The organism is Rhizobium sp. L43, from assembly GCF_002531725.1.
In the GTDB taxonomy this organism is placed as follows: Bacteria; Pseudomonadota; Alphaproteobacteria; order Rhizobiales; family Rhizobiaceae; genus Rhizobium.
In genome coordinates this window covers 55,288-111,474 of record NZ_NWSQ01000009.1, presented here as the reverse complement: position 1 = coordinate 111,474, position 56,187 = coordinate 55,288, and the positions used below count along the sequence as shown (strand labels likewise).

General features: G+C 60.3%; 56 protein-coding genes and 5 tRNA genes (2 of these 61 cut by a window edge). 40 read left to right on the top strand and 21 right to left on the bottom strand.

Going from position 1 to position 56,187, the window contains the following annotated elements; all coding sequences use genetic code 11:
• Together CO667_RS13685 and phaC are read right to left on the bottom strand one after the other, a co-directional pair.
• Positions 1–924: the 5' portion of a DUF2778 domain-containing protein gene (locus CO667_RS13685; protein WP_097618885.1), read on the bottom strand. 420 nt of this gene lie to the left of the window's left edge; 924 of the gene's 1,344 nt are visible here — the first part of the coding sequence; its start codon is at positions 922–924; its stop codon lies beyond the left edge, outside the window.
• 207 nt (positions 925–1,131) lie between these two features.
• The gene (phaC, locus tag CO667_RS13680; RefSeq protein ID WP_097618884.1) at positions 1,132–2,997 is read right to left on the bottom strand and encodes a class I poly(R)-hydroxyalkanoic acid synthase; all 1,866 of its coding nucleotides are present in this window, start codon (positions 2,995–2,997) and stop codon (positions 1,132–1,134) included.
• Positions 2,998–3,145: 148 nt separating this feature from the next.
• On the opposite strand from phaC, the gene CO667_RS13675 reads away from it, so the two are divergent.
• The 5 genes from CO667_RS13675 (at position 3,146) to recJ (ending at position 8,677) form a co-directional block, all read left to right on the top strand.
• The gene (locus tag CO667_RS13675) at positions 3,146–3,559 is read left to right on the top strand and encodes a hypothetical protein (protein ID WP_097618883.1); all 414 of its coding nucleotides are present in this window, start codon (positions 3,146–3,148) and stop codon (positions 3,557–3,559) included.
• 222 nt (positions 3,560–3,781) lie between these two features.
• Positions 3,782–4,999 (top strand): LL-diaminopimelate aminotransferase, encoded by a 1,218-nt coding sequence (locus CO667_RS13670; protein ID WP_097618882.1) that lies wholly within the window; start codon positions 3,782–3,784, stop codon positions 4,997–4,999.
• Between the two features lie 61 nt (positions 5,000–5,060).
• Entirely contained in the window at positions 5,061–6,386 is a 1,326-nt protein-coding gene (locus CO667_RS13665; RefSeq protein WP_097618881.1) for a homoserine dehydrogenase, read from the top strand.
• Positions 6,387–6,548: 162 nt separating this feature from the next.
• Positions 6,549–6,794 carry a hypothetical protein gene (locus CO667_RS13660; RefSeq protein ID WP_097618880.1) on the top strand — a complete coding sequence of 82 codons (246 nt, stop codon included), beginning with the start codon at positions 6,549–6,551 and terminating at the stop codon, positions 6,792–6,794.
• A gap of 80 nt (positions 6,795–6,874) precedes the next feature.
• Positions 6,875–8,677, top strand: a complete 1,803-nt coding sequence (gene recJ / locus CO667_RS13655) for a single-stranded-DNA-specific exonuclease RecJ (protein WP_097618879.1) — start codon at positions 6,875–6,877, stop codon at positions 8,675–8,677.
• A 47-nt stretch (positions 8,678–8,724) separates the two neighbouring features.
• Here recJ and CO667_RS13650 read toward each other — a convergent pair.
• The 5 genes from CO667_RS13650 to gloA all read right to left on the bottom strand — a co-directional run bounded on the left by CO667_RS13650 (position 8,725) and on the right by gloA (position 11,195).
• A tRNA-Glu gene (locus CO667_RS13650) sits at positions 8,725–8,799 on the bottom strand.
• 298 nt (positions 8,800–9,097) lie between these two features.
• Positions 9,098–9,172, bottom strand: a tRNA-Glu gene (locus tag CO667_RS13645).
• A 74-nt stretch (positions 9,173–9,246) separates the two neighbouring features.
• Positions 9,247–9,321: transfer RNA gene (locus CO667_RS13640), tRNA-Glu, on the bottom strand.
• A 197-nt stretch (positions 9,322–9,518) separates the two neighbouring features.
• On the bottom strand, positions 9,519–10,589 hold the full coding sequence (locus tag CO667_RS13635) for a D-Ala-D-Ala carboxypeptidase family metallohydrolase (protein ID WP_097618878.1): 1,071 nt from the start codon (positions 10,587–10,589) through the stop codon (positions 9,519–9,521).
• A gap of 165 nt (positions 10,590–10,754) precedes the next feature.
• Entirely contained in the window at positions 10,755–11,195 is a 441-nt protein-coding gene (gene gloA, locus CO667_RS13630; protein ID WP_003539134.1) for a lactoylglutathione lyase, read from the bottom strand.
• Between the two features lie 194 nt (positions 11,196–11,389).
• Between gloA and CO667_RS13625 the strand changes: the two genes are divergently transcribed.
• Together CO667_RS13625 and CO667_RS13620 are read left to right on the top strand one after the other, a co-directional pair.
• Complete coding sequence (locus CO667_RS13625; RefSeq protein ID WP_010067665.1) at positions 11,390–11,968, top strand: cold-shock protein; 579 nt, start codon at positions 11,390–11,392, stop codon at positions 11,966–11,968.
• Between the two features lies 1 nt (position 11,969).
• Positions 11,970–12,458: a DUF192 domain-containing protein gene (locus CO667_RS13620; protein ID WP_097618877.1), complete on the top strand. Its 489-nt coding sequence runs from the start codon at positions 11,970–11,972 to the stop codon at positions 12,456–12,458.
• Between the two features lie 62 nt (positions 12,459–12,520).
• On the opposite strand, the gene CO667_RS13615 is transcribed toward CO667_RS13620, so the two are convergent.
• Positions 12,521–12,597: transfer RNA gene (locus tag CO667_RS13615), tRNA-Pro, on the bottom strand.
• Between the two features lie 654 nt (positions 12,598–13,251).
• Here CO667_RS13615 and CO667_RS13610 point away from each other — a divergent pair.
• The 3 genes from CO667_RS13610 (at position 13,252) to CO667_RS13600 (ending at position 14,435) form a co-directional block, all read left to right on the top strand.
• Positions 13,252–13,557 carry an ETC complex I subunit gene (locus CO667_RS13610; protein WP_003573430.1) on the top strand — a complete coding sequence of 102 codons (306 nt, stop codon included), beginning with the start codon at positions 13,252–13,254 and terminating at the stop codon, positions 13,555–13,557.
• 57 nt (positions 13,558–13,614) lie between these two features.
• Positions 13,615–13,691, top strand: a tRNA-Arg gene (locus tag CO667_RS13605).
• 168 nt (positions 13,692–13,859) lie between these two features.
• Positions 13,860–14,435: an AAA family ATPase gene (locus CO667_RS13600; RefSeq protein WP_097618876.1), complete on the top strand. Its 576-nt coding sequence runs from the start codon at positions 13,860–13,862 to the stop codon at positions 14,433–14,435.
• 227 nt (positions 14,436–14,662) lie between these two features.
• On the opposite strand, the gene CO667_RS13595 is transcribed toward CO667_RS13600, so the two are convergent.
• Positions 14,663–16,726 carry a choice-of-anchor Q domain-containing protein gene (locus tag CO667_RS13595; RefSeq protein WP_097618875.1) on the bottom strand — a complete coding sequence of 688 codons (2,064 nt, stop codon included), beginning with the start codon at positions 16,724–16,726 and terminating at the stop codon, positions 14,663–14,665.
• A 494-nt stretch (positions 16,727–17,220) separates the two neighbouring features.
• Between CO667_RS13595 and CO667_RS13590 the strand changes: the two genes are divergently transcribed.
• The 5 genes from CO667_RS13590 to CO667_RS13570 all read left to right on the top strand — a co-directional run bounded on the left by CO667_RS13590 (position 17,221) and on the right by CO667_RS13570 (position 19,899).
• Positions 17,221–17,769 (top strand): chloramphenicol phosphotransferase, encoded by a 549-nt coding sequence (locus CO667_RS13590; RefSeq protein ID WP_097618874.1) that lies wholly within the window; start codon positions 17,221–17,223, stop codon positions 17,767–17,769.
• A gap of 95 nt (positions 17,770–17,864) precedes the next feature.
• Positions 17,865–18,452, top strand: coding sequence for a shikimate kinase (locus CO667_RS13585; RefSeq protein ID WP_097618873.1), 588 nt, complete (start codon positions 17,865–17,867; stop codon positions 18,450–18,452).
• Positions 18,453–18,580: 128 nt separating this feature from the next.
• The gene (locus tag CO667_RS13580) at positions 18,581–19,189 is read left to right on the top strand and encodes a DUF2026 family protein (RefSeq protein WP_097618872.1); all 609 of its coding nucleotides are present in this window, start codon (positions 18,581–18,583) and stop codon (positions 19,187–19,189) included.
• Between the two features lie 247 nt (positions 19,190–19,436).
• Positions 19,437–19,646: a cold-shock protein gene (locus tag CO667_RS13575; RefSeq protein WP_097618871.1), complete on the top strand. Its 210-nt coding sequence runs from the start codon at positions 19,437–19,439 to the stop codon at positions 19,644–19,646.
• Positions 19,647–19,719: 73 nt separating this feature from the next.
• Positions 19,720–19,899: a hypothetical protein gene (locus tag CO667_RS13570; protein WP_097619005.1), complete on the top strand. Its 180-nt coding sequence runs from the start codon at positions 19,720–19,722 to the stop codon at positions 19,897–19,899.
• 101 nt (positions 19,900–20,000) lie between these two features.
• Here CO667_RS13570 and CO667_RS13565 read toward each other — a convergent pair whose 3' ends face one another.
• Positions 20,001–20,312, bottom strand: a complete 312-nt coding sequence (locus CO667_RS13565) for a hypothetical protein (protein WP_097618870.1) — start codon at positions 20,310–20,312, stop codon at positions 20,001–20,003.
• A gap of 171 nt (positions 20,313–20,483) precedes the next feature.
• Positions 20,484–20,918, bottom strand: coding sequence for a DUF3597 domain-containing protein (locus CO667_RS13560; RefSeq protein WP_097618869.1), 435 nt, complete (start codon positions 20,916–20,918; stop codon positions 20,484–20,486).
• A 507-nt stretch (positions 20,919–21,425) separates the two neighbouring features.
• Here CO667_RS13560 and CO667_RS13555 point away from each other — a divergent pair.
• Positions 21,426–22,091, top strand: coding sequence for a hypothetical protein (locus CO667_RS13555; protein WP_097619004.1), 666 nt, complete (start codon positions 21,426–21,428; stop codon positions 22,089–22,091).
• A gap of 62 nt (positions 22,092–22,153) precedes the next feature.
• On the opposite strand, the gene CO667_RS13550 is transcribed toward CO667_RS13555, so the two are convergent.
• From CO667_RS13550 to CO667_RS13535, 4 genes are all read right to left on the bottom strand, one after another.
• The gene (locus CO667_RS13550) at positions 22,154–22,927 is read right to left on the bottom strand and encodes an amino acid ABC transporter ATP-binding protein (protein ID WP_097618868.1); all 774 of its coding nucleotides are present in this window, start codon (positions 22,925–22,927) and stop codon (positions 22,154–22,156) included.
• Positions 22,928–22,944: 17 nt separating this feature from the next.
• Complete coding sequence (locus CO667_RS13545) at positions 22,945–24,099, bottom strand: amino acid ABC transporter permease (protein WP_097618867.1); 1,155 nt, start codon at positions 24,097–24,099, stop codon at positions 22,945–22,947.
• Position 24,100: 1 nt separating this feature from the next.
• Positions 24,101–25,303, bottom strand: a complete 1,203-nt coding sequence (locus CO667_RS13540; RefSeq protein WP_097618866.1) for an amino acid ABC transporter permease — start codon at positions 25,301–25,303, stop codon at positions 24,101–24,103.
• Between the two features lie 101 nt (positions 25,304–25,404).
• Positions 25,405–26,430: an amino acid ABC transporter substrate-binding protein gene (locus tag CO667_RS13535; protein ID WP_097618865.1), complete on the bottom strand. Its 1,026-nt coding sequence runs from the start codon at positions 26,428–26,430 to the stop codon at positions 25,405–25,407.
• Between the two features lie 360 nt (positions 26,431–26,790).
• Here CO667_RS13535 and CO667_RS13530 point away from each other — a divergent pair, with 360 nt between their 5' ends.
• A complete protein-coding gene (locus tag CO667_RS13530; protein ID WP_097618864.1) occupies positions 26,791–27,981 on the top strand; it encodes a cystathionine beta-lyase in 1,191 nt (396 codons plus the stop codon).
• A gap of 31 nt (positions 27,982–28,012) precedes the next feature.
• Here the strand turns inward: CO667_RS13530 and CO667_RS13525 are convergent, their stop codons facing one another.
• Positions 28,013–29,167 carry an FAD-dependent monooxygenase gene (locus tag CO667_RS13525; RefSeq protein WP_097618863.1) on the bottom strand — a complete coding sequence of 385 codons (1,155 nt, stop codon included), beginning with the start codon at positions 29,165–29,167 and terminating at the stop codon, positions 28,013–28,015.
• A gap of 27 nt (positions 29,168–29,194) precedes the next feature.
• Positions 29,195–29,440, bottom strand: coding sequence for a zinc-finger domain-containing protein (locus CO667_RS13520; protein ID WP_097618862.1), 246 nt, complete (start codon positions 29,438–29,440; stop codon positions 29,195–29,197).
• Positions 29,441–29,610: 170 nt separating this feature from the next.
• Between CO667_RS13520 and CO667_RS13515 the strand changes: the two genes are divergently transcribed.
• The 7 genes from CO667_RS13515 (at position 29,611) to CO667_RS13485 (ending at position 36,965) form a co-directional block, all read left to right on the top strand.
• Positions 29,611–30,408: an alpha/beta hydrolase gene (locus tag CO667_RS13515; RefSeq protein WP_097618861.1), complete on the top strand. Its 798-nt coding sequence runs from the start codon at positions 29,611–29,613 to the stop codon at positions 30,406–30,408.
• Between the two features lie 128 nt (positions 30,409–30,536).
• Positions 30,537–31,370 carry a serine O-acetyltransferase gene (gene cysE, locus CO667_RS13510; protein WP_097618860.1) on the top strand — a complete coding sequence of 278 codons (834 nt, stop codon included), beginning with the start codon at positions 30,537–30,539 and terminating at the stop codon, positions 31,368–31,370.
• A gap of 140 nt (positions 31,371–31,510) precedes the next feature.
• Complete coding sequence (locus CO667_RS13505) at positions 31,511–31,714, top strand: DUF3126 family protein (RefSeq protein ID WP_037094675.1); 204 nt, start codon at positions 31,511–31,513, stop codon at positions 31,712–31,714.
• 272 nt (positions 31,715–31,986) lie between these two features.
• On the top strand, positions 31,987–32,358 hold the full coding sequence (locus tag CO667_RS13500) for a phasin family protein (RefSeq protein WP_097618859.1): 372 nt from the start codon (positions 31,987–31,989) through the stop codon (positions 32,356–32,358).
• A gap of 371 nt (positions 32,359–32,729) precedes the next feature.
• Positions 32,730–33,080 (top strand): ATP-dependent Clp protease adapter ClpS, encoded by a 351-nt coding sequence (gene clpS, locus CO667_RS13495; protein WP_097619003.1) that lies wholly within the window; start codon positions 32,730–32,732, stop codon positions 33,078–33,080.
• Between the two features lie 10 nt (positions 33,081–33,090).
• Positions 33,091–35,583, top strand: a complete 2,493-nt coding sequence (gene clpA, locus CO667_RS13490) for an ATP-dependent Clp protease ATP-binding subunit ClpA (RefSeq protein ID WP_097618858.1) — start codon at positions 33,091–33,093, stop codon at positions 35,581–35,583.
• Positions 35,584–35,798: 215 nt separating this feature from the next.
• Positions 35,799–36,965: an MFS transporter gene (locus CO667_RS13485; RefSeq protein WP_097618857.1), complete on the top strand. Its 1,167-nt coding sequence runs from the start codon at positions 35,799–35,801 to the stop codon at positions 36,963–36,965.
• Between the two features lie 2 nt (positions 36,966–36,967).
• Here the strand turns inward: CO667_RS13485 and CO667_RS13480 are convergent, their stop codons facing one another.
• From CO667_RS13480 to CO667_RS13465, 4 genes are all read right to left on the bottom strand, one after another.
• Positions 36,968–37,399, bottom strand: a complete 432-nt coding sequence (locus CO667_RS13480; protein ID WP_097618856.1) for an HIT family protein — start codon at positions 37,397–37,399, stop codon at positions 36,968–36,970.
• A gap of 54 nt (positions 37,400–37,453) precedes the next feature.
• On the bottom strand, positions 37,454–38,644 hold the full coding sequence (locus tag CO667_RS13475; RefSeq protein WP_097618855.1) for a GNAT family N-acetyltransferase: 1,191 nt from the start codon (positions 38,642–38,644) through the stop codon (positions 37,454–37,456).
• A 78-nt stretch (positions 38,645–38,722) separates the two neighbouring features.
• Positions 38,723–39,439 (bottom strand): glycerophosphodiester phosphodiesterase, encoded by a 717-nt coding sequence (locus CO667_RS13470; RefSeq protein WP_097618854.1) that lies wholly within the window; start codon positions 39,437–39,439, stop codon positions 38,723–38,725.
• Entirely contained in the window at positions 39,436–39,906 is a 471-nt protein-coding gene (locus tag CO667_RS13465) for a RidA family protein (protein WP_097618853.1), read from the bottom strand. The genes CO667_RS13470 and CO667_RS13465 overlap by 4 nt, the downstream gene beginning before the upstream one ends.
• Positions 39,907–40,042: 136 nt before the next feature.
• Here CO667_RS13465 and CO667_RS13460 point away from each other — a divergent pair, with 136 nt between their 5' ends.
• The 16 genes from CO667_RS13460 to lpxA all read left to right on the top strand — a co-directional run.
• A complete protein-coding gene (locus CO667_RS13460; RefSeq protein ID WP_097618852.1) occupies positions 40,043–40,879 on the top strand; it encodes a cell envelope integrity EipB family protein in 837 nt (278 codons plus the stop codon).
• A gap of 200 nt (positions 40,880–41,079) precedes the next feature.
• Entirely contained in the window at positions 41,080–42,156 is a 1,077-nt protein-coding gene (locus CO667_RS13455; RefSeq protein WP_097618851.1) for a toxic anion resistance protein, read from the top strand.
• Positions 42,157–42,170: 14 nt separating this feature from the next.
• Entirely contained in the window at positions 42,171–43,739 is a 1,569-nt protein-coding gene (locus CO667_RS13450; protein ID WP_097619002.1) for a VWA domain-containing protein, read from the top strand.
• Positions 43,740–43,746: 7 nt separating this feature from the next.
• On the top strand, positions 43,747–44,364 hold the full coding sequence (locus tag CO667_RS13445) for a 5-bromo-4-chloroindolyl phosphate hydrolysis family protein (RefSeq protein WP_097618850.1): 618 nt from the start codon (positions 43,747–43,749) through the stop codon (positions 44,362–44,364).
• Positions 44,364–45,470: a substrate-binding domain-containing protein gene (locus CO667_RS13440; RefSeq protein ID WP_097618849.1), complete on the top strand. Its 1,107-nt coding sequence runs from the start codon at positions 44,364–44,366 to the stop codon at positions 45,468–45,470. The genes CO667_RS13445 and CO667_RS13440 overlap by 1 nt, the downstream gene beginning before the upstream one ends.
• 229 nt (positions 45,471–45,699) lie before the next feature.
• Entirely contained in the window at positions 45,700–46,467 is a 768-nt protein-coding gene (gene rpsB / locus CO667_RS13435) for a 30S ribosomal protein S2 (protein ID WP_003573382.1), read from the top strand.
• A gap of 239 nt (positions 46,468–46,706) precedes the next feature.
• Positions 46,707–47,633: a translation elongation factor Ts gene (gene tsf / locus CO667_RS13430; RefSeq protein ID WP_097618848.1), complete on the top strand. Its 927-nt coding sequence runs from the start codon at positions 46,707–46,709 to the stop codon at positions 47,631–47,633.
• Positions 47,634–47,729: 96 nt separating this feature from the next.
• Positions 47,730–48,452, top strand: a complete 723-nt coding sequence (gene pyrH, locus CO667_RS13425) for a UMP kinase (RefSeq protein ID WP_003573378.1) — start codon at positions 47,730–47,732, stop codon at positions 48,450–48,452.
• A 268-nt stretch (positions 48,453–48,720) separates the two neighbouring features.
• Entirely contained in the window at positions 48,721–49,281 is a 561-nt protein-coding gene (frr, locus tag CO667_RS13420; protein ID WP_097618847.1) for a ribosome recycling factor, read from the top strand.
• Positions 49,282–49,318: 37 nt separating this feature from the next.
• The gene (locus CO667_RS13415; protein ID WP_097618846.1) at positions 49,319–50,062 is read left to right on the top strand and encodes an isoprenyl transferase; all 744 of its coding nucleotides are present in this window, start codon (positions 49,319–49,321) and stop codon (positions 50,060–50,062) included.
• A complete protein-coding gene (locus CO667_RS13410) occupies positions 50,062–50,892 on the top strand; it encodes a phosphatidate cytidylyltransferase (protein ID WP_097618845.1) in 831 nt (276 codons plus the stop codon). Before CO667_RS13415 ends, CO667_RS13410 begins: the two co-directional genes overlap by 1 nt.
• Before the next feature lie 28 nt (positions 50,893–50,920).
• Positions 50,921–52,054 (top strand): RIP metalloprotease RseP, encoded by a 1,134-nt coding sequence (gene rseP / locus CO667_RS13405; protein WP_097618844.1) that lies wholly within the window; start codon positions 50,921–50,923, stop codon positions 52,052–52,054.
• A 197-nt stretch (positions 52,055–52,251) separates the two neighbouring features.
• Entirely contained in the window at positions 52,252–54,591 is a 2,340-nt protein-coding gene (gene bamA, locus CO667_RS13400; RefSeq protein WP_097618843.1) for an outer membrane protein assembly factor BamA, read from the top strand.
• 50 nt (positions 54,592–54,641) lie between these two features.
• Entirely contained in the window at positions 54,642–55,709 is a 1,068-nt protein-coding gene (gene lpxD, locus CO667_RS13395; RefSeq protein ID WP_097618842.1) for a UDP-3-O-(3-hydroxymyristoyl)glucosamine N-acyltransferase, read from the top strand.
• The gene (gene fabZ / locus CO667_RS13390; protein WP_097618841.1) at positions 55,702–56,169 is read left to right on the top strand and encodes a 3-hydroxyacyl-ACP dehydratase FabZ; all 468 of its coding nucleotides are present in this window, start codon (positions 55,702–55,704) and stop codon (positions 56,167–56,169) included. The genes lpxD and fabZ overlap by 8 nt, the downstream gene beginning before the upstream one ends.
• Positions 56,166–56,187 carry the beginning of an acyl-ACP--UDP-N-acetylglucosamine O-acyltransferase gene (gene lpxA, locus CO667_RS13385; protein WP_097618840.1) on the top strand. It continues 797 nt past the right edge of the window, so the window shows 22 of its 819 coding nt (coding positions 1–22); the start codon lies at positions 56,166–56,168; its stop codon lies off the right edge, out of view. The genes fabZ and lpxA overlap by 4 nt, the downstream gene beginning before the upstream one ends.

Below are 56,187 nucleotides of genomic sequence, written 5' to 3'. Positions count from 1 at the left end.
GCCTGCGCGCAGCTTCGGCGAGAAGACCGGCTTGTCGTAGCGCGGCACCGCATCGTCCTCGTCGTCCTCGATCGGCGAATTCGGCTGGGCGTAGGCAAGGGCAGGCGCGCCGGCGCGCTGTGAACCCTGGGCGGCCAGCGCCGGTTTGCCGACGAGGCCATCGGGACGCGCCATCGGCAGCGGCACGGAGCCTTCGTCCGGCGCCAGGACAAGATCGAAGGGCGGTTGCTCTTCGGCTTCGGCCACTTCTACAGGCGCAGATTTTTCCTGCGGCAGCGACGCCGTCAGGACGGGCGCGGCCGGCTCGACCGGGGCCGGCGCAATCTGCTGCGGTCCGGCGTCGGCAAGTGCGAGCAGGGCAGGGAGTTCGACGGCGGCGACGGCTTCCTTGGACGGGATGATGATGCGGTTGTCGCTGTCCTCTTGCATCTCAGCCTGAGCAAGCTCGATCGGTGGCGCGACGCTATCGTCCTTGACGAATTTCGCGGTGTCGGACGGTGTTGCGGCGGCGACAGTGACCGGGGGTTCGGCAGGCGTGACGATGCGATTATTCTTTGCAAGCGCCAGCGATGCCATCGCGGCAGCGTCGGTCTTTTGCGCATGCGATCGCACGAGCTCAGCCGTCAGGGCGACGACCGGCTTTGCGTTGAAAGCTGCCAGCCGGTCGGCCTTGCCGACATGGATCAGTCGTTCGTGGTGCGTCGTGGGCTTTGGCTTCGGTGTCGATGCGACTTGCGTGAAGCTGTCGGACGAAGAAGCGGGAGCGCCGATTGAATGCATCGTCGCGAAGGTCGCGATCAACCATGTGGAGGTCAGAAATCCGGCGCCGACGACGCCGTAAAGAAAGCCGCGAGATCTGCGTAAACGAAAAGCAGATCCGCCAAGAGGGGTGACGTCGTTGAACGACCCGACCGCAAACGCCATACTACACTCGTCTTTCAAACTCGCTACGCAGGCCGGCGGCACTGACTGACTAAACTTCGCCGGGGCCGGTAAAGGCGCAAGTGGGCCGAATTTAGACCGCCCGCGACTTCCGACTGTTTCGCAAGGATGACGAATTATGGTTTCTAATTTGTTTACGCCGGGACGCTCTTTCTCGCGGCGTCTCAAAAAGAGATGCGCAGGGCCGTCTCAGGTGCGTTCCATCACATAACTCCCCGGCGCTTCCTCGATCGCGTTCAGCGCATCGCCGCCGGGTTTGCGCGCCGGCACGCGCCTGTCGTCATGCGTCTCGATCCAGGCCCGCCAGTGCGGCCACCAGGATCCAGCTGTCTCGGTCGCCTGCTCGATCCAGGTCTCATAATCCCCCTTGGTGGGGCCGCCGGTCCAATATTGATACTTCTTCTTGTCGGGCGGGTTGACGACGCCGGCAATATGTCCCGAGCCGGTGACAACGAATTCCACCTTGCCGCCGAAGAACCGGCTGCCGACGAAGACCGACTTGGCAGGCGCGATGTGATCCTCGCGCGTGGCGAGATTATAGATCGGGATCTTCACATCCTTCAGCGATACGGGCTTGCCGTCGAGGATCATCTCGTTCCGCGTCAGCGCATTCCTGAGATAGCAATTGCGCAGGTAGAAGGCATGGTTTGCCGCCGCCATGCGGGTCGAATCGGCGTTCCAGAACAAGAGGTCGAAGGGCAGGGGATCCTGGCCCTTGAGGTAGCTGTTGACGAAATAAGGCCAGATCAGCTCGGAAGCCCGCAGCATGTTGAAGGCCATCGACATTTTCGAGCCGTCGAGATAACCGACCGCCTGCATATGCTCTTCGAGCGCTGTAAGCTGCTCCTCGTCGACGAAGACCTTGAGGTCGCCGGCATGGGTGAAGTCGACCTGGGTGGTGAAGAGTGTCGCGGTCTTGATGCGCTTGTTCTTCTCCTTGGCATGCAGCGCCAGTGTCGCGGCCAGCAGCGTGCCGCCGACGCAGTAGCCGACGGCGTTGACGTCCTTTTCCCCGGTCGCCTTCTCGATCGTCTCGAGCGCGAAATCGATGCCCTCACGGGCATAGGCCGCCCAGTCTTTCCCAGCGTGGCGCGCATCCGGGTTGACCCAGGAAATGACGAAGACGGTCTGCCCCTGGTCGACGCACCATTTGATGAAGGATTTCTGCGGATTGAGGTCGAGAATATAGAATTTGTTGATCCAGGGCGGGCAGATCAGCAGCGGCCGCTTCAGCACCGTTTCGGTCGAAGCCTCGTATTGAATGATCTGGCAGATATCGTTCTGGGCGATCACCTTGCCCGGCGTCAGCGCCATGTCGCGACCGACGGCGAATTTCGTCATGTCGGTCTGGCGAAGGCGAAGATCGCCGTTTCCGGCAGCGATGTCCTCGGCAAGCATCTTCATTCCCCGCACCAGGTTTTCGCCGCTGCTGGCGATCGTCTCGCGGTAGAGCTGCGGATTGGTGGCGATGAAGTTGCTCGGCGAAAGCGCTGCGGTGATCTGCTTCACGTAGAAGCCGGCCTTGTGCTTGGTGTGCTCGTCGAGGCCATCGGTCTCCGACACCAGCTTTTCCGCCCAGTCCGATGTGACGAAATAGACCTGGCGGAGAAAATCGAAGAACGGGTTCTTCTGCCAGTCCTCGTCGGAGAAGCGCTTGTCCTTGCGGTCGGGCTCAGGCGGCAGCGGCTCGCCCTGCATGCCGCGCGTGCCCTGCATGCGCTGCATCGAGCGCATCCAGATGCCGAAGAACGAGGACATCAGCTGCGTCTGCGCCTCGAAGGTGCGGCGGGGATCGGCAATCCAGTATTCGCTGACCTTGGAAAGCGTCTTGACCATGTCGGTCATCGGATCGACGGCGGTTTCGCTGATCTCGCCGCGTTCGCGCGGCGCAAGCCAGGCCGAGGCAGCTTGCCCGAGATTTTCGAGCGCCCGGGCGAAATTCATCGCCATGGTCTCGGGATCCTTCAACACATAGGGATCGAGATCGGTCGCGTCGAAACCGGCCTTGCCGCCATTCTTCTGGCCGCCATTTTCCTGCTTGCTGTCGGTCACCATGTCCTCCCGGCGGCAGCACTGTTTTTATCCGTTCGTTGTACATCGTGATCGGACGAGAAAACAAGTTCCACCCGCGCCGGCTCATGCTATTGCTTTGTGGCTGCGACAAATTTAACAGTCGACGCAGTCAGAACTGGATTTTTGAGGCATGACGAAGAACGGCATTTTGCGCATCGCAACCTTCAACCGCACCGCATTGATCTGCGCCGCGGCGGCGATGGCCCTTGCCGGATGCAATCTGACGGCGGAAGAGAAAGCCGCCGCCGCCGCCAAGCGGGCGGCCCCGACCGCCGTCGTCATGCCGGCCACCAAAGGCGATGCGGTCGAAGGTGGCCTAGCAAAGTCGCCGGACGGCTATCCGAATTTCGGCGCGCCGCTGACGGCCGCCAATGTCCAGATGAGCGACGAGCAGGCGGCCGAACTGCAACATCAACTGACCGCACTGGCCGCCCGCCGCAAGGCCGGTACGCTCTCGGAAGCCGAATATCAGGCCAAGGTCGCCGAAATGCGCCGCCTTGCCGCCGAACACGGCACCGATACGCTTTCCGAAATCTCCAAATAGACCTTGCCTTTCAAGCGATTTGGACGCAAAGCCTTCGGCAAGGATCGGAAGATAAGATTTTCCCGATAAAGCGCGTTACGCGGCCTTTCCGTCAAAGATTTGCCGCGTGGCTTAGGTCTGATGAATACGGCGTTGCGATTCTGAAGTTCGTGTCGCAGCCGCCGGGAGACGGAACGAACTTCGACTGCGGCCCGAAAAGGCCGCCTTTCCATGGGGAATGAAATGGAAGAGTTTCACAAAGTCCGGCGTTTGCCGCCTTATGTTTTCGAACAGGTCAACCGTTTGAAAGCAAGCGCGCGAGCGGGCGGCGCCGATATCATCGATCTCGGCATGGGAAACCCCGACCTTCCCACTCCCCAGTCGATCGTCGACAAGCTGTGCGAGGTCGTGCAGGATCCACGCACGCACCGTTATTCCTCCTCCAAGGGTATTCCTGGTCTGCGCCGCGCTCAGGCCGCCTATTATGCCCGCCGTTTCGGCGTCAAGCTCAACCCGGATACGCAGGTGGTCGCCACCCTCGGCTCCAAGGAAGGCTTTGCCAACATGGCGCAGGCGATCACCGCGCCCGGCGACGTCATCCTCTGCCCGAACCCGACCTATCCGATCCACGCCTTCGGCTTCCTGATGGCGGGCGGCGTGATCCGCTCGATGTCGGTGGAGCCGGACGAGACCTTTTTCCCGCCGCTTGAGCGCGCGGTTCGCCATTCGATTCCGAAGCCGTTGGCGCTGATCCTCAATTACCCCTCGAACCCGACGGCTTTTGTCGCGACGCTCGATTTCTACAAGGACGTCATCGCCTTCGCCAAGAAGCACGACATCATCGTGCTGTCCGACCTTGCCTATTCGGAGATCTATTTCGACGACGTCCCGCCGCCGTCGGTTCTCGAAGTGCCGGGCGCCATGGATGTGACGGTCGAATTCACCTCGATGTCGAAGACCTTCTCCATGCCCGGCTGGCGCATGGGCTTTGCCGTCGGCAATGAGCGGCTGATCGCGGCGCTCACCCGCGTCAAGTCCTACCTCGATTACGGCGCCTTCACGCCGATCCAGGTGGCGGCGACGCATGCGCTGAACGGCGACGGCTCCGACATTGCGGAAGTCCGCAACGTTTATAAGCGTCGCCGCGACGTCATGGTCGAAAGCTTCGGCAAGGCGGGCTTTGATGTGCCGCCGCCGGCTGCCACCATGTTCGCCTGGGCGAAGATCCCGGAAAAGTTCCGCCATCTCGGTTCGCTGGAGTTTTCCAAGCTGCTGGTCGAGAAGGCCGACGTCGCCGTTGCCCCGGGCATCGGCTTCGGCGAGATGGGCGACGACTACGTCCGTCTGGCGCTTGTCGAGAACGAACACCGCATCCGCCAGGCTGCGCGCAACATCAAGAAGTTCATGTCGACGGCAGACGAAACGATGCATAACGTCATTTCGCTGAACGCGCACCGTTAATCCAACCATTGGGCAGCCGCCTCAAGCGGCTGCCGCCACCCAGATATTTCAGGATCGATCCATGGCAGATGCCCTCAAAATCGGCATTGCGGGCTTGGGCACCGTTGGCGCCTCGCTTGTCCGCATCATTCAGCAGAAGAGCAACGAGCTTGCCGTCACCTGCGGGCGTCCGATCACCATCACCGCGGTCTCCGCGCGCGACAAGTCGAGGGATCGCGGCGTCGATCTTTCCGCTGTTACCTGGTTCGATCGGCCGGAAGAGCTTGCCGAAAAGGGCGATATCGACGTCTTCGTCGAGCTGATGGGCGGCGCCGAAGGGGCGGCCAACGTCTCGGTGCGCGCCGCACTCCAGCGTGGTCTCCATGTGGTGACAGCCAACAAGGCGCTGCTTGCCTATCACGGCGTCGAGCTTGCGACGATCGCGGAAGAGAAGGGCGCGCTCCTGAACTTCGAGGCGGCGGTCGCCGGCGGCATCCCGGTCATCAAGGCGCTGCGCGAATCGCTGACGGGCAATGCCGTCTCGCGCATCTACGGCATCATGAACGGCACCTGCAATTACATCCTGACCAAGATGGAGAAGGAGGGGCTTTCCTTCGCCGAATGCCTCAAGGAAGCGCAGCGGCTGGGTTATGCCGAGGCCGATCCGGCCTTCGATATCGAGGGCAACGACACGGCCCACAAGCTTTCCATCCTGACGACGCTTGCCTTCGGCAATCGCATCGCGGCCGACGACATCTATCTCGAAGGCATCACCAATATCTCGATCGAGGATATCCACGCCGCCGCCGAGCTCGGTTATCGCATCAAGCTGCTGGGCGTTGCCCAGCGCACCGATACCGGCATCGAGCAGCGCGTGCACCCGACCATGGTGCCGGTCGATTCGGTCATTGCCCAGGTCGACGGCGTCACCAATGCGGTAGCGATCGAATCCGACGTGCTCGGCGAATTGCTGATGGTCGGCCCCGGCGCCGGCGGCAACGCCACGGCCTCGTCTGTGCTTGGCGACATCGCCGATATCGCCAAGAGCCAGCCGGGCGCCCAGCGCGTGCCGGTTCTCGGCCATCCGGCAAAGGCGCTGGAGCCCTATCGCAAGGCGCAGATGCAGAGCCACGAGGGCGGCTATTTCATCCGCCTGACCGTGCTCGACCGCACCGGCGTCTTTGCCAGCGTTGCAACCCGCATGGCCGAAAACAACATCTCGCTGGAATCGATCGTCCAGCGCTCCAAACAGCATCTGGCCCCGTCGCACCACCAGACGATCATTCTCGTCACCCACGCGACGATGGAAGAGTCGGTCCGCAAGGCGGTCGCCTCGATCAAGTCGGAAGGTTATCTCTTCGGCGAGCCGCAGGTGATTCGCATCGAACGTCCGAAGGAGGAAGGCTGAGCCCTTCTTCCCGTTTCGGAACCGTTGAACCGCCCTGTCTCTGGCAGGGCGGTTTTTTTCTGTTGAACATTCAGCTTCCCTAACGGAAGTTTATATTAACAAATACCGAAATATTGATATAAATAAAACCATAGATGGTGAGTCGCCGGCGTGGAGAATTTCATGAGCAAGGACAACCATGCCGGGAAAGGGTATGGCGGCCCGTGCGACCAGCCGGACGCTCCTGATATGCTTGAGGAAATCCTCAAGCCGGTGCACCGTGATCTCAGTCAGGACGTCCATGACGAGGCTGACGGCGATGAGGAACACACGGAAGGCCGCAACTGGGCCATTCTGCTGACGCTGTTTTCGTTCCTGCTGGTGCAGTTCGCCGGCATTGCCATGATCATCTGGGCGGTGTTTTGGTAAAAATCCGTGTCTGCAAATCCACCGCTATGTTATCTCCGCTGCTCCTGTAGAAAGAGCAGATGAAGTCAGCGGAGTGTGGCATGACAGATCTCGTCGATCCGGTACAGCGCGCGTTTCTCGGCGTGGAGAAATCCGCGCTCGACAATCGCTGGGTGGCGCGGCTCGACCAGGCCGGGCAGAACCGGGCGCTCGCCATGTCGCAGGTCCACGGCCTGCCGGATCTGATCGCCCGCGTGCTGGCCGGGCGCGGCGTGACGGTGGACGAGGCGATCGAATTCCTCGACCCCACAATCCGCAGCCTGATGCCCGATCCCCATAAGCTGACCGATTGCGAAAAGGCCGCAACCCGCCTGCTGCGTGCGATCGAGCGCGGCGAGAGTGTTGCGATCTTCGGCGACTATGACGTCGACGGCGCGGCCTCCTCGGCGCTGATATTCCGCTTTCTCAGCCATTTCGGCGTCAGGGCGAACATTTACATTCCCGACCGCGTCTTCGAAGGTTACGGCCCCAATCCGGCGGCGATCAACCAGTTGATCGACAAAGGTGCTGAGCTGATCGTCACCGTCGATTGCGGCTCCACCAGTCACGAAGCGCTGGCGGCGGCTGCCGCGCGTGGCATCGATGTCGTCGTCATCGATCACCACCAGGTGACACATGAGCTGCCGCCCTGCCATGCGCTCGTCAATCCGAACCGTGAGGACGATCTCTCGGGGCAGGGGCATCTTTGTGCCGCCGGTGTCGTCTTCATGGTGCTGGTCGCGACGCTGAGACTGCTGCGCGCCGCCGGCAACAAACACATCCTGGCGATCGACCTCTTACAATGGCTTGATATCGTCGCACTGGCTACGGTCTGCGATGTCGTGCCGCTGAAGGGCCTCAACCGCGCCTATGTGGTGAAGGGGCTGGTCGCTGCCCGCCACCAGAGCAATGCCGGGCTTGCCGCACTCTTCCGCAAGGCGGGGCTCGCCGGCCCGGTGACACCCTATCATTTCGGTTTCCTGATCGGCCCGCGCATCAATGCCGGCGGGCGGATCGGCGACGCCGCCCTCGGAAGCCGGCTGCTGACGCTCGACGATGCCGGCGAGGCTGAAATGATCGCCCAGCGACTCGACGAGCTCAACCGCGAGCGCCAGGCGATGGAGACCGTCATGCTGCAGGAGGCGGAAGCCGAGGCGCTCGCCGAATATGGCGACGGCGAGGGCGCCTCCGTCATCGTTACCGCCCATGAGAAATGGCATCCCGGCATCGTCGGGTTGATCGCGGCGCGGCTGAAGGAGAAGTTCAAACGGCCGGCCTTCGCGATCGCCTTCGATGCCTCCGGCCGCGGCACCGGCTCGGGCCGCTCGATCAACGGCTTCGATATGGGCAGGATGGTGCGGGCTGCGGTCGACGAGGGGATTCTCGTCAAGGGCGGCGGCCACGCCATGGCCGCGGGGCTGACCGTGGAGCGCGCCGATCTCGGCAGGCTGAGGACCTTCTTCACGGAGAAGTCGGCAAGGACGGTGGCAAACCTCGTCGCCAACGAGACCTTGAAGATCGACGGGGCGATCGGCGCCAGCGGCGCCACGCTCGAACTTATCGACCGCCTGGATGCGGCCGGCCCCTATGGCTCCGGCCATGCCCAGCCGCTCTTTGCCGTACCGGCCCATCGCGTCCGCGACGCGCGCCTGGTCGGCGAGAAACATGTCAAGGTGACGCTGGAGGCCATGGACGGATCGCGGCTCGACGGCATCGCCTTCCGCGCCGCCGATACGCCGCTCGGCAATCTTCTCATCAATTCACGCGGCGCCAGCCTGCATGTCGCGGGTTCGCTCAGTGCCGAGCATTACCAGGGTGCGCGCCGCATCCAGCTGCGCGTCTGCGATGCCGCGCCGGCGAAATAGGGCTGTCGAGCAACCGCTTGAAAGACATGGAATTTAGAGAGAAGAAGTGGCACGCCCTAGGGGAGTCGAACCCCTCTTCCCAGAATGAAAATCTGGTGTCCTAACCGATAGACGAAGGGCGCTTCCTTCGTGGTGGCGCCCTTATAGTCAGCACCTTCGAAAGCCGCAAGCGCCAAGACGCGAAAAAATCATCGTTTTCGCCGATTTATTTCGGCTGTGGAAAAACCTGGTATCGTGAGGCGAGGGAACCGGGAAAAATAGGCCAGCGGGCTGGAGCATGTCGCGCAAAACTGTGCAGCGGTTTTGCCAGGCAAAGCGCGAAACGCTTTTGCCGAGACATGTGAGAAAATAAAGAGCTAAAGCGCAAGGAGCGAATCTGAAAGATCGCGACGCGCTTTAGGCGCCATTGCGCAAGCCCGGTGGTACGCCCTAGGGGAGTCGAACCCCTCTTTACAGAATGAGAATCTGTCGTCCTAACCGATAGACGAAGGGCGCAGGCCAGTTCGTTAAAATAGGCGCGCGCGCCGGCTTCTGCAAGCGGATGCGATGGGTTCTATATGGAGAGAAAGTGGCACGCCCTAGGGGAGTCGAACCCCTCTTCCCAGAATGAAAATCTGGTGTCCTAACCGATAGACGAAGGGCGCTTCCTTCGTGGTGGCGCCCTTATAGTCAGGCGTTTTGAATCCCGCAAGCGGGAAATGCGGATTTCTTTCAAAAAAATGACAGGAAATCCTGCTGCGTTGGAGACGCCGATTATTGAAGCCGAATCAATGGCTGCCGGTTGTTTCTTGAACAAGACGAGGCGACGCTGCCGTAGCGTGATGCGAAGAGCGCGCGGCGGTCAGATCGCTCTTGCGGTCGTCATCGGCGCACGTTTGCCGCCGCAGCCCCAGTTCCAGTCGCGGCTTTTGCCGGTGTCGAGATGGACCGAATCCGTGTGGCAATAGGTGCCGACGCCGCCCCGGTTCGGCAGCGAACGGATGTAGGCGGCGATGCCCCATTTCGTGACGCCGTCGATCTGGATGTCGGCTGCCTCGCAGCTCTTGTGCATCGATTCGTCAGCGCCGCCGACCAGGCGGTTATGCTCTTCGTCGCGGTAGCCTGACGTGACGATGACGGGCCGGCCGAAATGGCTTTCGACCGTTTTGATCACGTTCAGCAGGTCGGGCTTGAAGCAGCCGACCTCGACCTTGTCGTTCTGAAGATGCAGCCCGTTCGGCGCGATACGCGTCATGCCGGGCAGGGATGCCTTCTGCAGCAGGCCGGTGAGGCTGCCGAGCAGGTTCTGTTTCGGCGCGCTGTAGAGTGCATTCACAGTCGAGGTCGGAATGCTGCCGGTCGCCAGCGACGCTGTTTGAACCGGCGCAGGCTGCGTGCTGCCATTCTGCGAGGATTGCTGCGGCAGCACCGGCTCCGCCGGCTGTGCTGGTGCGGGCTGCTGGCTGTAGACGCTGCTTCTCGCGGGCACTGCACCTTCCACCGGCGCATAGGCCTGCGGCTGAATGACGGTGGATGTACTGTTGTTCTGCGGCGCCGGCTGGTGATCGGAAAAGATGCTCATCGCCTGGGCGTTGATCCGGGTCGACTGCATGACGAGCCCGCCGATATTGGCGGGCGCCGATGCCGCCGGATCGGCCGCCGGGGCAGCGGCATTCGGATTCGCTGCCACGGTCTGAGGTGCGGCCTGAGCGCCGGAGACATTGACGAGCCGGGGATCGGTATAGACCGAACGCGGGGCAGGGCTTGCAGGCGCTGCCGCGGCCAGTTCAGGTGCGGCGGCCTGCGCCGCCGGCGCCACCGCGGCGGAATCCAGCGCCTTCTTGTCCGACGCGCAGCCGGACAACAGCGCCAGCACCGAAGTGGCGATCAGCAAAGCGCCCGTCACGGGCATCCGCATTTGCATGTTAGGCAAGCGACCAGTCTCCGGTTAATGCAGAAAATGGGCGAAAAACGCCGCCGTCCGCTTCGAGTCACCGGGAGATTGCCTGCGGGGTCGGATCGCGGCAAGCGCCAAGGCGCCGGCCGGACCCGAAATCGAAAAAACCGCAAGCCTCGCAAAAGCCTTGCGGAAAAAACCTTACCAGGCGCCGGTATTGCCCATCGAGGCCCAGGGCTCAGCGGCCGGAAGCGGGCTGCCCTTCTGCAGGATTTCGATCGAGATGCCGTCGGGCGAGCGCACGAAGGCCATGTTGCCGTCGCGCGGCGGCCGGTTGATGGTGATGCCGTTGTCCATCAGATTCTGGCAGGTCGCATAAATATCGTCGACCTCATAGGCGAGGTGGCCGAAATTGCGTCCGCCGCTATAATCTTCCGTGTCCCAATTATAGGTGAGCTCGAGGCAGGGAGCCTTTTCGCTGCGCGCACGGTCGAGATCGTCGCGGGCGGCCAGGAAAACCAGGGTGAAGCGGCCCTTCTCGTTTTCGTGGCGGCGAATCTCCTCCAGCCCGAACAGCGTGGTGTAAAAGGCGAGTGAGGCGTCGAGGTCTTTGACGCGAACCATAGTGTGGAGATAACGCATTCTATTTACTCCTTTATTGGGGCTAGCTTTTTTCGGCGAGCCGAGGTCAGCTTCGGGCAAGTCATCTTTATAAAATGTGCAGCTGGGAATAACCGAAAACTAGGACTTGCGCTTATCCGTTACCAAGATGTTAATCTTGATTTCAAGAATCAGTTAACCGTAACAGTGTGACGCGTATTCGAGGGGCTGGCGAAATGGCTGATAGGATTTCATCGAACGAATACTCCGACCTTGACGAGCTATCGGCAGAGGCGGTCGATCTTGTTGAAATCACCGGCGTCGTCAAGTGGTTCGACGTCGCCAAGGGTTTCGGCTTCATCGTGCCCGACAACGGCATGCAGGATGTACTCCTGCATGTGACCTGCCTGCGCCGCGACGGTTACCAGACGATCCTCGAGGGAACGCGCATCGTCGCCCTCATCCAGCGCCGCGAGCGCGGTTACCAGGCTTTCAAGATCCTCTCGATGGACCAGTCGACGGCGGTACATCCCTCGCAGATGCCGCCGGTGCGCACCCATGTTCAGGTGACCGCGACGAGTGGGCTCGAGCGTGCGCTCGTCAAATGGTTCAACCGCACCAAGGGCTTCGGCTTCCTGACGCGCGGCGAGGGCACCGAAGACATCTTCGTGCATATGGAAACGCTCCGCCGCTTCGGCCTGACCGAACTGCGCCCCGGCCAGGTGGTGCTTGTCCGCTTTGGGGACGGCGAGAAGGGCCTGATGGCCGCGGAGATCCACCCCGACGTTCCGAGCCCGGCCAGCCGGTCGCACTGATATGCGCGGTCCAATCCTGTTTCATGCGATCAGAAGCGCCATCCTGGCGCTTTTTTTCATGGTCGCCCTGCCGGCTCTGGCCGAAGAGCAGATGCGGTTCGGCAAGGAACCGCTGCTCATCCAGACCGCTGCGGGCAAGGTGCTGCATTTCACCGTCGAGATCGCCTCGACGCCTGATCAGCGCGCCTACGGACTGATGTTTCGCAAAGTGATGGCCGATGATGCCGGCATGATCTTCGATTTCGACGAGCCGCGGCGCGTCACCATGTGGATGGAAAACACCATCCTGCCGCTCGACATGCTTTTTGCCGACGACACCGGCACGATCCGTCACATCAAGGAAAACGCAACGCCCTATTCGCGCGACATCATCGATTCGATGAGCCCGGTGAAATACGTCGTCGAACTCAATGCCGGCATCGTCGCCAAGCTCGGAATCAAGCCGGGCGACAGGATCGTCAGCGCCACGACGACGAAGAGGACGAAGTGAGCGCACAAGTCCGCGGGCTGCGACGTGGCTGCCAAGCACTTCAGAAATATCGGGATATTGAATGGTCGGAGTGGAGAGATTCGAACTCCCGACCCTCTGGTCCCAAACCAGATGCGCTACCAGACTGCGCTACACTCCGTGCCGTGGGCGGGGAGATACACGGTTCACTTCGCCGTCGCAACCCATAAATCCAGCCCTGGCCGAAGATTCCCGCCTGATATTGGGATGCATACAGAAAAATCGTGATGGGTCGCCGGTCTGCCCTGCCGGGCGCGCCGGACGTCAGCAGAAGGCTGCTCATCCGTGTTCGAGCAGACCGATATACTGGGCGTAGCTGATGGCAACGTAGAAGAACGCCGTAATCGCAGCCCCTATCACGATGGCATTGAACTCCGCCGAACGTCTCATCATGCGTGCAAATCCACTGAAATTAGCTGAGCCGTAAACTAGTGCCGAGGGCTAGCCGCGGCAATCAGCTTGTTATCACAACATGAGACAGGCGGTAATATCGCGCAACCGGCCGGAACCGTTAAGCTTCAGGCGGCGGCTGACAGGGGCAGGAATATCCGCAGCCGGCCTTTCCGCCGATATCCATGTTTCCGCGGCATCACCTCGTCATCGGGATGGAATCGGCAGCGCTCCCGCACCGCCTTTTTTCTTGAAAAGCCGAGGATTCGCAGATAAGCAAAATTCATCTCTTCGTGCTATATCCAGCGACGAAGCAAAGCCCCGGCAACGGGGAATGAGACCATGAAAGGCGGGCGCTGCCCGCACAGTCGGAGACGCCGCAGTCATGTCTGCCAAGATCTATCGTCCAGCCAAGACCGCCATGCAGTCGGGCAAGGCCAAGACCCATCTCTGGGTGCTCGAATTCGATCAGGAGTCGCCGCGCAAGATCGATCCAATGATGGGTTACACCTCCTCCGGCGATACGCGCCAGCAGGTGAAACTCACCTTCGAAACGCAGGAACTGGCCGAAGCCTATGCCCAGCGCAACGGCATCGAATACCGCGTCATCGCGCCGAAGGACCCGGTCCGCCAGGTTGTCGCCTATCCGGACAATTTCCGCTATACCCGTACACAGCCCTGGACGCATTGAGATTTCTCGTCCAGAACTGCCGCATCCGGTCGCGCTCCCTGAACGCGACCGCCGGACGGCCCCTTAGCTCAGCTGGATAGAGCACCTGCCTTCTAAGCAGGTTGTCGCAGGTTCGATTCCTGCAGGGGTCGCCATTTTTCAAGTGTCCATCCATGCAGCATGCCGTTCGCCAAACAGGTAGAGCGGCTTCCGTAAAACGAAGCTGCTGGGCCGTGGACCGCCTATCCGATTGGAACACGCATTTACGGCCATGTCTTCGGGCGACATGATTATCAACGAAAACTATGTAGGTGTCGCGAAAGATGGGTGTCCGCATCGTGCTCATAGGCTTCCCGGGCGTTGGGAAGTTGACTATCGCGAAAGAGTTGAGCGCCATGGTTTCGGCAAAAGTTGTCGACAACCACTGGATCAACAACCCGATCCTGCGGCTGCTGGATGAGGATGGAACTGCGTCGCTTCCAAAGGGAATATGGGAGTTCACAGGTCGGGTTCGGCAAACCGTCCTTGATGCAATCACCGCTTACGCGCCGTCCGCCAATTTCATTTTCACGCATGCCGCTATCGAGGGTGATGAGCGGAGCCTTCATACCTTTCAACAGATCGCCGGTGCTGCCGAAGCCTGCAACGCCGTTTTGGTGCCGGTGCGATTGCTGTGTGATGAAGAGGAGCTGGCTCGCCGGGTTTCGAACCCCGAGCGACGCCAAAGGTTGAAATCCACGGATGTGGCAGCCTCGAGGGATCGCAGTCGGAGGGCGGGGGTTTTCGATCCACTCCACCCAAACACATTGGTGCTCGACGTCACTTTCGCATCACCGGGAAAAACGGCCATCGCGATCCGAGAGCATATTCTGAAGGTCCTTGGCGACCTGTCAGCCTGAAATTCGCCGGAGGTGATTCTATTCGCGCTACGATCGTCGATATGCCTGACGGCGGGAGGTGAGGCGTTCTGACGAGCTATCGGTTTACGCAAAGCCGGCCCGGAAGGCCGGCTGACGCCCGTCGAAAAAAACGCAGCGCGCGGATGGGGCTCCCTCATCCACGCGCCGAAGTAGCCGACTTTTGCGGCCGGCGAGTTGTGGCGATCAGACCGCCACAACGGCTATCGTTACAGGAGAAAATCGCCCGCCCCCAGGTGGACGAGGCCCTTCAGCTGAACCTCGAAGTCATGAATGCCGTCGCCGTTCGTGTCGGCCTGGATAACGGTAGCATCGTTCGCGGATCCAGCATTGTCGTCATAGTGCCAAGCGAGCGCGCCAGCCTTGTGATCGAACAAGGCATTCTCCTGTGCCTGGAAATGGAAGGTACCATTGCCCGCCGCAGAGCCATTCGCATCGATCGCCGAGATGTCGATCTTATCGACGCCGTGCTGGAAGTCGGTGATGACGTCGCGGTTCAAGCCGGACCCGGTTTCCGTCGGTGCCTTCAAGATAAACGTATCCTCACCGATGCCACCGGTCATAATGTCCTTTCCGGCACCACCAATGAGGACATCATTGCCGGCGCCGCCGTCCAGCTTGTCCGCGCCAGCCCCGCCAGTGAGAACGTTGCCGCCGCCGTTGCCGCCGGTCAGTACGTCGTTGTAGCTTGAGCCGGTCAAGTTTTCGATGCTGGCGATCTTGTCGCCGGTCGCCTGACCGCCCGATGCGACCTTAGTCGCCAAGTTGACGTTGACCGCGTCGGAGCCCGCATAGCTGGCCGTGTCATTGCCAGTACCGCCGTCGAGCACGTCCGCGCCGGCCCCGCCCTTCAACACGTCACTACCGCCGAGACCCTTGAAGGTTTCGTTGCCGCCGTTGGACTGGCCGGTGTGCGGCAGGATGTCGTTACCGTTGGTGCCGATGAATTCCTTTGTCGGCGCCGTTGGCGTTGTCGGTTGCGTCGGCGTTGTCGGTTGCGTCGGGGTGGTTGGGGTTGTCGGATTCGTCGGCGTGGTTGGCGTTGTCGGTTGCGTCGGCGTGGTTGGCGTTCCCGGTGTCGCACTGGAGCCCGATTCGTAGGCACCCATGTCGACAGTTCCAACGACGCGAGCGTGGCCGTCCAGATCGACCGAGCCGACGCCGTACTTGGCGGTTCCGCCGTCGATCGCTGCCGAGCCCGAGGCGAGGTGGAAATTGTCGCTCGCTGCCGCCGCGAAATGCGGGTCGATGCCGAGCTTGTTGCCGTTCGCCGTGCTCGGCATAGCGTTGCCGCCGTCGGTCCTGACCGAGGCCTGGCCGGCCGTGCCGTTGTAGGTGTTGTTGTTGGCCCAGACGACGTTGGCGTTGGTATAGCCGCCGTACGACGTGTTATCGACCGCAGTGTTGTTCTTATTCACCGACGGGTCGGCTACGGCGATGTTGTTGATCCAGGTGTTGTTGCTCGACTGCGCGTTGCTGAGTTCGCCGCGCCAGGTGCCGTCGTTCAGCAGGTCCTGATTGTTGTGGTATGCGGTGTTGTTTTTCACCGTGACGGAGTCGCTCCAGGTAACTTGGATGCCTTTGCTGCCGTTCTCATAGACGAGGTTGTTGTCGACCAGGGTCTTAAACGTGTAGTTCGGATGACCGCTCGTCTGCGTGCTCTGGAAATCGTCGATGATGATGCCGTTGCCATCGGTGTGCGCACCCGACTTCGTGACGTTGTCGTGCGAGATGTTGTTCCGGATGATGTTGCGGAAGCTGCCATCGTCCGGCGCCCCGGTGATATTCCGGTTCTGGTAGAGAGAGATGCCTGAAAACCAGCCGGAACTCGCATTTTTGTAAGTCTCGTTCCCTTCGATCGTGATGAAGTCGGATCCGGCGAAGGCGATGCCGGACGCACCGTTGTCGTGGGAAACGTTATCGGCGATCCTCACATGGTGGACGCCATCACCAACAATGCCGTGCGAATCGCTCCCGTAGACCTCGAAGCCTTCGACCGCCACATAGTTAGCAGTGATGTTAATACCATTTGCGCCGCCCGACGCTGAGTGGATCACCGCTCCACCCGGTACCTCCGACCGCAAGGTAATGTAGCCGGCGGCGGAACCATCCTTGTACATGTTCACCGACTCATTATAGACGCCGGCGCGCACCACAACCTCGTCGCCGGGCTTAAGGTCCGACGCCATCGCGTCGCTGATCGTGCGAAATGGAGAGGAGGCGCTGCCGTTACCACCGCCGCTGCCGGTCGTCGCTACGTAGTATGTCGTCATAATCTGGTTCCTCAACCTTAGCGTTGTTCTTTACCAATTACTAATGTTAGTTAATCAGTCGTTACGGCGGCGGGTTATAGGGCGAGGTTGCGGAGGGTGCAACAGCAACTAGACAGTAAGTGCTTGAGAATCATAGCCATATTGCTGCCACATTATCCAAATCTATCAGAAGTTACAGTTTGAAATACTTGGTGAATTTCGAGTCGCCCAAATTATGTCAATATTTATATCTCGCCTACCGCGAATTATTCTTTCTGCAACTATAGAGATATGCATCCGTTGAAAACATTTGAAAAATCTGAGGGGCGTAACGGGATTCCTCCCGCCAATGGCGGAATCGACATTTTTTTTCCGAATCTAGCTATTTTGGGCTGAATCGCCTCGATATTGGGACTGATGAGATAGCAATAGGCGGCGGTGATGGCCGCCGATTCGACCTCCCTCTGCCTCCAAAAGGTGTCGCGAAAGACGGGTATTGGCATAGTGTTCATAGGATTCCCGGAGTTGGGAAGCTGACCATCGCGCAGGAGTTGAGCGCGATGGTTTCGGCAAAAATTGTCGATAACCACTGGATCAATAACCCGATACTGCGCCTGCTGGATGAGGATGGAACGGCGTCGCTTCCAAAGGGAGTATGGGAGTTCACAGGTCGGGTTCGGCAAGCCGTGCTTGACGCAATCATTGCTTATGCGCCGTCCGCCAACTTCATTTTCACGCATGCCGGTCTCGAGGGTGATGAGCGAAGCCTTCGTACCTTTCAACAGATCGCCAATGCCGCTGAAGCCTGTGCCGTCGTTCTGGTGCCGGTGCGGATGCTTTGTGATGAAGAGGAGCTGGCTCGCCGCGTTTCGAACCCCGAGCGACGCGAAAAGTTGAAATCCACCGACGTGGCAGCCTCCAGGAACCGCAGTCGGAAAGCACGGGTTTTAGATCCACTTCATCCAAACACATTGGTCCTCGACGTCACTGCCGCATCACCGGAAAAAACGGCCGCCGCGATCCAGGATCATATTTTGAAGGTTCTTGCCGACCGGTCGGCGTGAAATCGCTACGATCGTCGATACGCCTGAAGGCGGGTAGGTGAGTCGTTCTGGCAAGCTATTGGCTGCTGGAACGGCTGCAATTGAGGTTGCGGTCGATGGCACAAACGCACATTGAGGTTCGCAGGCCGTGGCGGCCATGTGAGACCATTTTCCTTCTGGGACCGGGCGGCGTCGGAAAATCGACGCTCGGCCGTCAACTCGCGGGGAAACTCGGTTGGGGGCTTATCGACCTCGATCTGGAGTTCTGCGAGCGTCTGGAGACGATTGGAACGTTCATTGCTTCCCACGGTTATGAGCGTTATCGCGCGGAAAACCTGGCGCTTGCGAAACATCTGCTGATGGCAAATCCAGCGCCGAATATATTTGTCACGCCATCGGGGTTCCTGGCGGCGCAAGCAGGCACCCATGATTACGGCGAAGCCCGAAGATTGGTTTCCACCGGCTATGGCATTGTCTTGCTGCCGTCGCTGGACATTGAGGCCGCAACCGCGGTTGTTGTTGAACGCCAACTGAAACGAGGGTTCGGATTTCAACAGGCGACGGAAGATCGAAAATTTAGGGAGCGCTTTCCGATCTATCTCAGGGAGGGGAACGCCCTGGTGGCATCCATGGAGCATCCCGCCGATGTTGCAGACGCTGTCATTCGCTCTCTTGATGGTTTTACATCAATGCTTCGAACCTAGCCTGGCCGGATTTCGGATCACGCTTGCCACTCGGCCAAGCCGCATGGACATCGGTGCCGCGTCGTTTACATCGTTTCCGCCGTCGCCTAGTGATTGCGCGAAACCTTAAAGTTTATGGACGAGCGACCATGTTGATCAAGCAGAGCGACTACCATCGGATTTACCGCGTTATCAATAGCCTGCTCATCAACGAAGCTGCCGACCCTGCCACAGCCTGCATGTACTTCAGCACGTTCGGGGCCTTCATCCTCAAACAGCATTACAAAATCAAAGCCACGCCGAAGGGCGGGCTTGCTGCTTACAATCTCGGGGGCACGCTCATACTGTTCGCAGACTATCGCGAAGACGGCTATGTGACCGGCGCAGGGGAAAATTTCCATTGCTGGGTAGAGGCGGATGGTTGGGCTATCGACTTCATGGCCCCGGCATTTTCCGAGACCGCGCGAGAGCTTTCCGTGCCGCCGAAGATGTTTCAACGTCCGCTCTCATCAATGGCTTCGTCGATCAACAATCTTGGCCAATCCGGCGATTTCTTTTATCAAGCCGAACCCGAGGCAACTGCCCGGCGCTTCGCGGACTGGCACAAACACGCGATGATCGGTGACCTTGCCACGATCGCCGCGAACTGGTTTCGAAAGTCGCCGAAGCAATTGCAGACGTCGCTATCGGTCGCGGATCAAAACGGAAAGCTGAAAAAGGTGCCGCTTTCCGGCAACGCGCTCGCTGGGGCGTGGTGATCGCTGTCCCGACGTCTTGGCCAAGAGAACGCCGCTATACGTGTTATCCGGGCTGTAACGCCCCACCTCGTCACCGGAAACTTGTTTTAAACACATTGCCGGCCTACGGATTCTTCCATCGAAATTGCTTGTCGAGCTTGGTTCGCGCCTCAGGCGGCCCAGCTGATCTTTCCTTTCAAAATCGATTTCTACGCCGTCCGGCAGTTGCCGGAGGGCGATTGTTTATGCGCTTGAGAGGAGAATGTTCATGAACACAGGCACAGTCAAATTCTTTGATCCGACGCGGGGCTTCGGATTCATTCAGCCGGACAACGGCTCGGCCGATATCTTCGTCCATATTTCAGCCGTTGAACAGGCTGGCATGGCGTCCTTGGATAAAGGGCAGAAGGTTGGGTTCGACATCATACAGGACAGCCGCTCCGGCAAAAGCACGGCCGGCAATATCGTCGCTGCCTGACATGCCGCGGTCTTCGACCGCGGATGCAAGCGCAGCATTTCGGCTGGATTTTCCGGCCATTGAGGAGATTTTCATGAGCAAGACCAATGCCGAGGCGCTGTTGCGCAAAATGCAGCGCCAGGTCGCCAACACCAGCGGCGGTGGCCATCTCGGCGGCACCAACTTCGGTCAGGGCAACGATGCCAAGACCGCGTCCGGAAGCGGCAATCGCCAGACGGGCAAGGGCCGGCCATCAGGTGGCGCTAAACGCTGATATATAGCGGTCGCCAATTGCATACAGCCCCGCCAATCTGGCGGGGTTTGTGTTTGATGGCCTGTGAAGGGCTATGGCGGGTTGGAGCTGTTCGGCTTTTCTCAGCGATCCAGGAAATGATCGAAGTAGACTTGAGGGATCGGGTAGGCGTAGACGCCCCTGTCGACAAAGCTGCGTCTATAGAGGCAGTTTCTCAGAGCCGCATTGTAGTGCAGGCTTCGCCGGTCGGGCGAGCCTCGTCGCCATGACCCTGCCTCCGGCACGCAGCGTTGGAGCGCTTTCTCGAAGCGAGCCAGAAGAACCGGATCGGTATCGACCCGGATGCCGCTGTAGGATTGATAGTTTGAAGGGGATTCTGCGGCCGAAATACAGGCCAAGCTAAGCGCAACGCCAACGACTGCCATCAATCTCATTGGATTTATTTCTCCCCTGATCGATTATTGAAGTAATCGAACGGGAGGTTATTGGTTCCAGTGCCTGTGGGCAAGGGGGCCTCATAGCCCCGCGGTCAGCCGCGTGAGCTCTGGCAGGGTAGCCGCCGCCGCAAAGTGGCGGCAGCTATCGGTGGTTGATCAAGCGAGGGATCAATCCAGGAGATCGGCCGGGACTTTGCCGCCATTTTCCGACAGCCGCTTCATCAGTGCCTTGTGCAGCCACATGTTCATTTTTGCGGAATCGCCGCTGTCGCCGGTATAGCCGAGCTCGGTGGCAAGTTCCTTGCGTTCGGAAAGGCTCGCATCCATCCCGACGGCTTTCATCAGGTCCACGATCGAGTGGCGCCAATCGAGTTTCTGGCCGCTCTTTTTCACGGCTGCATCGAGGATAGGAACGATGTCGACTGTCGCTGTTGATGTCGCCGGCTTGCTCTGAGCGGGAGGGGCTGCAGGGGCGGGACTGGGCGCCGCCGACGGCGCGGCAGGAGCCTGGGCGGGCTCAGTCTTTGGCGCGCCGGCGGCAGTGGGTTCAGCTGCTTTCGCTTCCCCGAAGATTGCATGTTTGATCTTATCGAAAATGCCCATTCTTGAACCTCCAGTTCCATTAAATGAGAACATGCTGAAACATGGACTTCCTACCTGATATATCCAGGCGGAAGGGGCGTTATTTTTAGTCATCTCAATCAATGGTGGAATATCCGGTTCCGAAGCAGGGTGCGGGCGATCCCAGCGAAAACGCTGCAAATGGATCAATCGCCACCAATCGTATCGAGAACCGAGCTTTCTTTCTGGCTCTGAAGATACCTGATGCAACTGGGAAGGAAATACTCGCTCGGTGCTCCAGTCGCTGCAAGATATGGCGAATTCTGGCACAGTCGGGTCGGCAATTGGTATTTCAATAACCGTGAAAGATCATTGCACGCCGCCGAACCGACTTGCCGTGCCGTGTTGTGAAACATTCCTCATACCTTCACGTTGCCTTGCCATGGATGTCCCGCAGGTTGCAGGAGATCCAGACGATCGAAGGCACGAGCGTTCCTCGATTTTCGGCTGCCGGGCAAGATCGCCCGGCCAATGGAAACGGAGGAAAACATGACCCATAACCACAAGGGACTATCCCTGGCAGTGCTTGCATCCAGCTGCGCCTTGCTTGCGATGCCGGCAAGCGATGCGCGGGCTATCGATGTCGGCGTCTCGGTGAATGCCGGCAACGCCGTTAGCGCCGCTGTCGGGGCATCACTCGGCGGCGGCCGTGGCGTTAGCGCCGATGCCAATGCTTCCATCGGCGGTTCGAGCGGCGTCAATGCCGATGCGACCGCCGATGCCGGCGGCGGCCGGGGCGTTGATGCTGCTGTCAATGCCGGCATCGGTGGCGGCAATGGTCTCGATGCGAACGCCAATGCCAGGCTCGGTGGCGGGCGTGGCGTCAATGCCGATCTCAATACACGCATCGGCAGTTCCGATCCGCTGGATAGCAACGCCACGGCCTCGGTCAGACGCGGCAGCGGCATCGATGCCGATCGCGCCACCGGCGCAGCAGACGGGGCAGGCGGCAGCAACAGATCCGCAGCTGAGGGCACCCTCAGCGCAGCGCAGGCCCGCACCCTGGAAGATTTCCGGGCGAGGCCGGTCAATGAGCAGCGCAAGATGCTTGTCCGCTGCGCGGATATCTCCGCGTCAAGCGGCTCCGCACCAGGCGGCTCCGATTCCGGTCTTGCCGGCCTCTGCAGTCTGCTGCAGGCGTCAGCCTCGCGCTGAACGTGAAAGACCCGCCGAACCGGAAGGTGCGGCGGGTCTTTAGGAAGCGTCAGCTCCCAAGCTTAATGCAGGATCTGGCTGAGGAACAGCTTGGTGCGTTCGTGTTGCGGATTGTCGAAGAACTCGGCCGGCGAATTCTGCTCGACGATCTGGCCCTGGTCCATGAAGATGACGCGGTTGGCGACCTGGCGGGCAAAGCCCATTTCATGGGTGACGCAGAGCATGGTCATGCCTTCCTCGGCAAGACCAACCATGGTGTCGAGCACTTCCTTGATCATTTCAGGATCGAGCGCCGAGGTCGGCTCGTCGAACAGCATGATCTTCGGGTTCATGCACAGCGACCGGGCGATCGCCACGCGCTGCTGCTGGCCGCCGGAAAGCTGTCCCGGATACTTGTTGGCCTGCTCGGGAATCTTGACGCGCTTGAGGAAGTGCATGGCGATCTCTTCCGCCTGCTTCTTCGGCATTTTGCGCACCCAGATCGGCGCCAATGTGCAGTTTTCGAGGATCGTCAGGTGCGGGAAGAGGTTGAAGTGCTGGAACACCATGCCGACTTCGCGCCTGACCTCGTCGATCTTTTTCAGATCGTTGGTCAGTTCGGTGCCGTCGACGACGATCTTGCCCTTCTGATGCTCTTCCAGGCGGTTGATGCAGCGGATCATCGTCGATTTGCCCGAACCGGACGGGCCGGCAATGACGATGCGCTCGCCGCGCATGACCTTCAGATTGATATCGCGCAGTACGTGGAAATCGCCGTACCACTTGTTCATGTTGATGATCTCGACCGCCACTTCCGTTGCGGAAACGGTGAGCTTTTTAGCTGGAGCTTCAGCCATGATTTTTTCCCTCATTCTTATCGTTTGTGGCCGGTATCGAGATGGCGTTCCATGAAGCCTGAATAGCGCGACATGCCGAAGCAGAACAGCCAGAAGATGAAGCCGGCGAAGATCAGACCCGTGATCGGCGTGACGGCGCTTGCCCAGTTGGCATCGGAGAAGTTCTGCTTGACGATGCCGAGCAGGTCGAACATGCCGATAATGGTGACCAGCGACGTGTCCTTGAACGTTCCGATGAAGGTGTTGACGATGCTCGGGATCACGAGCTTGATCGCCTGCGGCATGATGATCAGCCGCGTCTTCTGCCAATAGCCGAGGCCAAGCGAATCGGCGCCTTCGAACTGTCCCTTCGGGATCGCCTGCAGACCGCCGCGGATCACTTCGGCCATATAGGCCGAGGTGAAGATCGAAACACCGATCAGCGCCCGAAGCAATTTGTCCACGTTCCAGCCTGTCGGCAGGAAGAGCGGCAGCATGACGCTTGCCATGAACAGAACGGTGATCAGCGGAACGCCTCGAATGACCTCGATGAAGGTCACGCAGAGCATCCGGATGACCGGCATCTTCGAGCGGCGCCCCAGCGCAAGCAGAATGCCGCAAGGCAAGGAGACGGCAATACCGACAAAGGACAGGACGAGCGTCACCATCAAGCCGCCCCAGAGGGGGGTGTCCACCACTTCGAGGCCGAAGCCGCCGTGAAGAAGCCAGAAGGCGATGACCGGCAGGACTCCGAACAGAAGAATGGCGTTTAGCCCTTTGCGCGGTGCCGACGGGATCAGCATCGGAACCAGCAGCAGAATGAACAGGATCCCGACGATCGCCGGCCTCCAACGCTCATCGAGCGGATAGCGGCCGAAGATAAATTGATCGTACTTGGCGCTGACGAAGGCCCAGCATGCCCCACTCCAGCCATCGGGCTGGATGCCGCCCTGGATCGTCGTCGCGCAGAATGTGCGGTCCGGCCCGGACCATACGGCCTGGATGAACAGCCAGTTGACGAGATGCGGCACGGCCCATGCGATCAGCGCAAGAGCCAGGATCGTCAGGATAATATCTTTCGGGGTTGCCAGGAGATTGCGGCGTATCCAGGCGGCGGCTCCGCGCTCGCCGCGGGGCGGCGGTTCGGCCGCAAGGATGGACGTTCTGACGAAGGGTTTATCGGCGACCGACATCTTATCTCTCCACCAGTGCCATCTTGGCATTGAACCAGTTCATGAACAGCGACGTGAGAATGCTCAAGCTGAGATAGACGATACCCCAGATGCACACGATCTCGATCGCTTGACCGCTCTGATTGAGGATCGTGCCGCCGACGGCAACGAGATCCGAGAAACCGATCGCGATGGCGAGGGAGGAGTTCTTGGTCAGGTTCAGGTACTGGCTCGTCAGCGGCGGAATGATGATGCGTAGCGCCTGTGGCACCACGACGAGTCTCGTCACACCAGACGGATGCAGCCCCAGCGCGCCGGCTGCCTCGGATTGCCCCTTTGGAACGCCGCGAATGCCGCCCCGAACGATCTCGGCGATGAACGAAGCGGTATAGAAGGACAGAGCGAGATACAGCGATATGAATTCGGGGCCGACGACGGAGCCGCCCGTCAGGTTGAACTTTCCGGCGACCGGAACGTCGAAGCTGAGCGGGAAGCCGGAGACAACGAAGACCAGCAGCGGCAAACCGACGATCAGCCCGATCGATGCCCATACCGTGTGGAACGGCTGGCCGGTTGCGGCCTGGCGTTTGTGGGCCCAGCGCGCCATGACGATGGTGACGACAATCGCAATCAGCAGGGCGATGCCGACCGCTATCATCCCTGTCTCGAAGATCGGCTTCGGGAAGGCTAGTCCTCTGTTGTTGAGGAACATGCTGAACGGCAGCCCCAGCGATTCGCGCGGCTGCGGCAGGACGGAGAGAACGCCGAGATACCAGAAGAAGATGACGAGCAGCGGCGGAATGTTGCGGAAGATTTCCACATAGACCGTGCAGAGCTTGGCAATCAGCCAGTTGTGCGACAGTCGGCCGATCCCGATGAGGAAGCCGATGATGGTCGCCGTGACGATACCGCTTACCGCCACCAGCAAGGTGTTGAGAATGCCGACGAGAAGCGCGCGTGCATACGTCGAGTCGCTTGAATAGCCGATCAGCGACTGGCCGATTTCGAAACCGGCGCGCCCGCTCAGAAAGCCGAAACCCGACGCCGTATTGCTGCGGGCAAGGTTCACGGCCGTGTTGTGGGCCACCCACCACACAAACGCCACGAGAACAACGATCGTTAGAACCTGGAAAAATATGCTCCGGTATTTCGGGTCGTACATTGCCGACCGGAAACTCCAGCCGGTGTCATGCAAAGGTGTCCTATCCACAGCCCCATGCGTCATGCCGCGCCAATCCCCTTGTGCCCGTTTTCGGGCTTTCTTTTTGCTCTTGGACGATGGGAGGGCGGCTCGGCCGCCTTCCCGGATTTCATGCTGAAGCTCGATTAACGAACCGGCGGTGCGTACTGGATGCCGCCCTTGTTCCAGAGAGCATTCAGGCCGCGTGCGATCTTGAGCGGGCTTCCCTGGCCGATGTTGCGCTCGAAGATTTCGCCATAGTTGCCGACGCCCTTGATGACGTTGGCGGCCCAATCATTGGTCAGGCCGAGATCGGTACCAATCTTGGTGTCGGCCTCGCTGCCGAGGAAGCGCTTGATGTCAGGGTTCGGCGAGTTCTTCATCTCGTCGACATTTGCTTGGGTGATGCCGAACTCTTCGGCATTAATCAGCGCATAAGCCGTCCAGGAAACGATATCGAACCACTGATCATCACCCTGACGGACGGCTGGGCCAAGCGGCTCCTTGGAGATGATCTCGGGAAGGATGACGTGTTCGTCCGGATTTTTCAGCGTCAGACGCAACGAATAGAGACCGGATTGGTCGGTCGTGTAAACGTCGCAACGACCGGCGTCGTAGGCAGCGTTGACCTCAGGAAGATTTTCGAAGACGACCGGATTGTACTGCAGATTGTTCGTCTTGAAGTAATCGGCGAGGTTCAGTTCCGTGGTCGTGCCCGACTGCACGCAGATTGCGGCGCCGGAGAGTTCGAGAGCCGACTTCACGTTCAGGCTCTTGCGCACCATGAAGCCCTGACCGTCATAATAGGTGACAGGACGGAAGTTGAAGCCGAGTGCGGTGTCGCGATTGATCGTCCAGGTCGTATTGCGCGAGAGAACGTCGATTTCGCCGGACTGCAGCGCAGTAAAGCGTTCCTTTGCGTTGGTCGGCGTGTACTTGACCTTGGTGGGGTCGCCGAAGACCGCCGACGCGACGGCCTTGCAGAAGTCGACGTCGAAGCCGGCCCAATTGCCGGAAGCGTCGGGTGCTGCAAAGCCGGTAAGGCCGGTGTTGACGCCGCACTGAACGAAACCCTTTGCCTTAACATCTGTGAGTGTCGTGGCCGAAGCAGCCGAAGCGCCAAGAGCGAAAACTGCTGCGCCGATTGTGGCGGACAGAAGCTTGTTCTTCATTTTTTTCCCAACCTTTTCCGTTGTCTTGTATTTTCTTGTGGGAAGGTCCGGCCGAAAACTCTGCCGCCTCCCAATGTCTCGACACCCTCCCGGCGCGAGTTGTTCTATCACAGTCGCAAATGTCACTATGGTCAAGTGTCGCCATCAATAATTGCGGCAAAATTCAGAATTTTGGTAGATTACGCCGCATTCGAAGGCGGCTGACTATGAAATAGGCGTCCGATTGCGGAAAAATAACGCGAAAATCGAAAATTCCATCATTCCCGAACGTCCCACGCAAACCGCTTCGAGGGGTTGACCGGAAACTGCAGGCCGTCCAAAAGTCTGGTTTCGCGACCCTTCGCAAAGGCTATTTCCGACATGAAAGATAAAGACAGTGTGCTGCAGAATGCCGGCATCAACACCCGCCTGACCCATATCGGCAACGACCCTTTCGATTATCACGGCTTCGTCAATCCGCCGGTCGTGCATGCCTCGACAGTGTTGTTTCCCAATGCCCGCACGATGGAGACGCATGCGCAGAAATACACTTACGGGACGCGCGGCACACCGACGACGGATGCGCTTTGTGAGGCGATCGACGCGCTCGAAGGTTCGGCCGGCACGATCCTCGTGCCTTCGGGTCTTGCGGCCGTCACCATTCCGTTCCTGGGCTTTTCCGCCGCCGGCGATCACGCGCTCGTCGTCGATTCGGTCTACGGCCCGACGCGCCATTTCTGCGATACGATGCTGAAGCGCCTCGGCGTCGAGGTGGAATATTACGACCCTTCGATCGGCGCCGGCATCGAGACGCTGTTCCGGCCGAACACCAAGCTTGTCCACACCGAGGCTCCCGGCTCCAACACCTTCGAAATGCAGGATATTCCGGCGATCTCGGCGGTTGCGCACCGCCATGGCGCTATCGTCATGATGGACAATACCTGGGCGACGCCGCTCTATTTCCGGCCGCTTGATCATGGTGTCGACATCTCGATCCACGCGTCGACGAAATATCCGTCCGGCCATTCCGACATCCTGCTCGGAACGGTTTCGGCCAATGCCGAGCATTGGGAGCGGCTGAAGGAATCGAATGGTGTGCTCGGCATCTGCGGCGCACCCGATGATGCCTACCAGATCCTGCGCGGACTGCGCACCATGGGCCTGCGCCTGGAGCGGCATTATGAAAGCGCGCTTGAAATCGCCGAATGGCTGGAGGGCAGGGAGGACGTCGCCCGCGTGCTGCATCCGGCCCTGCCGAGTTTCCCGTCCCATGATCTCTGGAAGCGCGACTTCAAGGGCGCCAGCGGCATCTTTTCCTTCGTGCTTGCCGCAGACAGCCCGGAGAAGTTCAAGGCAAAGGCACATGCCTTCCTCGACGCGCTCAGGATTTTCGGCCTCGGCTATTCCTGGGGCGGCTTTGAAAGCCTGGCCCTGCACGCCAATCTCAAAGACCGCAGGGTCGCCAAGGCGCCGACGGATGGTGCGGTCATCCGCCTGCAGATCGGTCTTGAGGACGTCGCCGACTTGAAAGCCGATATCGAACGGGGTTTTGCTGCCGCAAGCGCCGTCTGACCACAGGCATGGGCGCTGCCGCCGCTTGCTGTTATGGCAGACTGAGAGCCCGGTAGCCGTAGATCCAGTCGAGGTCCGCCGCCAGGCTTTGCGGCGGCTTGAGGCCGAGCACGAGATCGCGGCCGATCCGGATCGGCCCTTTTGCATGATAGGCGAACCGGTTGAAGGCGCCGCGCTGGCGAAGCTTGGCAATGCGTGGCGCCCGATGTCTTTCGAACCGTGCCAGCGCTTCCGACACGGGATGGTTGGAGAGAAAGGCGGCGAGTTCGTAACCGTCTTCGATCGCCATCGCCGCGCCCTGGGCGGCAAAAGGCATCATCGCATGCGCGGCGTCGCCGATCAGAATCGTCTTTCGGCCGTCCTGCCATGCGCCCGATGTGGTTTCGAACAGCGGCCAGAACGTCAGCTTGCGCTGTTGTTCGAGCAGCGAGACGATCGCGGCGTTCCAGCCGGAAAGCCGCGCCCTGAGCTGCGCGCGCTGCTCTTGCGGCGGCTCGCTTTGCCAGGCCTGCGGTGCCATGTTGCCGGCGGTGATAGCCACCATGTTGAAGCTGCCGGTCTCCTTCAGCGGATAGCTGACGAGATGCGCCGAGCCGCCGAGGAAAGCACAAACGCTTGTCCGATCGAGGAAACCCGGCGCTTCCGTTTCGGCAATGGTGAAGCGGTAGGCGATATTGCCGGAAAAGCGCGGGGAGGGACTATCAGGAACGGATTGCCGGAGCTTCGACCAGACGCCGTCCGCTCCGATGACGACATCGGCCGCCCGCTCGAAAGCCGGCAGGGCCGATTCCAGCCGCACGCCGAGATGAAGCCGGCAGAGCGGATCGGCCTCGACCGCCGCCAGAAGCGCTTTCTGCAATGTGGTGCGGTGCAGAACGCCATAGGGAGCGCCCCAGCGCTGCCGCGCGAATTTGCCGGCCGGCACGGCCGCGAGCTGGCGCAACGAACTGCCCGATATCAGCCGGATCGTTTCCGGCTCGAGCCAGACCTTCGACAGGTCTTCCAGGATACCGAGTTGGGCAAGGATGCGGGCGGCGTTCGGCGAGACCTGCAATCCGGCGCCGATATCGGTGAGTTCGCCCGCCTGCTCGAAGATCTCCGAGCTGATGCCGCGCCGCGATAGCGAAAGGGCAGCGGTCAGCCCCGATATTCCGGCGCCGATGATGGCGGCATGTTCGACCGGCATTGTCCGTCCGATCCCGACCTCGGCCGACTACGCCGCCTTCACATGGAAAACGCAGCCGGCCGGATTGGTCTGGTTGGCCTTGAGCGCCGAATTGAAGCGATAGAGCGTCGAGCAGTAGGAACAGACCTTCTCGTTGTCGTCGCCCATGTCGATGAAGATATGCGGATGGTCGAAGGGAGCCGAAGCGCCGGTGCACATGAATTCCTTGACGCCGACCTCGATAACCCGGTGACCGCCGTCGTTCTGGAAGTGGGGAATGTTGTGGCCGGCCATGTCGCTCTCCGAATGCTTTGAAATGTGCGCGGACCTTATAGTCCTTCACCGCAAATGTGTAGAGCCAAAGCGCCGCGGCAATAACAGTTTTCCGGCACGGTTTTCAGCCGCAGTTTTTGGCTTCACGCTGAAAGGCCGCTCGATTATGGTCGCGCCAAAAGGAAGACCCGATGAACCTGAATACGCCCAGATTTTCAAGCTTTACCCATGACGGATTGCAGCTCGCCTTCTTCGACGAGGGCGATCCGGCCGGCGTGCCCGTCCTGCTGATCCACGGTTTTGCCTCGACCGCAAACGCCAATTGGGTGCATCCGGGCTGGCTGAAGACGTTGGGCGATGCCGGCTACCGGGTGATCGCCATCGACAATCGCGGCCACGGCGCAAGCGACAAGCCGCATGATGCCGAAGCCTATCGTCCATGGGTGATGGCGGGCGATGCGATGGCGTTGCTGGATCATCTCGGCATCCCGGAAGCCAATGTCATGGGTTATTCGATGGGTGCGCGCATTTCCGTCTTTGCCGCCCTCGCCAATCCGCATCGCGTCCGTTCGCTGGTGCTCGGCGGCCTCGGTATCGGCATGACCGACGGCGTCGGCGACTGGGACCCGATCGCCGATGCGCTGCTGGCTCCCTCGTTGGACGAGGTGACGCATGAGCGCGGCCGAATGTTCCGCGCCTTCGCCGAGCAGACCAAAAGCGACCGCGTCGCCCTTGCCCTCTGTATCCGCGGCTCGCGCGATCTCGTTGCCCGCTCGGATATGGGAAAGCTCGACATGCCGGCACTGGTCGGCGTCGGCACGAAGGACGATATTGCCGGCTCGCCGCAGGAGCTGGCGGCGCTGATGCCCAATGCCGAAGCACTCGATATTCCCGGCCGCGACCATATGCTCGCCGTCGGCGACAAGGTTTTCAAGCAGGCGGTGCTGGCCTTCTACGCAGGGGTCGCTAAGGGGGGACATCGGCAGTGACATCATCGTGATGCCGAAAAACCATGCTAAAAAACCATGGCGACGGCACCCATTTATGTTATTGGCGTTTTCCTCTATATATTGGCATTCCGAAAACGGCATTCCTGATGGCAACGAGGAGAGCGGCGATGGTCGCAAAGACTGACATCCGTGCTTTTGAGACAGGCCATCCGGTGAAGGTGATGGATCCCATCTGGGATAGCCTGCGTGAGGAAGCCCGGCTCGCTGCCGAACGGGACCCGGTTCTCGCCGCCTTCCTCTATTCGACGGTGATCAACTATCATTCGCTCGAGGAATGCGTCATCCACCGCATCTGCGAACGTCTCGATCATCCCGACATGCAGGCGAACCTGCTTCGCCAGACCTTCGAGGAAATGCTGCTCGACTGGCCGGAATGGAGCTCCATCCTGCGTGTCGATATCCAGGCGATCTACGACCGCGATCCTGCCTGCCTGCGCTTCATGGAGGCGGTGCTCTATTTCAAGGGTTTCCATGCGCTGCAGACGCATCGTCTGGCCCATTGGCTGCTGAACCGCGGCCGGCGTGATTTTGCGCTCTATCTGCAGAGCCGCTCTTCCAGCGTCTTCCAGACCGACATCAATCCCGCCGCCCGTATCGGCAAGGGCATTTTCCTCGATCATGCCACCGGCCTCGTCGTCGGCGAGACGGCCGTTATCGGCGACAACGTCTCGATCCTGCACGGCGTCACACTCGGCGGCACCGGCAAAGAGGGCGCAGACCGTCATCCGAAGATCGGCAGCGGCGTCATGATCGGCGCCGGCGCGAAGATCCTCGGCAATATCGAGATCGGCTACTGCTCACGCGTCGCCGCCGGCTCCGTCGTCCTGCATGCGGTGCCGCCCAAGAAGACGGTCGCCGGCGTGCCGGCCAAGGTCGTCGGCGAAGCCGGTTGTTCCGAGCCGTCGCGCAACATGGATCAGGTCATCGGCGCCGATATCTGAGCGCCTGTTGGAAAAAGGATAGGTAAAGTCGGCGGAACCTGAGCGGGGACAGAAATCGCCAAGCGGCAACCCTTGCCTTTACACCGCTGCTTTTCCTGTGCAAGAAGCGGCCAATCAAGACCGTTTACGGAGATGACAGAGTGAAGCCAGAAGAAATCAAGAAGCTCGACGCCTATTTCAAACGCATGTTGAACCCGCAGATCGTCGTCAAGGCGCGTCCGCGCAAGAATGATTCTGCGGAAGTCTATCTCGGCGAAGAATTTCTGGGCGTCGTCTATATCGATGACGAGGACGGCGATCGCTCCTACAACTTTTCGATGGCGATCCTCGACGTCGATCTTTGATCGCGCTCGAATGCTTCAAGAGACCGGGCGGCGCGTTTCGCCCGGTCTTTTTTTGTTTTTTTGCTCCCGAACCAAATTTTTTTTAAAGCTTCCGGTTGTGGCATTCTGATATATATTAGCAAAATCAGTTAAAGACGTACGTGCCCCGGCGCGCATTCTCTGTTTTATTGTTGTAACACAACTTTTGGGTGTTTTGCGGCGCACAAGACTACTTGACTATTTGTGCGTTGCGGCTACCCTGCCGCCATCCCACAGCCCAACGGAGGACGGTCATGTTCAACTTTGACGATGCAAACAGGAAGAGCAAGGAAGCCGTCGATACGGCGCTGAAAACCTATTCCGACACGACCAGGGGATTCCAGGCGATCGCCGCCGAAGCCGCTGACTATTCGAAGAAATCCTTTCAGGACGCGGTGACGCATTTCGAAACGCTGGCCGGCGTCAAGAGCTTCGAGGCCGCTTTCGAACTTCAGACTAACTACGTCAAGTCGTATTTCGAAGGCTTGGTTTCCGAGACGACGAAACTCGGCGAAATGTATGCCGATCTCGCCAAATCCGCTTACAAGCCCTATGAGGCGCCGATCACCACTGCCGTCGCCAAGACACCCCGGCAGGCGCAGCCGGCAACGCCTGCAGCCGCATGAATTAGCGCAACCTGCGCTATATATTGAAATACCGGGACCGGCTACGCATCTGTAGCCGGTCTTTTTTGTTTCCACTTTCGCCACAGCGTCCGCATGGATCGGCGAAAGCGCGTCGCAATCTTTCAGATTCGCTCTTCGCGCTTTAGGTCTTTGTTTTTACGCATGTCGTTGCGGCAAAACCGCTGCACGGCGTTGCGCGACATGCTTTGGGGACTTTTTTGGTCTTTCCCGTGCATGCCGGCCATTTCTTGATTGCAGTGACTGACAGGGGGCTTAAAATCGGCCTATTATGAACTAAGTTAGTGTTTCAGATATTCGGCGGGAAAAGCACCCTCCCATGCTCCGCCGGATTGCTTGAGGAATGAATGACAATGATCGCAAAGCCGATCCGGATGCAGAACGACAGCGAAAGGAACGGGGAGAACGGAAATCGAACCTCGGTCATCACACGCACCAAGCCGAAGACCAAGAAGCCCAATCTCTATCGCGTGCTGCTTTTGAATGACGACTACACTCCCATGGAATTCGTCATCCATATTCTGGAGCGTTTTTTTCAAAAGGATCGTGAAAGTGCCACCCGCATTATGCTCCATGTCCATAACCACGGCGTCGGCGAATGCGGAATATTCACATACGAGGTAGCGGAAACGAAGGTCGGCCAGGTGATGGACTTCGCTCGGCAGCACCAGCATCCGCTGCAATGCGTCATGGAAAAGAAGTGAGGATCTGAACGTGCCAACATTTTCGCCTAGTTTAGAGAAGGCGCTCCATCAGGCACTGACCTTTGCCAACGAGCGGCACCACGAATATGCGACGCTCGAGCATCTGCTGCTCGCCCTGATCGACGATGCCGATGCGGCCGCGGTCATGGGCGCCTGCAATGTCGATCTCGACGCGCTGCGCAAGACGCTCGTCGAATATGTCGATAATGAACTCTCCAATCTGATCACCGGTTATGACGAGGATTCGAAGCCGACCTCCGGTTTCCAGCGCGTCATCCAGCGTGCGGTCATCCACGTGCAATCCTCCGGCCGCGAAGAGGTGACCGGCGCCAATGTGCTCGTCGCGATCTTCGCCGAGCGCGAAAGCCATGCCGCCTATTTCCTGCAGGAGCAGGAGATGACCCGCTACGACGCCGTCAACTATATCTCCCACGGCATCGGCAAGCGCCCGGGCGCTTCGGAAGCGCGCCCGCCGCGCGGTGCCGAGGAGGAAGCCGAAAGCAGCAAGCCGACGGCGCGCGGCGGCGAGGAAGAGGGCGGTCCCAAGAAGCAGCAGGATGCGCTGAAAGCCTACTGCGTCAATCTCAACGAGAAGGCCAAGGGCGGCAAGATCGACCCGCTGATCGGCCGTCACGCCGAAGTCAGCCGCACCATCCAGATCCTGTGCCGCCGTTCGAAGAACAATCCGCTCTATGTCGGTGATCCCGGCGTCGGCAAGACGGCGATTGCCGAAGGCCTTGCCAAGCGCATCGTCGAAGGCAAGGTTCCCGAAGCCCTCGCCGATGCGACGATCTTCTCGCTCGACATGGGCACGCTCTTGGCCGGTACACGCTACCGCGGCGATTTTGAGGAACGCCTGAAGCAGGTCGTCAAGGAACTGGAAGAATATCCGGGCGCCGTGCTCTTTATCGACGAGATCCATACGGTAATCGGCGCCGGCGCCACTTCGGGCGGCGCGATGGATGCATCGAACCTCCTGAAGCCGGCCCTGTCGTCGGGCGCGATCCGCTGCATCGGATCGACCACCTACAAGGAATACCGCCAGTTCTTCGAGAAGGACCGGGCGCTGGTCCGCAGATTCCAGAAGATCGACGTCAGCGAACCGTCGATCGATGATGCAATCGAGATCATGAAGGGGCTGAAGCCCTATTTCGAAGAGTATCACCATCTCAGGTATTCGAACGACGCCATCAAGTCGGCCGTCGAACTCTCGGCCCGCTACATCTCTGACCGCAAGTTGCCGGATAAGGCGATCGACGTGATCGACGAAACGGGTGCGGCCCAGATGCTGCTGCCGCCGTCGAAGCGTCGCAAGCTGATCACCGAAAAGGAGATCGAGGCAACGGTCGCGACGATGGCGCGCATTCCGCCGAAGACCGTCTCCAAGGACGACGAAGCGGTGCTTGCCAATCTCGAGCAGGAACTGCGCTCGGTCGTCTATGGCCAGGATATCGCCATCGAAGCGCTTTCGACCTCGATCAAGCTGGCGCGCGCCGGCCTTCGTGAACCGAACAAGCCGATCGGCTCTTATGTCTTCTCCGGTCCGACGGGCGTCGGCAAGACGGAAGTGGCAAAGCAGCTGGCCTCTTCGCTCGGCGTCGAGCTTTTGCGCTTCGACATGTCCGAATACATGGAGCGGCACACGGTTTCGCGGCTGCTCGGTGCACCTCCCGGCTATGTCGGTTTCGATCAGGGCGGTCTTCTCACCGATGGCGTCGACCAGCACCCGCATTGCGTGGTGCTGCTCGACGAAATCGAGAAGGCGCATCCCGACATTTACAATATCCTGCTGCAGGTCATGGACCACGGCACGCTGACCGACCATAACGGCAAGAAGATCGACTTCCGCAACGTCATCCTGATCATGACGACCAATGCGGGCGCTTCGGAGATGGCCAAGGCGGCGATCGGCTTCGGCTCGTCCAAGCGCACCGGCGAGGACGAGGAGGCGCTGACCCGTCTCTTCACGCCGGAGTTCCGCAATCGTCTCGACGCGATCATTCCCTTCGCGGCGCTGCCGACGGCTGTCATTCACAAGGTCGTGCAGAAGTTCATCATGCAGCTGGAGGCGCAGCTTTCCGAAAGGAACGTCACCTTCGACCTGCATGAGGACGCGATCGCCTGGTTGGCGGAAAAGGGTTACGACGAGAAGATGGGCGCCCGCCCGCTTGCCCGCGTGATCCAGGACACGATCAAGAAGCCGCTGGCCAACGAGATCCTCTTCGGCAAGCTGAAGAAGGGCGGCGTTGTCAACGTCACCGTCGGTCCGAAGGAAGACGGCAAGCCCGGTATCGTGCTGGAAGCCATTCCGGATACCGCGCCGATCAAGCCGAAGCCGGAAGCTGAGGTCGTACATCCCGAAACCGGCGATGAGGGCGATGGCGAACTGAAGACGAAGGCAGCGCCCAAGGCCCGCGCCAAGCCCGTGCCGCAGGCCGAGCCCGAAGTCCGCGACGCCCCGAAGAAGGGAAGCACGGTTCCGAAGGTGCCGCGCAAGAAGTAAGCTTTCCTCGCAGAATGAAAAAGGCCGCGTCACCCGCGGCCTTTTTCGTTTTTGGGACTTTTCTCCCACGGAACCGGCATTGTGCTTCAGGTGAAATGCGACCCTATGGCGGACCATGCCTTGAGCGCCGCGCGTCGTTCTGACCACCGAGATGTAACTGCTGCGCCTTCGCGGCTGTTATGAGAGTGTCATACTGCGGACCTACGAGTGGACGAATGCAACGTCATTTCCTCGTCCTGTTTGTTCTCGCGTTGACCCAGATTACCGGCTGGGGCGTGGTCGGCGTCCTGCCCGTGATTGCGACACCGGTGGCGGCGGAATTCGGAGCCTCTCTGCCGTCGGTCTTTCTGGGAACCTCGGTGATGTTTGTCGCCATGGGGCTTGCCGCGCCCTTTGCCGGCCGCGCATTTCGCCGGTTTGGAACGCGTCGGGTCATGGCGGCGGGAGCAGGCCTGATCGGGCTGGGTCTCGGCCTGCTCGCGCTCTCTCCCAGCCTGCCGGTTTTCTGGGTCGCCTGGGCGCTGACCGGGCTGGCAGGCGCGATGTTCCTGACGACAGCGGCCTATGCCTATGTCGCGGAATATGCGGAGGATCGGGCGCGCAGCCTGATTGGAACACTGATGCTGGTGACAGGTTTGGCAGGCAGCGTCTTCTGGCCCATAACCGCCTTTCTCGACCATCTGATCGGCTGGCGAGGGGTTTTCGTCTGTTATGCAGGTGTCATGGGTTTGATCGTCTGCCCGTTGGTTCTGTTCGCCCTGCCGGCGACCGAGGCTGCGACCGTCAAGACCGCTCAGGCGAGACGCGGGCGGTGGGGATCTGTCTTCATCCTGCTGGTTGCCGCCATCGCCTTGAACAGTTTTGTCACTTTCGGCGTCGAGGCCGTGGGAATCAAGCTCTTGCAGTCGATGGGGATGGACCTTGCCGGCGCCGTCGCGATTGCCTCGCTCCTGGGGGTCTTCAAGGTCGGCGGGCGTGTGATCGACCTTCTGGGCGGGCGCAAATGGGACGGATTGTCCACCGCAATTGTCTCTGGTGCGATGATCCCGATGGGGCTGGCTACGATCTGGATCGGCGGCGCCGGTATTCTGTCGATGGGCGGTTACCTCACCCTGTTCGGGGTCGGCAGCGGTGCCTTTGCCGTGGCCCGGGCGACGATGCCGCTCGTTTTCTTCGAGAAGGCCGACTATACCGCCGCGATGGCAACCATCGCCCTGCCGATGAACCTGATCAACGCGCTCGCCCCGCCTGGCATAGCGGCGCTGATGGCCGCTATCGGGGCGCAGGCGACGTTCGCGGTTCTCGGCGGGCTGAGCATGGCGGCTTTCGCGGTTCTGCTGCAACTGAACGCCATGAGGCTGCGACCAGCGCCGGCCGAATGACCTTACGCCAGTGCCGCCCTGATCTTTTCGGCATTGGCGGCAAGCACGGCGCCATCTTCCATCTTGCCGGAATGCGGCTTGAGCGCTGCGCCTTCATGGCGCGGGATGACGTGGAAATGCAGATGAAAGACCGTCTGTCCTGCCGCCGGTTCGTTAAATTGGGCGATGAACACGCCGTCGGCGTCGAAGACGTCCTTGACCGCAACAGCGATCTTCTGAACGACTGATATCGCATGGGCGAGGGTGGCTGGATCGGCATCGAGGATATTGCGCGATGCCGCTTTGGGAACGACGAGCACGTGGCCCGGCGCCTGCGGCATCACATCCATGAAGGCGACGGTATGCGCGTCCTCATAGATCCGGTGCGAGGGGATTTCGCCGCGCAGGATCTTGGCGAAGATGTTGTTGTCGTCATAGTCGGCCGGGCTGGTCATCGCGAAATCTCCTCATGTCCTCATTGATCGGGTAACGCGGCCGGCGGGGCGGCGTCAATCCTCCTGCTGGCGCTCGCCCTTGCGGAAAGGGCTGTGCTCGGTGAGCACCTCGCTCATATGCTCGACATCAGCGCGCTCGCGGGCGAGATAGTCGCCGATCGCCCGGCGAAGGCCGGCATGGGCGACATAATGGGCCGAATGCGTTGTCACCGGCAGATAACCGCGGGCGAGCTTATGTTCGCCCTGGGCGCCGGCCTCGACCCGTTTCAGCCCTTTCGAAAGAGCGAAGTCGATCGCCTGGTGATAGCAGACTTCGAAATGCAGGAAGGGATGATCCTCGATACAGCCCCAGTGACGGCCATAGAGCGTGTCGCCGCCGATGAAATTGATCGCGCCGGCGATATAGCGCCCGTCGCGCTTGGCCATGACCAGCAGGATGTCGTCGGCCATGCGCTCGCCGATCAGCGAATAGAACTTGCGGGTGAGGTAGGGCCGGCCCCATTTGCGTCCGCCGGTATCCATGTAGAACTTGAAGAACTGATCCCAGATGCGTTCCGTCAGGTCGCGGCCGGTCAGCCAGTCGATGCTGATGCCGTTTTCGAGGGCGGCGCGGCGCTCCTTGCGCAGCGCCTTGCGTTTGCGCGAGGCGAGCGTTTCGAGAAACGCTTCGTGATCGGCATAGCCGTCATTGATGAAATGGAACTGCTGGTCGGTGCGGTGCAGATAGCCGTCCATTTCGAAGACGCCGATCTCCTCATCGGGCACGAAGGTGATATGGGCCGAGGAAATGCCGAGCCGGCGCACGACCTCCTTCAGGCTTTCGGCGATCGCGCTCTGAATCGGCAGGCGCGGCAAGCCTTCTGCGACGAGAAGACGCGGGCCTGTCGCCGGCGTGAACGGAATAGAGCATTGAAGCTTGGGATAATAACGGCCGCCGGCTCGCTCGAAGGCATCGGCCCAGCCATGGTCGAAGACATATTCGCCCTGGCTGTGGTTCTTGAGATAGCCGGGCAGGGCGCCGATCAGATCGCCGCGATCGGTCTCGAGCAGCAGGTGATGGCCGAGCCAGCCGGCCTCGGCGCTGGCCGAGCCGGATTCCTCCAGCGACGACAAAAAGGCGTGCGAAACGAAGGGGTTGTAGGCAAGCGTGCTGCAAGTCTTCGACGCCCCGGAAAGCCTGGACCAGCTCTCCGGGGAAATCGCGGTGAAGGAGCGTTCTACGCGAATGGATAGTTCGTCAGTCATGCGGCAGATGCGAAGCCTGTGGGAGGATGGTCTCGGCTCTGTTTCAGTCTGCGCATGATCTTGGCCAAAAAGCGAGCGTCAAACCGCACGCGGATCGAAACCTTCGAAGGTCATCTGGTCTGCGTTGGCGAAGGTCCGCCGGCGCGCCTCTTCGTCGCGCACCGTCCAGGTGATGACGGGAATGCCCTTTTCCCGTTCGCCTGTGATGAAGGCGTTCGGCAGCTCTTCATAATAATAGGAGATGAAATCGAGACCGATCTCCATCGCATCCGCATGCGTCCTGAACTCCTCCGGCGTGTTGCCGTTGGCGGTCAGCCCGAGCGGGTAAGGTGAGCCGAGTGCCTTCAGATCGCGCAGCAGCCAATGGTCGAAGCTCATCAGCGCCACCTTGCCCTCATAGCCTTCAAGCACCTCGAGCACGGCCTCGGCAAAACCCTCGTCATCGGCCTCGCGGCCCTTGAGCTCCAGCACCAGCGGCACTTTGCCCTGGACGAGATCGAGGAGCTGGCGGAGCGTCGGCACCTTGTCGCTCGTGCTGCCGACGGCGATCAGCCCGAGTTCCCTGGAGGTGCGCTCGCGGATGTCGCCATTCAGATTGCAGAGGCGCTGCAGGTCCTCGTCGTGAAAGATGACCGGTACGCCGTCGGAGGCGTAATGCAGATCGCACTCGATCGCAAAGCCGGCTTCGACGGCGCGCGCGAAGGCCGAAAGCGTATTTTCCCAGACGAGTCGGTTGAGGTCGTGATAGCCGCGGTGGGCGACCGGCAGGTCCCTGATCCAGGCTGCATTGGTCATTCTGCGATTTCCATGATAGCATCGATTTCGACGGCGGCGTTCAGCGGCAGGGCGGCCATGCCGACGGCGGCACGCGCATGTTTGCCGGCCTCGCCGAGCACGCCGGCAATCAGGTTCGAAGCGCCGTTGATGACGAGATGCTGCTCGACGAAGTCGGGCGCCGAGGCGACGAAGCCGTTCAGCTTGATGACGCGCCGGATGCGGCCGAGATCACCGCCCAGTGCCGCCTTCGCCTGGGCAAGGATGTTGATGGCGCAGAGTTCGGCGCCGCGCTGGCCGCTCGCGACGTCGACGGTCTTGCCGAGATGGCCTGTAACCGCGACCTTGCCGCCTTCGAGCGGTAGTTGGCCGGAGATATAGAGAAGATTGCCGCTGATGACGTAGGGAACGTAATTTGCAGCAGGTGCTGCGGCTTCGGGCAGGGTTATCCCCATCTCAGTCAGGCGTGATGCAATTTCATCGGACATTTTCGTCTCCGCTTTTGTTGTCAATTCTTCAAAAATTATGCATCAAGACTAGAATCTTTAATATGACAGGTTCGAGCCTCGATTTGGCCGAAAGCGTTCTTATAACATCGCGACCGAGTCCAACAGGAGTTAATGAATGTTCCGATCAGGTCTTGTCGCTCTGCTTTTCGCCAGCGTTTCCGCCAATGCATGGGCGGCTGCGCCCGCGGTAAGCGCTGCGATCGCGACCGGCCTCGTCGCACATCGCGCGGTCTACGATCTGGAACTGAAGGACGCGTCGGACCGCTCCGGCATCGCCGGCATGTACGGTCGCATGGTCTATGAGTTCGACGGCAGCTATTGCCAGGGCTTCACCACCAATTTCCGCTTCGTGACGCAGATCGACACCGGCGACAGTGTGCGTGTCAGCGACCAGCAGACGAAGACCTTCGAGAATCTCAAGGACGGCAAGTTCACCTTCGACACCAAATCCTTCACCGACGAACAGCTCGACAAGGAGGTCAACGGTGCGGCTCAGGATCAGCCGGATGGCGTCAAGGTCGATCTCAAGCAGCCGTCGAGCCGCGAATTGCAGCTTGCCGAAAGCCGCTTTCCCACCGAACACATGCTCGACGTGATCCAGAACGCCAAGGACGGCAAGCGCTTCTTCGAGGCGCGCGTCTTCGACGGCTCCGACGACGGCGACAAATCGCTGGTAACGACGACGATCGTCGGCAAGCAGCAGACGCCGATTGCCGAGGAGGCCGATGCCGGCAATGCCGGCGCCTTCTCAAAAACGGCCTTTTGGCCGGTGACGATCGCCTATTTCAACGAGAATGCGAAATCGGATGCTTTGCCGGTCTACCGCATGTCCTTCAAGCTCTATGAGAACGGCATCACCCGCGACCTGACGATGGATTACGGCGATTTCGTCCTGACTGGCAAGCTCGCCAAGCTGGAGTTGCTCGACCGCAACTCCGAGGTTTGCAAATAGGCGCACGGGTTTTTCGACTGTCATAAAACTGTATCATAAAGTTCACTATGGTGCGGCGACCAGCGATGATTGAGTCGCCTTCTGTCGTCCTGTTTTTCGGGTCGGTGCGATCCTAGCGGCCAGTCCATCGCGATGGGGCCTATTTATTGCGAAGATGGGCTTCCAGACAATTATGCCCGCAAGCCTGGAAAGCCCTACCGATGGCCGATACCGATCTCGCGACTGTTCAAAACGCCGCCCTGCCGGTTGTCGCTGCCGACCCGGCGGAAATTGCCCGCATATCCGATAGCATCGACATCACCGACCGCGCCGGCATCTCGGTCTATGGCGACCGCGCCCAGCAGTCGGTCAGCGACTATGCCGACAGGATCCTGCGCGAGGTTCGCAACAAGGATCTCGGTGAGATCGGCCGCCTGTTGACAGACATCATCCTGAAGTCGAAGAGCCTCGATCCGGCGTCGCTGAAGGACAAGGGTTTTCTCAGCCGCATATTCCTCTCCGCCAAGGCGCGCCTAGAACGGTTCAAGGCGGAGTTTGAGGACGTCGCCGGCCAGATCGACCGGATCGGCCTGGAGCTCGACCGTCACAAGGATACGCTGCGGCGCGACATCGCGCTGCTCGACGATCTGCACGAGGAAACCAAGCAATCGATCATGCGGCTCGAGGCCTATGTCCAGGCCGGCAAGACTTTCGCCGAGCGGTTTCGCAACGTCGATCTGCCGAGGCTGAAGGCGCAAGCCGAAGCGGCAGCGACCGGCCCCGGCGGCGGCATGCTGGAGGCACAGACCTATCAGGACAGCCTGCAGGCGCTCGACCGGCTGGAAAAGCGGGTCTTCTATTTGCAGCAGGCCGGCCAGCTCGGCATCCAGCAATTGCCGCAGATCCGCATCGTCCAGGCGGGCGACGAGACGCTGATCGAGAACCTGCAGGCGACGTCGGCGCTGACGGTGCCGGCCTGGAAGCAGAAGATGGTGATCCTGCTCGGCCTGACGCGGCAGAAATCGGCGCTCGAGCTGCAGAAGGCGGTGACCGACGCCACCAATGACATGATCCGTCAGGCATCCGAGATGATGAAGGATCAGGCGATCGCAATCGAGCAGCAGTCGCAGCGCGGCATCGTCGATATCGACACGCTTGCCAAGGCAAACAGAGATCTGATCGACACCATATCCGGCGTACTGCAGGTGCAGGAGGAGGGGCGTCGGAAGCGGGGGCTCGCCGAGCAGCAGATGGAGCAGATGACGATCGAACTCAAGAAGGCGATGACCCAGGCGTGATCGGCAGGATGACGATGCGAGCACTGCTTTCTGGCCTGACGCTTCTTGCCGCTTTGCCCTTGGCCGGCTGCAATCTCTACGGCCAGGGGCCGGAGTTTTCGATCGTATCGGGATCGGAGAACACTGTTCTGCAGCCGATCGTCGAGGAATTCTGCAAGCAGAAGAACGCCACCTGCACCTTCAAATATGAAGGTACGCTCGATATCGGCCTGGCGCTGCAGAGTGATCAGGGCGTCGAGCAGGATGCGGTCTGGCCGGCCTCCAGCGTCTGGGTCGACATGTTCGACACCAAGCGTCGCGTCAAGAGCCTGACCTCGATCGCCCAGACGCCGGTGGTCCTCGGCGTGCGCAGATCGAAGGCGCAGCAGCTCGGCTGGATCGGCAGGGATGTGTTCATGAAGGACATTCTCGCCGCCGTCGAAAACGGATCGCTGAAATTCCTGATGACCTCGGCGACGCAATCCAACTCGGGCGCCAGCGCCTATCTTGCCATGTTGTCGAGCGCACTCGGCAACAAGCCGGTGATCGAACCCGGCGATCTCGACGACAAAAACGTTCAGGAGAGCGTCCGGTCGCTGCTGTCGGGTGTCGTGCGCTCTTCCGGCTCTTCCGGCTGGCTTGCCGATCTCTATGTCGAATCCGCCGGCAAGGGCACGGTCTACGACGCCATGTGGAATTACGAGGCTGTCCTGAAGGAGACCAACGACAAGCTTGCTGCTTTGTCGCAGGAGCCGCTTTACGCGATCTATCCGGCCGATGGCGTAGCCATGGCGGATTCGCCGCTCGGCTTCGTCGATCATGGTCGTGGGCCTGAAGTCCAGACCTTCTTCAATGATCTGCTTGCCTATCTCCGTTCGGCCCCCGTGCAGCAGCGCATCGCCGATACCGGCCGGCGCATCCCGCTGACCGGCGTTACCGCCAAACCGGAACCGAATTGGAATTTCGATCCGGCCCGGCTGGTGACGGCGATCCGCATGCCGGAGCCGGGCGTCATCCGCCAGGCGCTCACGCTTTATCAGGCGGCGCTTCGCAAACCGTCGCTGACCGCGCTCTGCCTCGATTTCTCCGGTTCGATGCAGGGGAATGGCGAGGACCAGCTGCAGAAGGCGATGCGTTTCCTGCTGACTCCAGACGAAGCGAGCAAGGTGCTGGTGCAATGGTCGCCCGCCGACCAGATCATCGTCATTCCTTTCGATAGCAGCGTGCGCAATACTTTCATGGCCAGCGGAAATCCGCTGGAGCAGGAAGGCCTGCTGCACGAGATTTCCCTGCAAAGAGCCGGTGGCGGCACGGACATGTATGCCTGCGCCGAACGGGCTCTGCAGCAGATCGCCGGAACCGACAGGCTCTCGACTTATCTGCCCGCGATCATCATCATGACCGACGGCAAGTCCGACGATCGAAGCCAGGCCTTCATGAGCGAATGGAACGCGACCGAGCCGCATGTGCCGATCTTCGGCATCACATTTGGCGATGCCGACAAGACCCAGCTTGACAGCCTCGCCAAGCTGACCTCGGCGCGGGTGTTCGACGGCGGTTCGGATCTCGCGACCGCCTTCCGCACCGCGCGCGGCTATAATTAGGACGGGCATGCGCAACTGGCTCGGCAATGACGGCAACTGGATCGTGGCGGGATTGGTGGCGGCAATCACCGTGCCGCTCTTGAGCTTTGTCGCCGGCATGCCCTTCTTTATCGCTGCCATCATCGCCCTTCTGGTCTTTGCCGGCCTGGTCATTCTGTTGGCGCCGCGCCGGCTGTTCGAAGGCCTAGATGTCAAAAGCATCGGCAGCGGGCGCATCGCCTTTGCCCGCGACCTGCTGGAAGCCGCCGTTCCCTTTGCCGAGCGGCTGGAGACCGCCGCCGACACGATCAGCGATCGAAAGATGGCAACCGCAGTCCGCCATCTTGCCGAAATCGCCGCCGATGTCTTTCACAAGGTGGAGGCCAAGCCGGAGAGCGCCAATGCCGTGCGGCGGTTTCTCTCCTACTATCTGCCGCGCGCGGCCGAGGTGGCGGAAGGTTTTGCCGTCATCGAGGCCAAGCGCGTCCCCGACCCCAAGCAGTTGGAGGAGGTCCGCACCGTGCTGGTGAAGCTCGAAGAGGCCTTTGTCCATTATGCCGACAGCCTGGTCGACGAGGCGCTCGGCACGCTCGACACCGATCTGCGGCTCATTCAAGCATCGCTCAAAGAGGATATCGGACGCTGATGACCCTTTCTCGTCGCGCCTTTGGAGTGGGATTGCTCGGAGCCGGCGTCGTCGGCACCGGCGGTTATTTCGCCGTCCGGGATCGGCCGGAATTGCAGTGCCTGCTCGGCGCCCGCACGACGCTGTTCGGCTTCGTCGGCGGCGAGAAGGAGGCGCTCCTTGCCGACCCGGACGTCATCAAGGCGCTCGGTGCCTACGGATTGACGGTGAACAGCCGCGTCGCCGGCTCCGTCGAGATGGTGCGTGAACAGGCATTGCTGTCGCAGCATCCGCAATTCCTCTGGCCGTCCTCTTCGATCATGGTCGATATCGCCAGGCAGAACGGCATTGGCATCCGCGACGACCGCGTCGTGCTGAATACGCCGATCGTCGTCTATTCCTGGCAGCCCGTGGTCGATGGGCTGATGAAAGCCGGATTGGTGACGGTCAGCACCGAAGGTCATCACCAGCTTGATCTCAAGGCGCTGCTCGATGCGATCCTTGCCGGCGCCGACTGGTCGAAACTCGGCGTCAACTCGCTCTATGGCCGCGCCCGGATCGTCTCGACCGATCCCAACCGCTCCAATTCCGGCTTCATGTTCGCTGGCCTGGTGCTCAGCCTTTTCAGCGGCAATGTCGCGATATCAGGCGATCTTGCGACGTTCGGCAGCAAGGTGCAGGCGATCTTCCGCAACATGGGCTTCAAGTCGCCGTCGTCGGGCAAGCTTTTCGACCAGTATCTGGCCGGCGGCCTCGGCGGCGAGCCGATGATCGTCGGCTACGAGAACCAGCTGGTCGAATGGATCCTCGCTGATCCCGCGCGCTGGGACCGCATCAAGACGAGCCCCGGCGCAAAGCCGGTGGTGCTCTATCCGCGCCCGACCGTCTATTCCGCACATCCGTTGATCGTCGTCGATGAGAACGCCAACCGGCTGATTGAAGCGCTGGCGAGCCCGCGGCTGCAGGAGCTCGCCTGGACGAGGCACGGGTTCCGCGGTCCGTTGGGAGCTGTCACGGGCAATACCGACGGCGCCATATCGGGCCTGCTGCCGACCGAGGTCGATGCCGTCCTGCCGATGCCCGATGCCGGTGTCATGTTGTCGCTGCTGCCGACGCTGGCAAGCTGAGGGGCATTGCAGGGCAGGGTAGCCGGCCGGATCTTCGGCATGATCCCTGTTTTTATGCGGAATGGAATGTTTTCCTTGCTTTTATGCCGAACGGAATGTATGGGCACCACCATTCCACACGTAAGGCATGGGATTGTCCGGGAGAAATCCGGATCGTTCCGCCCGGTGGCATTTTCGAAGAAGATGCTGTTCGCCTTGCGGAGGTTCAACCGGAAAAGGATAAAAAGGCATGGCATTGCCCGATTTCTCTATGCGCCAGCTTCTCGAAGCAGGCGTCCACTTCGGCCACCAGACGCACCGCTGGAACCCGAAGATGAAGCCGTACATCTTCGGCGATCGTAACAACATCCACATCATCGATCTGGCCCAGACCGTTCCGATGCTGTCGCGCGCCCTTCAGGTCGTCAGCGACACCGTTGCCCGCGGCGGCCGCGTTCTCTTCGTCGGCACCAAGCGCCAGGCGTCCGAGATCATCGCCGACAGCGCCAAGCGTTCGGCTCAGTACTACGTCAACTCGCGCTGGCTCGGCGGCATGATGACGAACTGGAAGACGATCTCCAACTCGATCCAGCGCCTGCGCAAGCTCGATGAGATCCTCAACGGCGAAGCCCAGGGCTTCACCAAGAAGGAACGCCTGAACCTCGAGCGCGAGCGCGAAAAGCTCGACAAGGCTCTCGGCGGTATCCGCGATATGGGCGGCACCCCCGACCTGATGTTCATCATCGACACCAACAAGGAAAAGATCGCGATCGACGAAGCCAAGCGCCTCGGCATCCCGGTCGTCGCCATCATCGATTCGAACTGCGATCCGGACCTGATCGACTATCCGATCCCGGGCAACGACGATGCATCGCGCGCTATCGCCCTTTACTGCGAGCTGATCTCCCGCGCCGCCATCGACGGCATCGCGCGTCAGCAGAGCTCGTCCGGCCGCGATCTCGGCGCCTCCTCTGAAGTTCCGGTCGAGCCGGCTCTCGAGGAAGCAGCCGAAGGCTGATGAAAGCAGGCGGATCGAAAGCTCCGCCAAGGCTTACAGAGACTGGGACAAGGCCGCTCGCGACTCATCGAAGTTCGGCGGCCTTGCCTGTTTCAGGGCGAAGGCCAAACCTTTCGCCAGACAAGTTTCGTTATGACGCGTCTTCATCACGCTGTCATACATACAGGTACATTTCGTGCCTCAATCCGGTGCCGAGCCGCGCTTTGCGGTCCACCGTTTGAACCGACAAGAGGAAGCTAATGAGCGAGATTACGGCTGCAATGGTGAAGGAACTGCGCGAAAAGACCGGCGCAGGCATGATGGACTGCAAGAAGGCTCTTGCCGAAACCAGCGGCGACATGGAAGCGGCGATCGACTGGCTGCGCGCCAAGGGCATCGCCAAGGCCGACAAGAAGTCCGGCCGCACCGCCGCCGAAGGCCTCATCGGCGTTGCGAGCCAGGGCACCAAGGCCGTCGTCGTCGAAGTCAATTCCGAAACCGACTTCGTCGCCCGTAACGACGCCTTCCAGGATCTCGTCCGCGGCATCGCCAAGGTCGCCGTCTCCACAGACGGTACCGTCGAAGCCGTTGCGGCTGCGACTTATCTGGCATCCGGCAAGTCGGTTTCCGACACGATCAAGGATGCGATCGCAACGATCGGCGAGAACATGAACCTGCGCCGTTCAGTCGCTCTCTCCGTCGAGGACGGCGTCGTCGCCACCTATATTCACAATGCTGTTTCCGACGGCCTCGGCAAGCTCGGCGTTCTCGTCGCGCTGAAGTCGACAGGCGACAAGGAAGCCCTGAACGCGATCGGCCGTCAGGTCGCCATGCACATCGCTGCGACCGCGCCGCTGGCGATCCGCCCGGAAGAAGTCGATGCCGCCGTCGCCGAGCGCGAGCGCAACGTCTTCATCGAGCAGTCGCGCGCTTCCGGCAAGCCCGACAACATCATCGAGAAGATGGTTGAAGGTCGCATGCGCAAGTTCTTCGAGGAAGTCGCCCTTCTCTCGCAGGCTTTCGTCATCAATCCGGATCTGACGGTCGCAGCTGCCATCAAGGACGCTGAAAAGGCTGTCGGCGCACCGATCGAAGTCGCCGGCATGGCCCGTCTTCTGCTCGGCGAAGGCGTCGAAAAGGAAGAGACCGATTTCGCAGCCGAAGTCGCGGCTGCCGTCAAGGGTTGATCTTCCAGCCATAATTGGGAAAACAAGAAGGGCATCGCGTGACAACGCGATGCCCTTCGTGTATCGGGCATTCACCGCAATTTACGAGGAGCCAAGATGTCTTTAGAGCCTGTCTATAAACGCGTTCTACTCAAGGCTTCCGGCGAAGCACTCATGGGTAGCCAGGGTTTCGGCATCGATGTCGCGGTGGCGGACCGCATTGCATCCGATATCGCCGAAGCAAGGCATATGGGTGTGGAAGTCGGAGTCGTCGTCGGTGGCGGCAATATCTTCCGCGGTGTCGCGGTGGCGTCCAAGGGCGGCGACCGGGTCACCGGCGACCACATGGGCATGCTCGGCACCATCATCAACGCGCTGGCGTTGGCGACCTCGCTGCGCAAGCTGAACATCGATACGGTGGTGCTGTCGGCCATCTCCATGCCGGAGATCTGCGAGAGCTTTTCGCAGCGCGCAACCCTCTACCATTTGTCGATGGGACGCGTGGTGATCTTTGCCGGCGGCACCGGCAACCCCTTCTTCACCACCGATTCCGCCGCCGCCCTGCGCGCTGCCGAAATGGGTGCGCAAGCAATCTTCAAGGGCACGCAGGTGGACGGCATCTACACCGCCGACCCGAAGAAATATCCCGATGCCACCCGCCTCGACCGCCTGACCCACCAGGAAGTGCTGGACAGGGGGCTTGCGGTGATGGACGTTGCTGCCGTCGCGCTCGCCAGGGAGAACTCCATTCCGATCATCGTCTTCTCGATCCACGAGAAAGGCGGTTTTGCCGAAATCTTGACGGGCGGTGGCCTCAAGACCATCGTCTCCGACAACTGATATAAGCTGCGCCGCTTTATCAGGCGCAGCCCTCGCTGGAGCATGATGATCTTGGGCCGCTTGGCCTAAAATCTGAATCATGTTCTACACTAAATAGTTAGAGCATGATGTCGTCCGAAAGACGCTGACACTTTTCGGCATCATGCTCTGGAGCATGTCGCGCAAAAGTGTGCAGCGGTTTTGCGAAAACGACATGCGTAGAACCAGGACTTAAAGCGCGGCAAGTGAATCTGAAAGATCGCGACGCGCTTTATACGGGAGCATCGACATGAGTGAAGGTACCGACATCAAGGAACTGAAGCGCCGCATGGACGGCGCGGTTTCCGCATTCAAGAGCGACATCGCGTCGCTGCGCACCGGCCGTGCTTCGGCCAACATTCTCGATCCGGTCACGATCGAGGCCTATGGTTCGCGCATGCCGCTGAACCAGGTCGCCAACATCACCGTCCCCGAGCCGCGCATGCTGTCGGTCTCCGTCTGGGACAAGTCGATGGTCAGCGCCGTCGAGCGCGGCATCCGCGAATCCAATCTCGGCCTCAACCCGATCGTCGACGGCCAGAGCCTGCGTATTCCGCTGCCGGAGTTGAACGAGGAGCGCCGCAAGTCGCTCGTCAAGGTCGCTCATGATTATGCCGAAAAGAGCAAGGTTGCGATTCGCCATGTTCGCCGCGATGGCATGGACGGCCTGAAGAAGGCCGAAAAGGATGGCGTAATCGGCCAGGACGAGGGCAGGGCGCAGTCGGAACGTGTACAGAAGATGACGGACGAGACGATTTCCGAAATCGACCGCTTGCTTGGCGAGAAGGAAAAGGAAATCATGCAGGTCTAGTGGATCTGTGCCTTTGCCTGGAAAGACCGGACGGGAAATGTCGGAATCTGTATTTGTGACTGTGCCAGAGCATGTTGCCATCATCATGGACGGCAATGGCCGTTGGGCCAAGCAGCGCGGCCTGCCGCGCACCATGGGCCATCGCAAGGGCGTTGAGGCGGTCCGCGAGACAGTGCGCGCCGCTGGTGCCGTCGGCATAAAATATCTGACCCTCTTTGCCTTTTCCTCGGAGAACTGGCGCCGGCCGGAGGCCGAAGTCTCCGATCTGCTCGGTCTGCTCAAGGCTTTCATCCGGCGTGACCTTGCCGAGCTTCATCGCCAGAACGTGCGCATCAAGGTGATCGGCGACCGCCACAGCCTGCGCAGCGACATTCTCGGCCTGTTGCTCGAGGCGGAGGAGACGACCAAGGACAATACGGCGCTGACGCTGGTCATCGCCTTCAACTACGGTTCGCGCGACGAGATCTCGCGGGCTGTGGTGAGCCTGGCGAGGGACGTCGAGGCAGGCCGCCTGCGGGCCCAGGACATCACGCCCGCATTGATCAACGCCCGTCTCGACACGGCGGGTATTCCCGATCCGGATCTGATCATCCGCACCAGCGGCGAGGAGCGGCTGTCGAACTTCCTGCTCTGGCAGGCCGCCTATTCGGAATTCATCTTCGTTCCGGAATACTGGCCGGATTTCAGCCCTGAGATCTTCCGCCAGGCGCTCGAGAAATTCGCCTCTCGCGACCGGCGCTTCGGCGGCCTGTCGTCACAGGCAGCCGCGGTCGGCACCTGATGCAGAGGGAATTGAAGCTCCGCATCGTTTCAGGACTGATTCTTGCGGCCATCGTTCTTGCTGCCACCTGGTATGGCGGGTTTACCTTCCGCATTCTGGCGGCCGTGATCGGCCTGCTGATCTATTATGAGTGGTCGACAATAACAGGCATCGCGCGTGATTGGGTCGCCAATACCGTCGGCTGGATCGGCCAGGCGGCGATCGCCTCCCTGGTGCTTGTCGGCCATTTCGAATTCGCCGCCGGTATGCTGGTCGGCGTCACGGCCGTCGGCATAGCGCTGATCATCCTGCACGGCACCAGCCGCTGGTTGCCGGTCGGCCTGTTTTATGCCGGCGCCACCGGCCTGGCGCTCGCCGCGATCAGAAGCGATGACCGGCCCGGCCTTTACGCCATGCTCTTCGTTTTTGCCGTCGTCTGGGCAACCGACATCCTGGCTTATTTCGTCGGCAGGGCGCTTGGCGGACCGAAGCTTGCCCCTTCGATCTCGCCGGGAAAAACATGGTCGGGCGCCATCGGCGGCGCCGTTTCGGCGGTCGCAGCCGGCGTCGTTCTTATCCACTTTCTCATTCCGGGCGCGGAATTCATCGCCGCCGGCGCAGCACTCGTTCTCTCGGTTTGCAGCCAGTCGGGAGATCTGTTCGAATCCTTCATCAAGCGAAAATTCGGCGTCAAGGATTCAAGCCGTCTCATTCCGGGTCACGGCGGCGTCATGGACCGTGTCGACGGACTGATTTTTGCCTGTTTTTCGGCGTTCTTGCTTGCTGGAGCTTTTTCCCTGATAAAGGGGGCCGAAATGACGTCGCTCGGAGCGGCATTGTTCGGCCTCTGATGACGCGGCAGCCCGACGGAAGGAACTCATGGACGTGATGGCTGGTATATACGCATTCCTGATGGGGAATATCGTCACCTTCATCCTCGTGCTCTCGCTGCTCGTCTTCGTGCATGAGATGGGGCATTACCTCGTCGGGCGCTGGAGCGGTATTCGCATCCTTGCTTTTTCCGTCGGCTTCGGCCCGGAGCTATTCGGCTTCACCGACCGCCATGGAACGCGCTGGAAGATTGCGGCGATCCCGCTTGGCGGCTACGTCCGTTTCTTCGGCGACGAGGATGCCTCGAGCAAGCCTGACAGCGATCAGATTGCCGCCATGTCCGAGGAGGACCGGGCGCGCTCCTTTGCCGGCGCCAAGCTGTGGAAACGCGCCGCAACTGTTGCGGCCGGCCCGATCGCCAATTTTCTGCTGGCGATCGCCATCTTCACCGTTCTTTTCTCAGTCTATGGCCGCACGATCGCCGATCCCGTCGTCGCCGAGGTCAAGCCGGAGGGCGCCGCTGCCGCCGCCGGCGTCCTTCCCGGCGATCTTCTGGTCGCCATCGACGGCAGCAAGGTCGAGACCTTCGACGATGTGCGCCGCTATGTCAGCATCCGCCCGAGCCAGAAGATCATCGTGACGGTCGAGCGCGCCGGCCAGAAGCTCGACCTGCCGATGGTGCCGGAGCGCGTGGACCAGACCGACCAGTTCGGCAACAAGATCGAGCTCGGCCAGATCGGCATCGTCACCAACCAGCAGGCCGGCAATTTCCGCCTGCAGACCTACACGCCGCTCCAGGCGCTGCGTGAGGGCGTGATCCAGACCCGGGATATCGTCACCGGCACCTTCAAATATATCGGCAATATCTTCGCCGGAACGATGCGGGCCGATCAACTGGGTGGACCGATCCGCGTGGCGCAAGCTTCGGGCCAGATGGCGACGCTTGGTATAGGCGCAGTGTTGCAGCTTGCCGCCATGCTGTCGGTTTCCATAGGATTGCTTAACCTGATGCCGGTTCCGGTACTTGATGGCGGCCATCTGATGTTCTATGCGGTGGAAGCGGTGAGGGGCAAACCTTTGGGCTCTGCGGCCCAGGAAATTGCATTTCGCATCGGCCTGGCGATGATACTGACTTTGATGGTTTTCACGACCTGGAACGACATCGGTTCGTGGATAGGGTAAACGCGCAAGGCATGGGAATTACTATTTATTTACGATGTTTCAAGGCTGTAGTGGCGAATGGGTCACGCTTGCAAATGAAGTAAACAGAAATTAACGACCTCGCTTGCTTGTATGTCAAAAGCGGGTAAAACGACACACGTGACCGGAATCGGGTTCTCCCGGCAACGGGGACGAGGGAAACAAAGGTAATAGGTGAAATGAAGGCTGGTTCAAAGTTTTTGAACGCAGTATCGGCGGTTGCGCTGTCTGCTAGTGTTGTTGCTTCGGGCGCAGGTGCTTTGACGTTCGTTTCCGCTACCGCCGCTGAGGCCGCGGTTATCCAGCGCATCGATGTGCGCGGCGCAAGCCGTGTCGGCGCGGAAGCCGTCCGCTCGAACCTCACCATCGCTCCCGGAAAGAGTTTTTCGAACAGCGATATCGATGCCTCGGTCAAGCAGCTCTATGGGACGGGTTACTTTTCCGACGTCAAGATCTCTGTCTCCGGCAGCACGCTTGTTGTCAACGTCCAGGAAGCCCAGCTGGTCAACCAGGTCGTCTTCAACGGCAACCGCAAGATCAAGGACGACAAGCTCGCGACGATCGTCCAGACCCACGCTGCCGGCCCCTACAGCGACACCCAGATCCAGGCCGACATCCAGTCGATCAAGGAAGCTTATGCCGCCACCGGCCGCAGCGAGGTCGAAGTCACGACGCAGGTGGTGCCGCTCGGCGAAGGCCGCGTCAACCTTGCCTTCGTCATCAACGAGGGTGACCGCACCAAAATCGATTCGATCAACTTCGTCGGCAACAATGCCTACAGCGCCGGCCGCCTGGCTGCCGTCATCCAGACCAAGCGTTCGAACTTCCTGTCGTTCCTGACCCGCAAGGACGTCTATAACGATGACAAGCTGCATGCCGACGAGGAAGCGCTGCGCCAGTTCTATTACAATCGCGGTTACGCCGACATGCGCATCGTTTCTTCCGATGCCACCTTCGATGAAGCGACCAACAAATACACGCTCACTTTCAACATCGAGGAAGGCCAGCGTTACGACTTCGGACCGGTGACCGTTCAGTCCACGGTCGAAGGTGTCGGCTCCGATCAGCTGCAGCCGCTCGTGCGCACGAAAGAGGGTCACCTCTACAGCGCCAAGGAAGTGCAGAAGTCGATCGAGGCGATCTCCGATCAGGTTGCTTCTGCCGGTTATCCCTTTGCGCGCGTCACGCCGCGCGGTAACCGCGACCTCAACAACAATACGATCGGTGTCGAATACCTGGTCGACCAGGGCGAGCGCGCCTATGTCGAGCGCATCGAGATCCGTGGCAACAGCCGCACGCGCGACTACGTGATCCGCCGCGAATTCGATATGAGCGAAGGCGACGCCTTCAACCAGCAGATGATCACCAAGGCCAAGCGCCGCCTCGAAGCGCTCGGTTACTTCTCTTCCGTCAATATCTCCACCCAGCCGGGCAGCTCCCCGGACCGCGTCGTGGTGGTCGTCGACGTACAGGATCAGTCGACCGGTTCGTTCGGTGTCGGCGCGGGTTATGCTGCCGGCGGCGACGGCCTGCTGCTCGAAGCCTCGATCGAGGAAAAGAACTTCCTCGGCCGCGGCCAGTACATCCGCATCTCGGCCGGCGGCGGTCAGGAAGGCTCGCGCGCATACGGCGTCAGCTTCACCGAACCTTATTTCCTTGGCTACCGCCTGGCGGCAGGCTTCGACGTCAACCACAGCGAAACGTCGAGCAATGACAACTACGATTACGAGGAAACCAGCGTCGTCCTGCGCGTCACCGCGCCGATCACCGAGGATCTGGCGACGACCTTCCGTTATAACTACAAGCAGATGAAGTACGACGCTGACAATAACGATCTTTCCGATCTGTCCGCTCCGTATCAGCACCTCGTTGAGGACAGCCCTTGGACGCGTTCTTCCATCTCGCAGACGCTGACCTATAACACCCTCGACGATACGGTCCTGCCGCGCGAAGGCATCTATGCGACGGCGACGCAGGAAATTGCCGGCCTCGGCGGCGATTCGCAGTTCTACAAGATCTACGGCAAGGCCCGTTACTACCACCTGCTCGCAGACGATGCCGATATCATCGGTTCGGTTTCGGCCTCGGCGGGTTATGTCGTCGGCTTCGGGGAGCACCTGAATGTCTTCGACCAGTTCACCCTGACCAATGGTGACATTCGCGGCTTCGAAAACAAGGGTATCGGCCCGCGCGTTTCCGGCACCAACGACGATCCGCTGGGTGGTACGACTTATTTCACGGCGTCGGCCGAAGCGACCTTCCCGATGCCGGGCTTCCCGCGTGACTTCAACCTGCGTGGCGCGGTCTTCGCCGACGCGGGCACGTTGTTCGGCAACGACGTTGACCTGAGGGGCGACGGCATCGATGGCGAAGACGCCTCCCTGCGCGCTTCCGTCGGTGTCGGTGTTGTCTGGCAGTCTCCCTTCGGTTCGTTGCGCCTGGATTACGCGATCCCGGTTCTCAAGGAAGACTTCGACAAGACGCAGAACTTCAAGTTTGGCATCAACAACCAATTCTGATATCGGCAGTCCGGAACTGTAAGACTCAATTCCGTTCTGGAGCATTGCCGATGGAGCAAAACGTTTTTTTTCTGCCCCATGAAGGTCTGAAGCTCGCTGAGCTGGCAGAGTTTCTTGGGGCGGAACTTGTCAATTCCGACCATTCAGATGTTGTCGTCAGCTCCGTTGCCCCCCTCAACCGGGCGCGGGCGGGCGATCTCTGTTATATCCTGTCGCGCCGCAGCCGCGATGAACTGGCGACATGCGAAGCCTCGGCGGTGATCTGCGACAAGGCGCTCGCCGATCTCGTCCCCGAGCATATCCCGGTCATCCTGTCGTCCAATCCGCATGCGGCCTTCGCGATGGCGGGCGGTCTGCTCTATCCCGCGGCATTGCGCCCGGTCGTTTTTTCCTCGGGTGAAAGCGAAATCGCACCCAGCGCTGTGATCGACCCGAGCGCGAAACTCGAAAAGGGCGTGATCGTCGAGCCGATGGCCGTTATCGGTCCGCATGCCGAAATCGGCGAAGGGACGCGGATCGGCGCGCACAGCATTATCGGGCCAGGCGTCAAGATCGGCCGGGATTGTTCGATCGCCGCCGGGGCCAGTGTTCTCTGCGCGCTGATCGGCAATGGCGTCATCATCCACAATGGTGTGCGCATCGGCCAGGATGGTTTCGGTTATGCGCCGGGTCCGCGCGGCATGATCAAGATCGTCCAGATCGGCCGGGTGATCATCCAGGACAAAGTCGAGATCGGCGCCAACACCACGATCGACCGCGGCGCCATGGACGATACCGTCATCGGCGAGGGCACCAAGATCGACAACCAGGTACAGATTGGCCACAATGTTCAGATCGGCCGCCATTGCGCCATCGTCGCGCAAGTCGGCATCGCCGGCAGCACGAAGATCGGCAATGGCGTGCAGATCGGCGGCCAGGTCGGCATCAAGGGGCATGTGACGATCGGCGACGGCGTGCAGATTGCCGCCAAAAGCGGTATCATGACCGACCTTCCAGCCGGCGGACAATATGGCGGTGTCCCTGCGCGCCCGTTAAAAGACTATCTGAGAGAGGCCGCACAGCAGGTGTCGAAAAGCAAGCTGCGCGGAAGGAACCCTGGAGGCAAGGAAAATGACTGAGGAAGCCACGACAACGCTTTCTTCGGCTGACATTATTGAGATCATGAAGCTGCTGCCGCATCGGTATCCGTTTCTCATGGTCGACAAGATCATTGAGATCGACGGCGACAACAGCGCGATCGGTATCAAGAATGTCACGGTGAACGAGCCGCATTTCACCGGCCATTTTCCGGAAGCTCCGATCATGCCGGGTGTGCTCTTGATCGAGGGCATGGCGCAGACCGCGGGTGCGATCTGTGCTAAGAAGGAAGGTCAGCCCGGCAACCTCGTCTACTTCATGACCATCGAGAATGCGCGTTTTCGCAAGCCCGTCCTGCCCGGCGATCGCGTCGAATTCCATGTCAAGAAGCACAAGCAGCGCGGCAATATTTGGAAATTCCATTGCGACGCCAAGGTTGACGGCGCGCTTGTCGCCGAGGCCGATATCGGCGCGATGATCGTTCGTAAGGATCAGGCATGAGCAATATCGCCGAAAGCG

Coding starts and splice junctions, on each gene's coding strand:
- CO667_RS13535 (WP_097618865.1), bottom strand. CDS start 26,430: ATGAAGAACAAGCTTCTGTCCGCCACAATCGGCGCAGCAGTTTTCGCT.
- bamA (WP_097618843.1), top strand. CDS start 52,252: ATGAAGGCTGGTTCAAAGTTTTTGAACGCAGTATCGGCGGTTGCGCTG.
- CO667_RS13475 (WP_097618855.1), bottom strand. CDS start 38,644: ATGACTGACGAACTATCCATTCGCGTAGAACGCTCCTTCACCGCGATT.
- CO667_RS13660 (WP_097618880.1), top strand. CDS start 6,549: ATGAGCAAGGACAACCATGCCGGGAAAGGGTATGGCGGCCCGTGCGAC.
- CO667_RS13440 (WP_097618849.1), top strand. CDS start 44,364: ATGACCCTTTCTCGTCGCGCCTTTGGAGTGGGATTGCTCGGAGCCGGC.
- tsf (WP_097618848.1), top strand. CDS start 46,707: ATGAGCGAGATTACGGCTGCAATGGTGAAGGAACTGCGCGAAAAGACC.
- CO667_RS13670 (WP_097618882.1), top strand. CDS start 3,782: ATGGAAGAGTTTCACAAAGTCCGGCGTTTGCCGCCTTATGTTTTCGAA.
- CO667_RS13445 (WP_097618850.1), top strand. CDS start 43,747: ATGCGCAACTGGCTCGGCAATGACGGCAACTGGATCGTGGCGGGATTG.
- CO667_RS13560 (WP_097618869.1), bottom strand. CDS start 20,918: ATGGGCATTTTCGATAAGATCAAACATGCAATCTTCGGGGAAGCGAAA.
- CO667_RS13410 (WP_097618845.1), top strand. CDS start 50,062: ATGCAGAGGGAATTGAAGCTCCGCATCGTTTCAGGACTGATTCTTGCG.
- rseP (WP_097618844.1), top strand. CDS start 50,921: ATGGACGTGATGGCTGGTATATACGCATTCCTGATGGGGAATATCGTC.
- CO667_RS13480 (WP_097618856.1), bottom strand. CDS start 37,399: ATGACCAGCCCGGCCGACTATGACGACAACAACATCTTCGCCAAGATC.
- CO667_RS13525 (WP_097618863.1), bottom strand. CDS start 29,167: ATGCCGGTCGAACATGCCGCCATCATCGGCGCCGGAATATCGGGGCTG.
- CO667_RS13585 (WP_097618873.1), top strand. CDS start 17,865: ATGGCACAAACGCACATTGAGGTTCGCAGGCCGTGGCGGCCATGTGAG.
- CO667_RS13415 (WP_097618846.1), top strand. CDS start 49,319: ATGTCGGAATCTGTATTTGTGACTGTGCCAGAGCATGTTGCCATCATC.
- CO667_RS13470 (WP_097618854.1), bottom strand. CDS start 39,439: ATGACCAATGCAGCCTGGATCAGGGACCTGCCGGTCGCCCACCGCGGC.
- CO667_RS13545 (WP_097618867.1), bottom strand. CDS start 24,099: ATGTCGGTCGCCGATAAACCCTTCGTCAGAACGTCCATCCTTGCGGCC.
- CO667_RS13540 (WP_097618866.1), bottom strand. CDS start 25,303: ATGACGCATGGGGCTGTGGATAGGACACCTTTGCATGACACCGGCTGG.
- CO667_RS13550 (WP_097618868.1), bottom strand. CDS start 22,927: ATGGCTGAAGCTCCAGCTAAAAAGCTCACCGTTTCCGCAACGGAAGTG.
- CO667_RS13580 (WP_097618872.1), top strand. CDS start 18,581: ATGTTGATCAAGCAGAGCGACTACCATCGGATTTACCGCGTTATCAAT.
- CO667_RS13565 (WP_097618870.1), bottom strand. CDS start 20,312: ATGAGATTGATGGCAGTCGTTGGCGTTGCGCTTAGCTTGGCCTGTATT.
- frr (WP_097618847.1), top strand. CDS start 48,721: ATGAGTGAAGGTACCGACATCAAGGAACTGAAGCGCCGCATGGACGGC.
- CO667_RS13595 (WP_097618875.1), bottom strand. CDS start 16,726: ATGACGACATACTACGTAGCGACGACCGGCAGCGGCGGTGGTAACGGC.
- CO667_RS13555 (WP_097619004.1), top strand. CDS start 21,426: ATGACCCATAACCACAAGGGACTATCCCTGGCAGTGCTTGCATCCAGC.
- fabZ (WP_097618841.1), top strand. CDS start 55,702: ATGACTGAGGAAGCCACGACAACGCTTTCTTCGGCTGACATTATTGAG.
- pyrH (WP_003573378.1), top strand. CDS start 47,730: ATGTCTTTAGAGCCTGTCTATAAACGCGTTCTACTCAAGGCTTCCGGC.
- recJ (WP_097618879.1), top strand. CDS start 6,875: ATGACAGATCTCGTCGATCCGGTACAGCGCGCGTTTCTCGGCGTGGAG.
- gloA (WP_003539134.1), bottom strand. CDS start 11,195: ATGCGTTATCTCCACACTATGGTTCGCGTCAAAGACCTCGACGCCTCA.
- CO667_RS13665 (WP_097618881.1), top strand. CDS start 5,061: ATGGCAGATGCCCTCAAAATCGGCATTGCGGGCTTGGGCACCGTTGGC.
- CO667_RS13530 (WP_097618864.1), top strand. CDS start 26,791: ATGAAAGATAAAGACAGTGTGCTGCAGAATGCCGGCATCAACACCCGC.
- CO667_RS13460 (WP_097618852.1), top strand. CDS start 40,043: ATGTTCCGATCAGGTCTTGTCGCTCTGCTTTTCGCCAGCGTTTCCGCC.
- phaC (WP_097618884.1), bottom strand. CDS start 2,997: ATGGTGACCGACAGCAAGCAGGAAAATGGCGGCCAGAAGAATGGCGGC.
- lpxD (WP_097618842.1), top strand. CDS start 54,642: ATGGAGCAAAACGTTTTTTTTCTGCCCCATGAAGGTCTGAAGCTCGCT.
- CO667_RS13575 (WP_097618871.1), top strand. CDS start 19,437: ATGAACACAGGCACAGTCAAATTCTTTGATCCGACGCGGGGCTTCGGA.
- rpsB (WP_003573382.1), top strand. CDS start 45,700: ATGGCATTGCCCGATTTCTCTATGCGCCAGCTTCTCGAAGCAGGCGTC.
- CO667_RS13515 (WP_097618861.1), top strand. CDS start 29,611: ATGAACCTGAATACGCCCAGATTTTCAAGCTTTACCCATGACGGATTG.
- CO667_RS13625 (WP_010067665.1), top strand. CDS start 11,390: ATGGCTGATAGGATTTCATCGAACGAATACTCCGACCTTGACGAGCTA.
- CO667_RS13450 (WP_097619002.1), top strand. CDS start 42,171: ATGCGAGCACTGCTTTCTGGCCTGACGCTTCTTGCCGCTTTGCCCTTG.
- CO667_RS13610 (WP_003573430.1), top strand. CDS start 13,252: ATGTCTGCCAAGATCTATCGTCCAGCCAAGACCGCCATGCAGTCGGGC.
- CO667_RS13570 (WP_097619005.1), top strand. CDS start 19,720: ATGAGCAAGACCAATGCCGAGGCGCTGTTGCGCAAAATGCAGCGCCAG.
- CO667_RS13455 (WP_097618851.1), top strand. CDS start 41,080: ATGGCCGATACCGATCTCGCGACTGTTCAAAACGCCGCCCTGCCGGTT.
- cysE (WP_097618860.1), top strand. CDS start 30,537: ATGGTCGCAAAGACTGACATCCGTGCTTTTGAGACAGGCCATCCGGTG.
- CO667_RS13520 (WP_097618862.1), bottom strand. CDS start 29,440: ATGGCCGGCCACAACATTCCCCACTTCCAGAACGACGGCGGTCACCGG.
- CO667_RS13500 (WP_097618859.1), top strand. CDS start 31,987: ATGTTCAACTTTGACGATGCAAACAGGAAGAGCAAGGAAGCCGTCGAT.
- clpS (WP_097619003.1), top strand. CDS start 32,730: ATGATCGCAAAGCCGATCCGGATGCAGAACGACAGCGAAAGGAACGGG.
- CO667_RS13620 (WP_097618877.1), top strand. CDS start 11,970: ATGCGCGGTCCAATCCTGTTTCATGCGATCAGAAGCGCCATCCTGGCG.
- CO667_RS13675 (WP_097618883.1), top strand. CDS start 3,146: ATGACGAAGAACGGCATTTTGCGCATCGCAACCTTCAACCGCACCGCA.
- CO667_RS13485 (WP_097618857.1), top strand. CDS start 35,799: ATGCAACGTCATTTCCTCGTCCTGTTTGTTCTCGCGTTGACCCAGATT.
- CO667_RS13465 (WP_097618853.1), bottom strand. CDS start 39,906: ATGTCCGATGAAATTGCATCACGCCTGACTGAGATGGGGATAACCCTG.
- CO667_RS13600 (WP_097618876.1), top strand. CDS start 13,860: ATGGGTGTCCGCATCGTGCTCATAGGCTTCCCGGGCGTTGGGAAGTTG.